Genomic DNA, 56,564 nt, shown 5'->3' with positions numbered 1-56,564 from the left:
GGCTTATCGCGACGGGCAGGGCAGGACAAGGCGGGCGTGAAGGAGACGGCATGACACGGCGATTCGGAGAGCCCCCGCAGCCCGGTATCCGCTATCAGCTCCGCCCCGGCGTCTATGCCGTGCTGCCGCGGGGCGGGCGGCTTCTGGTGACGCATCAGGAGACGCCGGTGCCAGAGCTGCAATTGCCCGGGGGTGGCATCGACCCGGGCGAATCACCTCTGCGGGCGCTTTATCGCGAAGTGTGGGAGGAAACCGGCTGGCTGATTGCGCGGCCGCGGCGGATCGGGGCATTTCGCCGGTTCACCTACATGCCGGACTACGATCTCTGGGCGGAAAAGCTCTGCGTGATTTATCGCGCCTGCCCGGTGCGCCGGCTGGGTCCGCCATCGGAGCCGGGGCACCGGGCGCTGTGGATCACGCCCGCGCGCGCCGCGCGCGAGCTTGGCAACGCCGGGGATCGCCACTTTGTCAGCCGGGCCGGGGCATGGGCCTGGATTCCAGCAGAACCGCCGAGATATCATCGGTAAAGCGCGCCTCGCCTGCGTGATCGGACAGCTTCCACATGAGCGATTCGAGAAAGGCCGGGCCACGTGTCTGGCGCAGGTGACGCATGATCGCGGCAAGGCCAGTGTCACCGAGCATGAACCCATCCGGGTCGGCGCATTCAGTGATCCCGTCTGAATGAATGAGCAGCCGGTCGCCAGGTGCCAGCGTGAACTCTACCTGGTCGAAGCTCGCCCCCTCGATGAGCCCCACGGGCAGGCCACCCTCGCCCACGAACTCGACCGACCCGTCGGCGCGCTGCACGGCCGGGTGCGGATGCCCAGCCTGCGCAAGGATTACCCGGCCCGTCGCGAGATCGACATCGGCGAGCGCAATGGTGAAGTAATGCTCGGTCTCGAGATCAGAGAGAAAGACATGGTTTAACCGCGACACCGTCTCGGCCGGGGGGCGCGCGGCGAAGCGCCCCGGCGCGATCTCGTGCAGCGCGAGGTTGTGCTCGGGCACGGTGGCCGAGAGATAGCCAGCGAGCCGTGCGGTCATCAGCGCCGAGCTGATCCCGTGGCCGGACACGTCGAGCCCGTAGAGACCAACACGGTTGTCGGATATCGGGAACATGCCCACGAGATCGCCCCCGACATGGCCCGAGGAATGCAGCGAGAGGGAAACCTCTGCCGGGCCGAGATCGCGATAGCGTTCGCTGAGCAACGACTGTTGCAGCTTGTTGGCCTCGACAAGATCGTTGTCGAGCGAATCGTAGAGTGCCTGCAATTCGTCGAGCGTGGCCCTGACGAGCCGGTTCTTGGCAAGCAGCTCGCGCTCCATATCAAGGATGCGCATCCCGGCGGCCATGCGCGCGCGCAGTTCTGCGGAATTGACCGGCTTGGTGAGGAAGTCATCGGCCCCGGCATCAAGGCCGAGCGCGATCTCTTCCTTGCCGCTCTTGGAGGTGAGGAGGATGAAGTAGACATAATTGTCGTTGTTCATCCCGCGGACGGCACGACAGAATTCCGGGCCGCTCATCCCCGGCATCATCCAGTCGCTGACCACGAGTTCGGGAAGATTGCGATGACAGATCTCGATGGCTTCGCCACCGCTTTCGGCCTCTTCGACGACATAGCCCCATTGCCGCAGGTAACTGCCGAGAATGCGCCGCTGCGCCCGGCTGTCATCGACGACAAGAACGCGCCGCGCATCGGTGCTGGCGGCTATCTCATCCTTGGTCACGTTTGCGCCGCGCACCGCTCTCACCATCTCTCGTTTCGCGCACACGGTCGCCGCACGGGCGTTTACATCCCGTGAATGATAAAAGTTTCTGGTATTTTCCCATCGGCGTTAACACGTTCTGAAGACCTCGTGCGGAGACTGGCAGAAATGCGGGAGAGGCTGACATGATAGACTGGATTCGCGTGCGGGAACTGCGGGAAGAAATCGGTGCCGACGCTTTCGAGGAGGTGCTCGACCTGTTCCTGGAGGAAGTGGAGACGGCGCTCGCGGTGCTACGTACCGCCACGACAGAGGATGATCTCGAGGCACAGTTGCATTTTCTGAAGGGCAGCGCGCTCAATCTCGGCTTTGAGACACTTGCCAACCTGTGTGCCGATGGCGAGGCGAAATCAGGCGCCGGCGCGCGTGACAGCGTCGATATCCCCAGGATCGTTTCCGGATATGAGGCATCGAAAGCCGCGTTTCTTGCCGGGATCGCGGAGGGAATCGCCGCCTAGATGAGGAACTCGGCAAGCACCTCGTCACGGGTGATGTCGCGATACGCAAACCCTGTTTGGTCGAGGCGCGCGATGAACGCGTCGAAATTCTCGGGCCGCGTCGTCTCTATCCCGATGAGGACCGAGCCGAAATTGCGCGCGGATTTCTTGAGGTATTCGAAGCGCGCGATGTCATCATCCGGGCCAAGAACCTCGAGAAAATCGCGCAGCGCGCCGGGGCGTTGCGGCATGCGAAGGATGAAGTATTTCTTGAGCCCCGAGAAGCGCTGCGCGCGTTCCTTGACCTCGGGCAGGCGTTCGAAATCGAAATTGCCGCCGGAGGTGACGCAAACCACGGTCTTGCCCCGAATCTGGTCGCCCACGTCCTTGAGCGCATCAACCGACAGCGCCCCGGCAGGCTCGAGCACGATGCCCTCTACATTGAGCATTTCGAGCATGGTGGTGCACAGCCGGTCCTCGGCGACAGCGATCAGGCCAAAGCCGTCATGCGGAGCAAGGCGCGCGAAGGGGCGCGCGCCGATCTGCGCCACGGCGGCCCCGTCGGCAAAGGTATTCACCTGATCCAGCCGCACCGGCGCCCCGGCCCTGACCGCCGCGGCGAGACAGGCCCCGCCGGCGGGCTCTACCAGGGTGAGCGGTACGCGGTCACCGAAATAGCTGTAGACGCCCGAGGACAGCCCGCCGCCCCCGACGGGCAGCACCATGTGATCGGGCAACCGCTCCATCTGCATCTCTATCTCGACCGCGACGCTGGCCTGTCCGGCGATCACATCCTCGTCGTCGAACGGCGCGAGGAAATGCCCGCCCACCTGCGCGCAATACTCCTGCGCGGCGGCAAGTGTGTCGTCGAAATAGTCGCCGGTGAGCCGGATGGTAACGGCATCGCCGCCAAATTTCTCTGTCTTTCCAATCTTTTGCTGCGGCGTCGTCACCGGCATGAAGATCGCGCCACGGACGCCGAAATGGCGGCACATATAGGCCACGCCCTGCGCGTGATTGCCGGCGCTCGCGCAGACGAACTGTGCGGTATCGGGCCGCGCCGAGAGCACGTGGCGCATGGCGTTGAAGGCACCGCGCAGCTTGTAGGAGCGCACCGGGCTGAGATCCTCGCGCTTGAGCCAGATGTCGGCGTCGTAACGCTCGGACAGGTGGTCGTTGCGCTGCAAGGGCGTCGGCGGAAAGACGGCGCGCATGGCGGCCTCGGCGGCGCGGGCGGTATCGCGGAAATCGGACATGGCCGTGTCAGTGACGCAATCGCGGGCGGCTGGCAAGGGGCTGGCTTGCCCCGCCCCGCAAAACCCGCTAATCGCGCGGGAAATCCGCGAAGGGGGAAGCATGATGTCCGCGCCGAAGAAAGTTGTTCTGGCCTATTCCGGGGGTCTCGATACCTCGATCATCCTGAAATGGCTGCAGACGGAATATGGCTGCGAGGTGGTGACCTTTACCGCCGACCTGGGCCAGGGCGAAGAGCTGGAACCCGCGCGGGAGAAGGCGAAACTTCTTGGAATCAAGGAAGAAAACATCTTCATCGAGGATGTGCGCGAGGAGTTTGTCCGCGATTTCGTGTTTCCGATGTTCCGCGCCAACGCGCTCTACGAGGGGCAATACCTGCTCGGCACCTCGATCGCCAGACCCTTGATTTCAAAGCGTCTTGTGGAGATTGCGGCCGAGACCGGGGCCGATGCCGTGGCCCACGGAGCGACCGGCAAGGGCAACGACCAGGTGCGGTTCGAATTGGCGGCCTATGCGCTCAACCCCGATATCAAGGTGATCGCGCCGTGGCGCGAATGGGACCTGACGAGCCGCACGCGGCTGCTTGATTTTGCAGAGAAAAACCAGATTCCGATTGCCAAGGACAAGCGTGGCGAGGCGCCGTTTTCGGTGGATGCGAACCTGCTGCATACCTCAAGCGAGGGCAAGGTGCTCGAAGACCCTGCAGAGGCGGCGCCGGACTATGTCTATCAGCGCACGGTGAGCCCCGAGGACGCGCCGGACACCCCGGAATTCATCGAGATCACGTTTGACAAGGGCGATGCGGTGGCCATCGACGGCACCCCGATGAGCCCAGCTAACATATTGACGAAGCTCAATGAATTGGGTGGAAAGCATGGCATCGGGCGGCTCGATTTCGTGGAAAACCGCTTTGTCGGGATGAAATCGCGCGGCATTTACGAGACGCCCGGCGGCACCGTGCTGCTCGAGGCGCATCGCGGGATCGAGCAGATCACGCTCGACAGCGGCGCAGGGCACCTCAAGGATTCGCTGATGCCGCGCTATGCGGAGCTGATCTATAACGGCTTCTGGTTCAGCCCGGAACGCGAAATGTTGCAGGCGGCGATTGATCACTCGCAACATCATGTGTGCGGCACGGTGCGGTTGAAGCTCTACAAGGGATCGGCCACGACCGTCGGGCGGTGGTCGGATCACAGCCTCTATTCCGAGGCGCATGTGACGTTCGAGGAGGATGCCGGGGCCTATGACCAGAAGGATGCCGCCGGGTTCATCCAGCTCAACGCGCTGCGGCTGAAACTGCTCGCGGCGCGGAACCGGCGGCTGAAGGGCTGAGTCGAACCGCAAGGTTCAAGGCGTGAACCGGGAGGTTCGCGGCGCGCCCGGCACGGTGGCGCAAGGATTTGCTTACCCGGGCGAGAGCGCCACGGCGCGCAGCCGCTCGTAGGCGGGCATCGCCGCCTCGGCCAGTGCGGCGCGCGGCCCGTCGAGCGCGGGCGGCGGCCCCTCGGCGGGGGCGAAGCCGGTGCTGTCATGGACGGCCCCATACCAATGCGCGGCCCAGACCCCATCATCGGGGTGGCCGCCACGCGGCCAGGTGAGCATCGCGGGCGTCCAGTCGAGGCCGATGGCGGCACAAAGCCGTTGCAACATGGTTGACGGATCGCGCCGGATATCGGCGGAATCGATCACAACGGGGGATTGCCCCTCTGCCACCAGTTGCTCGTAAAGCTCGACCTGCTGAACAAAGCCGATATCGGCGAGGGTGGGGTTGTCGTACTTGGCCGAGAAGCTGGCGGCAACGCGCGCGGGGTGACGGATGAGAAACACGTTCACGACGTCAAGAACCCAGTCGCGGGGAATACCGGGGATCATGTGCTGGGCCATGTGCTTTTGGTAGAAATGCGGCTTTTGGGCTGGAACAGGGCCTAAAAGCCGCTCGACCACCGCGGTCGGGTCCTGCGGCTGCGCCGCGAGGATCGCGTCGCGCATCGGGTGGTCGAGGCCGGTTTTCGCGAGGTAGGCGGCATAGAACGGCTCGTCCACCACGGCGCAATCGCCGCGCGCGGCGAAGGCGTACATCATCGCGGTGGACAGATTGCGCGGCCCCGACCACATGGCGATGTGCATTCCCGGCCCTCCCCTTGCTCCCCGGCTTGTGAGCGACAAGCGCTTGGCTTTGCCCGCAACTCTGCTACCACATCGGGGCAGACGATACAGGGGGCATGGGCGATGGACGCGCAATTCTGGCATGACAGGTGGCAAGAGGGGCGGCTTGGCTTTCACGAGGGCCGTGTCAACCGGATGCTGGAGGCGCATATTGGCGCGCTAACGCTTGTCCCCGGGCAGCGCGTGTTCCTGCCCCTCTGTGGCAAAGCTGTTGATATTCCGTGGCTTTTGTCGCGGAGCTATCGCGTGGCGGGGGCGGAGCTAAGCGAGATCGCGGTGCGCGACCTGTTCGCCGAATTGGGGGTGATCCCAGAGGTGACGGCGACGGGATCGCATCGCCGCTATTCCGCCGACGGGATCGACATTTTCGTGGGCGACATTTTCGAGATCACGGCGGACGTGCTCGGCCCGGTGGACGCGGTCTATGACCGGGCGGCGCTGGTGGCGCTGCCCGAGGGGATGCGCCGCCGCTATGCCGCGCACCTGGCCGGGATCACCGCCGTCGCGCCGCAGCTGCTGGTAACGTTCGAGTACGACCAGGCGGAGATGGACGGCCCGCCGTTTTCCATCACCGAGGAGGAGGTGGCGCGCTGTCACGGGGCGCGGTATGCGATCGAGGTGCTGGCCGATGCGGAGGTGCCGGGGGGCCTCAAGGGGATCGTCGCGGCACGGGAAAAGGCGATGCTGCTGCGCCCTCATTAAGCCGTTTCGCGCCGGATCAGTGCCTTGTAAAGGTCCTGGATACGGGTCGTGACAGGGCCCTGCACCCCGTCGCCGATGACGCGGCCGTCGATCTCGCCGACCGGGGTCTGCGCGCCGAAGGTGCCGGTGAGGAACGCTTCGTCAGCGCCGTAGGTTTCGACCAGAGAGAAATTCTTCTCATACACCGGGATGCCATCCTCGCGGCAGAGGTCGATCACCTTGGCCCGGGTGATGCCGTTCATGCAGTAGTCGCCCGTCGAAGTCCAGACCTCGCCGCGGCGGACGATGAAGAAGTTGCAGGCATTGGTGGTGTTCACGAAGCCGTGGATATCGAGCATCAGCGCCTCGTCGGCCCCGGCCTTTTCCGCAGCGATACAGGCGAGGATGCAGTTGAGCTTGGAATGCGAATTGAGCTTGGGGTCCTGCGTCATCGGCAGACCGCGGATATGCGGCACGGTGGCGAGCCGGATGGGGCGGGCGATGGCGGGGGTCGAATGCTCCATGATGATGGCGATGGTGGGGCCCTGCCGCGAGAGCGACGGATGCTGGAAGGGGCGCGTCTTGATCCCCCGCGTTACCATCAGGCGGGCATGGGCGTCAGTGGTCATGTCGTTGGCTGCTTGTGTCTCTAACACGGCCTGAAACAGGTCTTGCCGCGTCATTCCGATATCGAGGTCGATGGCGCGCGCCGCCTCGAACAGGCGATCCAGGTGTTCATCGGCAAAGGCCCAGGTGCCGTTGTAGAGGCGCAGCCCCTCCCACACCCCGTCGCCCAGCATGAAGCCGCTGTCATAGACGCTGACCAGCGCCTGCGCCCTTGGCACGATGCGGCCGTCGAGCCAGATGCGGATATCGGCGTTGCGGGCATCCTCCTCGGCGGCGTGGGTGGTTTGCTGATCTGTCATGGCGCGCTCCTTTCCCGGCGAGGGTAGCGGGGGCGCGGGAGGGGGCCAAGGGTGAAACGACGCTCAACAAGGCGTGAGATCACGGCCTTGTCGCTTGGTCATGACAGGGCGGCGCGGCATGCTTGGGCGCGGCAAGGAGGGTGTGGTCATGATCATCGGGATACGGGAACTCAAGGCGGGGATGCTGGCGTTGCTGATCGCGGCGGCGCTATGCTTGCAGAGCAAGGGCGCCGAGGCGTCGGAGCGCGAGACGCTGGTGGTCGCGGGCGGCTGTTTCTGGTGCGTCGAGGCCGATTTCGAGAAGGTCGCCGGCGTGTTCGAGGCCGAGTCGGGCTTTGCCGGGGGAACGGTCGAGAGCCCGACCTACCGCGAAGTGACGCGCGGCGGGACCGGGCATCTGGAGGCGGTGCGGATCGCGTTCGACCCGGCGCAGGTGACGCGGCAGGCGTTGGTGCACCTGTTCCTGCGCTCGATCGACCCGACCGATGCGGGAGGACAGTTCTGCGACCGGGGGGAGAGCTATACCACGGCGATTTTCGTCTCTGATCAGGCGGAAAGAGCGCTTGCCGAGGCAGAGATCGCGGCGGCGACCCGCGACCTCGGGCGCGAGATCGTGACGCCGGTGCGCGACCTCGACAGGTTCTGGCCGGCAGAGGCCTATCACCAGGATTACTACAAGAGCGGCGACATCATCCTCACCCGGTTCGGGCCGCGGACCAAGGCGAGCGCCTACAAGCTCTACCGCCGGGCCTGCGGGCGCGATGCGCGGGTGCGGGCGCTGTGGGGCGAGGCGGCCCCGTTTGCCGGGGCGTCCTGACCGGACTTCATCTTGCCCGAAATATCCATTCGCCAAGCATCGCAGCACGCGCTGCGTCAGCCCACCTTGCACGCCGCCAGCACCGCCATGTTGAGGATGTCGTTGGACGTGAAGTTGGACGAGCAGATCTGGATCGAGGCGCCGACGCCCGAAAGGATCGGGCCGATCACCGTGGCCCCGGCCATTTCTTGCATCAGCTTGACCGAGATCGACGCCGAATGGCGCGCGGGCACCACGAGCACGTTGGCGGGCCCCGAGAGGCGCTGGAACGGGTAATTCTCTTGCGCGCGGGCGTTGAGCGCCACATCGACGGTCATCTCGCCCTCGAATTCGAAATCGACGCCGCGCCGTTCCAGTACGCGCGGCGCGCGGTGCATTTTCTCGGCGCGCTCGGAATGTGGGTAGCCGAAGGTGGAGAAGCTGACGAAGGCCACGCGGGGATCGAGCCCGAGATGGCGCGCGACGTCGGCACCGCGGGTGGCGATGGTGGCGAGATCCTCCTCGTCGGGCCATTCGTGCACCAGGGTGTCGGCGATGAGCACGATCCGCCCCTTGTGCAAGAGCGCGGTCACGCCCACCGCGCCATGCTCGGCTTCGGCGTCGAAGACGTAGTTGATCCGTTCGAGGATATGCGCGGATTTGCGGGTGGCCCCGGTCACCAGCGCGTCGCCATGCCCGTGGGCAAGCATCAGCGAGGCGAACACGTGCCGGTCGCGCGCGGCGAGGCGGTGGACATCCTGCCGGTCGAAGCCCTTGCGTTGCAGGCGCGCATAGAGGAACGCCTTGTACTCGTCGAGCCGGTCGGTCTTGGCGGCGTTCACGACCTCGAGCTCGCGCACCGCGTCAGCCATGCCGATGGCGTCGAGCTTGGCCTTGACGTCGTCGTCGCGGCCCACCACGAGCGCCTTGCCGAGGCCGGTGCGCTGATACTGCACGGCGGCGCGCAGAACGCGCGCATCGTCACCCTCGGCAAAGATCATCCGCGCCTGCGCCCGCCGGGCCCGGGCGTTGATGCCGCGCAGGATGTTGGCGGTCGGGTCCATGCGCGACTTGAGCGACAGCTCGTAGGCGTCCATGTCGACGATCGGGCGGCGCGCCGCCCCCGTCTCCATCCCGGCGCGGGCCACGGCGGGCGGGATGGTATGGATGAGCCGCGGATCAAACGGTGTGGGGATGATGTAATCGCGCCCGAAGCTGAGCTTGCGCCCGTAGGCCATCGCCACCTCGTCGGGCACGTCGAGCCGGGCGAGCCGGGCGAGCGCCTCGGCGCAGGCGATCTTCATCTCGTCGTTGATGGCGCGGGCATGGACATCGAGCGCGCCACGGAAGAGATAGGGGAATCCCAGCACGTTGTTGACCTGGTTGGGATAATCCGAGCGCCCGGTAGCCACGATCGCGTCGGGACGCACGGCGTGGGCGTCTTCGGGGGTGATCTCTGGATCGGGGTTGGCCATGGCGAAGATCACCGGGTTGTCGGCCATCGAGGCGACCATGTCCTGCGTCACCGCGCCCTTGGCCGACACGCCGAGGAACACGTCTGCGTCCTTCATCGCCTCGTCGAGGGTGCGCAGCCCGGTCTTGACCGCGTGGGCGGATTTCCACTGGTTCATGCCCTCTGTGCGGCCCTGGTAAATCACGCCCTTGGTGTCGCACATGATGCAGTTTTCGTGCCGCGCGCCCATTGATTTCAGCAATTCGAGGCAGGCGATGCCCGCCGCCCCCGCACCGTTGAGCACGATGCGCACATCCTCGATCTTTTTCCCCGACAAATGCAGCGCGTTGATGAGCCCGGCGGCGCAGATCACCGCGGTGCCGTGCTGATCATCGTGGAACACCGGGATATCCATCACCGCCTTGAGCTGTTGCTCTATGATGAAACATTCGGGCGCCTTGATATCCTCGAGGTTGATGCCGCCGAAGGTAGGCCCCATGAGGCGCACCGCGTTGATGAAGGCGTCCGGGTCCTCGGTGTCGAGTTCGATGTCGATGGAATTGACGTCGGCGAAGCGCTTGAACAGCACCGCCTTGCCCTCCATCACCGGCTTGCTGCCCAACGCGCCGAGATTGCCGAGGCCGAGAACCGCGGTGCCGTTGGAGATGACGGCGACGAGGTTACCCTTGTTGGTGTAGTCATAGGCAAGCTCGGGATTGGCCGCGATCTCCTCGCAAGGGACGGCCACGCCGGGGGAATAGGCGAGGCTGAGGTCGCGCTGCGTGGTCATTGGCACGGTGGCCGTGATCTCGAATTTGCCGGGGGTCGGCTCGAGATGGAAGGCGAGGGCCTCTTCGCGGGTATATTTGGGTTTGGTCATGGGACGGCCTTTTCGGAGATGGTCGATCTTCAATAGCGGGGGACGGGCGTTGTCTCAACCGAAAGGCGGAAGGGGCTTTCGCGCGAACCGGGGGGTTTGTAAGGTCCGCGCCAACGACAGGGGGCAGCATTGAGCGAGACCGACGCGACAGTAACGCCGATGATGGCGCAATACCTGGAGATCAAGGCGCAGCACGCGGATGCGCTCTTGTTCTACCGGATGGGCGATTTCTACGAGTTGTTCTTTGACGACGCGGCGGCGGCGGCCGAGGCGCTGGATATCGCGCTGACCAAGCGGGGCAAGCACCTGGGGGAGGATATCGCGATGTGCGGGGTGCCGGTGCATTCCGCCGAAGGGTATCTTTTGTCGCTCATCCGCAAGGGGTTTCGCGTGGCCATCGCCGAGCAGATGGAAGACCCGGCGGAAGCCAAGAAGCGCGGCTCGAAATCGGTGGTGCGGCGCGAGGTGGTGCGGCTGGTCACGCCCGGCACGCTGACCGAGGAGAGCCTGCTTGACGCGCGGCGGCACAATTTCTTGGCGGCCTTTGCAGAGGTGCGGGGCGAAGGGGCGCTGGCCTGGGTGGATATCTCTACCGGGGCGTTTCACGTCTTGGGGCTGGGACGTGCGCGGCTGGCGGCTGAATTGGCGCGGCTGGGGCCTCGTGAGCTTGTCGCGATGCAGGGGCAGGAGGCGGATTACGCCGAAATAGTGTCTGAATCTGGGGCGGCGCTTACCACGCTGGGGGCGGCGGCATTTGACAGCGCGGGGGCCGAGACGCGGCTTTGTGCGCTCTACGGGGTGGGCACGCTCGACGCCTATGGCGCGTTCTCCCGGCCCGAGATCGCCGCGATGGGGGCAATCGTCGAGTGGCTGGAGATCACGCAGCGGGGCAAGCTGCCGCTCTTGCGCCCGCCGGTGCGCGAGGCGCAGGGGTCGGCGATGCAGATCGACGCGGCGACGCGGCGCAGCCTGGAGCTGACCCACGGACCCGACGGGCGGCGCGCAGGATCGCTGCTTGCCACGATCGACCGAACGGTGACGGCGGGGGGCGGACGGCTGTTGGAGCGGCGGCTGTCGAGCCCGAGCCGGGGGCTCGACGAGGTACAGGCGCGGCTTGATTGCGTGGGATTTATGGTGGAACAGTCCCGATTACGGGACGATCTGCGGGATGACCTGCGCAAGGTGCCCGATCTTGACCGGGCGCTGTCACGACTGGGGATTGACCGGGGCGGGCCGCGCGATCTGGCGGCGGTGCGCGATGCGCTGGCGCAGGCCGGGGAGATCGCGGCGCGGCTGGACGGTCACGATCTGCCCGGGCGGCTGCGCGAGGCGGTGGCGGCCCTCACCGGGCACGAAACGCTGCGCGACCTGCTCGACCGGGCGCTGGTGGCCGAGCCACCGCTGCTGGCGCGCGATGGCGGGTTCATCGCCGCCGGGTTCGATGACGAGCTGGACGAGGCGCGACAGCTGCGCGACGAGGGGCGCGGGGTGATCGCGCGGATGCAGGGAGAGTATGTCAGGGAGACGGGGATCGCCTCGCTCAAGATCAAGCACAACAACGTGCTGGGCTATTTCGTCGAGGTGACGGCGACGCATGCCGAGAAGATGCTGGCCGCGCCGCTCAACGAGACGTTCCGGCATCGCCAGACCACGGCCAGCCAGTTGCGCTTTACCACGCCGGAGCTGAGCGAGACCGAGAGCCGGATCCTGAACGCTGGGGGGCGGGCCATCGAGATTGAAAGGCGGCTCTATGACGGCCTGAAAGCGGAGATTCTGGCGCAGGCCGGGCCGCTGGGGGAGGCGGCGGCAGGGCTTGCGGAGATCGACCTTGCGGCCGCGCTGGCAGAGATCGCAGTGGCCGAGGACTGGTGCGCGCCACGGGTGGACGGCAGCCGCGCGCTGCATATCGAGGGCGGGCGGCACCCGGTGGTGGAGCGTGCCCTGCGCGGCGAGGGTGGCGCGCCATTCATCGCCAATGATTGCGACCTCGGGGGCGAGAGCGATATCTGGCTGCTGACCGGGCCGAACATGGCCGGGAAGTCCACTTTCCTGCGGCAGAACGCGCTGATCGCGCTCCTGGCGCAGATGGGCAGCTATGTGCCCGCGCGGGCGGCGCATATCGGGATCGTCAGCCAGCTATTCAGCCGGGTCGGGGCGTCGGACGACCTGGCGCGGGGGCGCTCGACCTTCATGGTGGAGATGGTCGAGACGGCGGCGATCCTCAACCAGGCGGACGCGCATGCGCTGGTGATCCTCGACGAGATCGGGCGCGGCACGGCGACCTATGACGGGCTGTCGATTGCCTGGGCGGTGATGGAGCATCTGCACGAGGTGAATGGGTGTCGCGCGCTGTTTGCCACGCATTACCACGAGATGACACGGCTGAGCGAGCGGCTCGACCGGGTGGCCAATGCCACGGTCAGCGTCAAGGAGCATGGCGGTGAGGTGATTTTCCTGCACGAGGTGCGGCGCGGCGCGGCGGATCGCAGCTATGGCGTGCAGGTGGCGCGGCTGGCGGGACTGCCGGAGACGGTGGTGGAGCGCGCGCGGGTGGTGCTCGACGCGCTGGAGAAGGGCGAGCGCGAGGGCGGCGCGGCGCGGCAGGCGCTGATCGACGACCTGCCGCTGTTTGCCGCGACACCGCCGAGCGCGGCCCCCGCGCCGCGCGCCTCGAAGGTAGAGGCGCGGCTGGCCGAGGTGCTGCCTGATACGCTCAGCCCGCGCGAGGCGCTGGACCTGATCTACGAGTTGAAGGCATTGGTGGACGGGGCGGACTGAGCCCCACCCTGTGGGTCAGCCCCGGTTCGAGGACACGCCCACCTGCGCGGGGCGCAGGATGCGATCGTGCAGCATGAAACCCTGCGCCGAGACCTGGATGATCTCGCCGGCATTGGTGCCGGGCAGGGGGGCCTCGAACATCGCCTCGTGGTGCTGCGGATCGAAGCGTTCGCCCACCTGCGGGTCGATCACGGTGATACCGTGCTTGGCGAACACGTTGAGCAATTCGCGCAGCGTCAGCTCTATCCCCTCGACAAGGGCGCCGGAAGCGGCGCGCTGATCCTCGGTGATGGTCTCAAGCGCGCGCTTGAGATTGTCATGCACCGGCAGCATGTCGCGGGCGAGCCGGGAGCCGCCGTAATTTTCGGCCTCGCGCCGGTCCTTTTCAGACCGCTTGCGCGAATTCTCGGCATCGGCGAGCGCGCGCATGAACTTGTCCTGAAGCGCGTCGCGCTCTGCGCGCAGGGCGTCGATTTCGGCCTCCTGCGGCGATATTTCCGCGTCCGCCGCATCCCGCTCTTCGGCGGCGGCGTCTTCGATATCGTCCAGGAAACCCTGTTCTTTCGGCTCTGCCATGTCTTACCTCTCGCTCCGGTCGGAGATCAGCCTGCCCACGAGCTGTGCCGTGTAGTCCACGATCGGCACAATGCGCCCGTAGTTAAGGCGCGTCGGGCCGATTACGCCCACCGCGCCAATGATCTTACGGTCAGCGTTCATATATGGAGAGACGACCAAAGAGGAACCCGAAAGTGAGAAAAGTTTGTTCTCTGAGCCGATAAAAATGCGCACGCCTTCGCCCTCGTCTGCGCGTTCGAGGAATTCGGCGATGTCGCGCTTGCGCTCGAGGTCGTCGAAGAGGACGCGGATACGCTCGAGATCGGCCTCGTCCACGTCGGCGTCGATGAGATTGGCGCGGCCGCGAACGATCAGGCGCTCGTGATGCTCGCCTTCGCCCTCCCACACGGCGAGGCCACTTTCGACAAAGGCGTGGGCGAGCGCGTCGATTTCCTGCCGTCGGGCGGCGATCTCGGTGGTGATGCGGCGCTGCATGTCCGAGAGCGTCTTGCCCTCGACCAGCGCGTTGAGGAAGTTGGCCGCCTCGCGCATCGAGCTTGGCGTCTGACCCGGCGGCGGGGTGAACACCCGGTTTTCCACCTGCCCGTCGGAAAACACCAGCACGGCAAGCGCACGGTCATGTGCGAGGCTGACAAACTCGATATGCTTGATCGGGGCCTCGTGCTTGGGCGCGAGCACCAGCGATGCGCCGCGCGTGACGCCCGAAAGCGCCGAGCCGATGCTGTCGAGCAGTCCGGTGACGTCGCGGGAATTGCTGGCGATGGTCGAATCGATCAGCGCGCGGTCGGTATCCTCGAGCCCGCCGACCTCGAGCAGGCCATCGACGAACATGCGCAGCCCCTCTTGCGTGGGCACGCGCCCAGCGCTGATGTGGGGGCTGCCCAGAAGGCCCATGTATTCGAGATCCTGCATCACGTTGCGGATGGTGGCGGCGCTCACCTTTTCCGAGAAATCACGGGTGAGGGTGCGCGAGCCGACCGGGTCGCCGGTAGCAAGATAGCCCTCGACGACGCGGCGAAACACTTCGCGCGAGCGGTCATTGAGCTGAGCCAGATGGTTCGAATCCTCGGACATTTGATGCGCTTTCATGGTTAACAGGCATTAAAGGCGGCTTGGGGCAAAGGTCAATCGGGGTTGCCATCACGGACCGCTCCCTTATATGCCGAGGCCAACATCACAAGGGGACAGTAATGCGGCCTTCTGGCAGAGATTTAAGTGAAATGCGGCCCGTTTCAATCGAAACGGGCGTTCTGAAACATGCCGAAGGCTCTTGCCTCGTGAAGATGGGCGACACGCATGTTCTGTGCACCGCGACGATCGAGGACCGGGTGCCGCCCTTTGTCAAGGGGACGGGGCTTGGCTGGGTCACCGCCGAATACGGCATGTTGCCGCGCTCGACCGGGAGCCGGATGCGGCGCGAGGCCGCCGTCGGCAAGCAAGGCGGACGCACGGTGGAAATCCAGCGGCTGATCGGGCGGGCGCTGCGCGCGGGCACCGACCGGGTGGCGCTGGGCGAGCGGCAGATCACGGTGGATTGCGACGTGATCCAGGCCGATGGCGGGACGCGCTGCGCCGCGATCACCGGCGGCTGGGTGGCGCTGCGGCTGGCGGTGGCCAAGCTGATGGTGGCGGGGGACGTCGTGAGCGACCCGCTGCCCGACCCGGTGGCGGCGGTGTCCTGCGGCATCTATGCCGGGCAGCCGGTGCTGGATCTCGATTACCCCGAGGACAGCGCGGCGGGCGTTGACGGCAATTTCATCCTGACCGGGGCCGGGCGGCTTATCGAGGTGCAGATGAGCGCCGAGGGCGCAACCTTCAGCCGCGACGAGATGAGTACGCTGCTCGACCTCGCCGGGAAGGGCGTGGGCGAGCTGGTGGCAAAACAGCGCGAGGCGACCGGTGCGTAAGTTTGACGGCGACACGCTTTTGGTGGCGACACATAATGCCGGCAAGCTGGAGGAAATTGCGCATCTGCTTGAGCCGTATGGCGTGCGGGTGATCGGCGCGGGCGAGCGTGGGCTGCCGGAGCCCGAGGAGACCGAGACCACCTTTGTCGGCAACGCGCGGATCAAGGCGCACGCGGCGGCGAAGGCCACGGGGCTGCCGGCGCTGGCCGACGATTCGGGTATCGTGATCGACGCGCTGGACGGGTCGCCGGGCGTCTATACGGCGGATTGGGCCGAAACAGGCTCTGGTCGTGATTTCATCATGGCGATGGGTAAGGCGCATGACCGCCTGCGCGAAAGCGGTGTTTCTCAGCCGTGGACGGCGCGGTTCTGCTGCACGCTGGTGCTGGCCTGGCCCGATGGACATGACGAGGTATTCGAGGGCACCGTCGAGGGATGGATCGTCTGGCCGATGCGCGGGGCGCAGGGGCATGGCTATGATCCGATCTTTCAACCCGAGGGGCATGACGTGACCTTTGCCGAGATGGATCGCTGGGAAAAGAACCGGATCAGCCACCGCGCCGACGCCTTTGCCAAGATGATCGACGGCGCCTTTGGCTGAGGACTGGCAATCAGGGGGCTTTGGCCTCTACGTGCACTGGCCGTTCTGCCAGGCGAAATGCCCCTATTGCGACTTTAACAGCCATGTCGCGCAGGAGATCGACCACGCGGGGTGGCGCGACGCCTACCTGCAAGAAATCGCGAGTTACGCCAAGTTAGTGCCTGATCGGGTGCTGGGCTCGATCTTTTTCGGGGGCGGCACGCCGAGCCTGATGGAGCCCGACACCGTGGCCGCGGTGATCGAGGCGGCGCGGACGGCGTGGCCCGTGGCCAATGATCTGGAAATCACGCTGGAGGCCAACCCCACCTCGGTCGAGGCCGGGCGGTTCGCGGCCTATGCCGCGGCAGGCGTGAGCCGCGTATCGCTGGGGGTGCAGGCGCTGAACGACGATGACCTGCGGCGATTGGGGCGGTTGCACAGCGCGGCGGAGGCGATGCAAGCATATGAAATCGCGAGGAAATTCTTTGATCGGACGAGTTTTGACCTGATCTATGCACGGCAGGATCAGACCCTTGACGCCTGGCAGGCAGAGCTGCGCCGGGCGCTTGATCTGGCGGTGGATCACCTGTCGCTATATCAGCTCACCATCGAGGGCGGGACGGCGTTTGGCGAGCGCTACGCCGCCGGACGGCTGCGCGGGCTGCCCGAGGAGGATCTCGCCGCCGACATGTATCTGGCCACGCAGGAGATATGTGGGGCGGCGGGGCTGGAGAGCTACGAGGTGTCCAACCACGCCAAACCCGGCGCGGAATCGCGGCACAACATGGTGTATTGGCGCTATGGCGATTACGTCGGCATCGGCCCGGGCGCGCATGGGCGGCTGACCATCGGCGGGCAGCGGCACGCCACCGAGGCGTGGCGTGCGCCGGGGACGTGGCGCGACGCGGTGACGAAAGGGACAGGCGAAAGCCTGCGCGCCCCTCTGAGCCGGAGTGAGCAGGCGGTCGAGCACCTGCTCATGGGGCTGCGGCTGACCGAAGGGATCGACATGGCACGACACGAAGCGCTGGCGGGGATGCCGCTCGATGCCGCGCGGCTGCGCCACCTGGAGGATATCGGGATGGTGGAGGTTGCGGGCACGCGGCTGCGGGTCACCGGCGCGGGGCGCCCGGTGCTTAACGCGGTGCTGCGCGAATTGTTGACCTGAGCGGTCAGGCGCTGAGCAGGCCCATCAACCGATCGAGATCATCGAGCGAGGCGTAGCGAATGGTGAGCGCGCCGCCCTCTTGTCCCGGCGTATGGTCGATCCGCACCTTCATCGAGAGCGCCGCCGAGAGATCGGATTCGAGCGCCTTGGTGTCGGCATCCTTCTCCGGCTTGCCGCTGCCCTTGCCGCTCTTGCCGCCCTGGCCCGGCGCGGGGTCGGCCTTGGCGAGTTTCTCGGTTTCGCGGACCGAAAGCCCCTTCTGGATGATCTTGCGGGCGAGGGCCGACGCGTCGGGCGCGGTGATGAGCGCGCGCGCATGGCCCGCCGACAGACGGCCGTTACGCAGATGGTCCTGCACATCCTCGGGCAGGTTGAGCAAACGCACGGCGTTGGCAATGTGGCTGCGGCTCTTGCCGAGGACATCGGCCAGCTTTTCCTGGGTGTGACCGAACTTTGTCATCAACTGGCTGTAGCCCGACGCCTCTTCGACCGGGTTGAGGTCGGCGCGCTGGATATTCTCGATGATCGCGACCTCTAGCACCTCGATATCGGTGAAGTCGCGCAACAGGACCGGCACCTCGTGCAACTTGGCCATTTGCGCGGCACGCCAGCGACGCTCGCCGGCGACGATCTCGTATTCGCCGGGCTTGCCGGGGCTCTGGCGGACGATGAGGGGCTGGATGATGCCCTTTTCGGCGATCGAGCGCGCGAGGTCGGCCAATGCGTCGGCGTCGAAATGGCGGCGGGGCTGGTCGGGGTTGGGATGGACCTTTTCCACTGGCACGCGCATGTCGGGCTGCGGCGGTTGGCTCTCGGGGCTCTCGGTGGTCTCGCGGACGTCGGCCATCAGGGCCGAGAGGCCGCGCCCAAGGCCGCGTTGCTGGGATTTTTTCGTGCTCACCGCCTCGTCTCCTTTTTCTTATGCCGCGACGCGCGCGTGCCTGCGGACAATCTCGCCCGCGAGATCGCGGTAGGCCTGCGCACCCTTGGAGGTGCTATCGTAGGTCAGGACCGGCATGGCGTAGGACGGCGCCTCGCTCACCCGGACGTTGCGTGGGATGCGCGTGGCAAAGACGAGATCGCCAAGCGTGTCGCGGGCATCGGCCTCGACCTGTGCGGAGAGGTTGTTGCGCCCGTCCACCATCGTCAGCAGAACCCCCTCGATGCGCAGGTCGGGATTGGCGCTTTGCCGCACCTCGCGAATCGTCAGCATGAGCTGCGACAGGCCCTCGAGCGCGAAGAATTCGGCCTGGAGCGGGATCAACACCGAATGCGCCGCGACCATCGCGTTGACCGTCAGCAGGTTGAGCGAGGGCGGACAGTCGATCAGCACGTAATCGGGGGCGAGCGCCTCCATCCCCGGCTGGCGCAGCGCATCGTGCAGCAGGAAGCTGCGCTTTTCATTGGAGAAAAGCTCTATATCCGCCGAGGACAGATCGACAGTGGCGGGGATGATCGACAGCCGGTCATGATTGGTGGGCTGCACGGCCTCGTCGAGCGTGGCCTCGTCGAGCAGGAAATCGTAGGTGGTGATATCGCGCGCGCTGGCCTCTATCCCGAGCCCGGTGGACGCGTTGCCCTGCGGGTCGAGATCGACGATCAGCACGCGCGCACCGGAATCCGCGAGCGCGGCGCCAAGATTGATGGTTGTCGTGGTCTTGCCCACGCCGCCCTTTTGATTGGCGACCGCGATGATGCGGGGGGTGGTAATCGGGCTGGAATCAGGCACGGGATACTCCTGTGACGCGCAGGATGACGGCTTCGGGGTCTGTCCTGCTTTTATCAACCCGGGAGATAAATTGCCACTTGCTTTGCGCCTCTGTCAGCTCTTGCCGCCATGTTGCCCCCTTGGGAAAGAGCGCCGTGCCGCCGGGGGCGAGATGGCGCGCGGCGTAGCCAAGAAGCGCAGAGAGATCGGCGAGCGCGCGGGCGCTGAGCACATCGGCGGCGAGTGGGTCCATCTTCTCGATTCGCTCGGTGCGAACGGTGGCAGCGATCCCTGTCTCGCGAATCACGGTGCGCAGGAAGGCGGATTTGCGCGCGTCCGATTCGACGAGGGTGACGCGGGCGGGGGAGCCGGTCTCCTGCGCGAGGATGGCGATCACGAGCCCCGGAAAGCCGCCACCGGAGCCAAGATCAACCCAATGGGCGACGGGAGTCGGGGCGAGGGCGTGAAGCTGTGCGGAATCCTCGAAATGGCGGGCTTGCAGATGGGGAAGGGAAGCGCGCGAGACGAGGTTTATGCGCGGGTTCCACTTTTCAATGAGCGTGGCGTAGAGGTTTAGCCGCTCCCTTGTTTCACGTGAAACATCCCGGAGGATCATGCGCTCTGTGCCCGCTCGCCCCGGCGCAGGCAGACGAGGATCAGCGCAAGCGCCGCAGGTGTCATACCGTCGATGCGCGCCGCCTGGGCGAGCGTTTCGGGGCGCGCGGCGGAAAGCTTGGCCTTGAGCTCGTTGGAGAGGCCGTCGATTCCGCCGTAGTCGAACCCCTCGGGGATGGCCACGCCCTCGTCCCGGCGCAGTATTTCCACGTCGCGGGCCTGTCGGGCGATGTAATTGGCGTAGGTCGCGTCCTTCTTGAGCTGGGCGGCGATGTCGGGGTCGACATCGGCAAGCGCCGGGGTGAGGGGCGCAAGGTCGGCCAACTCGGTACCGGGGAAGGCGAGAACCTGCATCCCGTTACGGCGCGTGCCGTCCTGGTTGACCGCGATCCCGGCGGAAGAGAGATCGCGGGGGGTGTAACTCTCGGCGTCGAGAAGGCTGCGCGCGGCGTCGAGGCGGCTCATCTTCTCCTCGAATGCGCGGCGGCGGTCCTCACCGACGCACCCCGCGTCGATCCCAAGGGGTGTGAGCCGCTGATCGGCATTGTCGGCGCGCAGCGACAGGCGAAACTCGGCGCGGGAGGTGAACATGCGGTAGGGCTCGGTCACGCCGCGGGTGGTGAGATCGTCGATCATCACGCCAATATAGCTGTCGGTGCGGCTGAAGGTGAGCGGCGGCTCGCCCGCAGCATGGCGCGCGGCGTTGAGCCCGGCAACGAGCCCTTGTGCCGCGGCCTCCTCGTAGCCGGTGGTGCCGTTGATCTGCCCGGCAAGGAAGAGCCCCGGCACGTCGCGCAGCGCGAGGCGGTGGTCGAGCGCCCGTGGATCGACGTAGTCATACTCGATGGCATAGCCGGGCTGAAGGATTTCAGCGTTTTCCAGCCCGGCGATGGAGCACACATACGCCTCCTGCACCTCGACCGGTAACGAAGTGGAAATACCGTTCGGGTAGATTACCGAATCGGAAAGGCTCTCTGGTTCGAGGAAAATCTGGTGCGATGTCTTGTCAGCGAAACGCACGATTTTGTCCTCGATCGAGGGGCAATAGCGCGGACCGATGCCGTCGATATGCCCGCCATACATGGCCGAGCGGTCGAGATTGTCGCGGATGATGTCGTGGGTGCGGGCATTGGTATGGGTGATGCCGCAGGAAACCTGCCGCGCCGTGGGCGCGTCGGAGAGGAAGGAAAACATCACCGGGTCGTCATCCGGGGGCTGCATGTCGAGGCCGTCCCAGTTGATGCTGCGCCCGTCGAGGCGCGGGGGCGTGCCGGTCTTGAGGCGGCCGAGGGGAAGGCCAAAGCTGTCCATGCGTTGGGCAAGGCGGAGGCTGGGCGGATCGCCCATGCGCCCGCCAGGGCGCGCGACATCGCCGATATGAATGACGCCGCGCAGGAAGGTGCCTGTGGTGAGGATCACGGCACTCGCCGCGATCTCGCTGCCGTCGGCGAGGATCACGCCGGTGACGGTGTCGCCGTTCATTCGGAAGTCCGCGGCCTCGCCCTCGATGATCTCGAGGTTGATCCGGCTGGCGAGGGCGCGCTGCATCTCTTCGCGGTAGATTCGCCGGTCAGCTTGCGCGCGGGGGCCCTGGACAGCGGGGCCCTTGCGGCGGTTGAGCAGGCGAAACTGGATCCCGGCGCGATCCGCGACGCGGCCCATCACGCCATCAAGCGCGTCGATTTCGCGCACGAGGTGGCCCTTGCCGAGGCCGCCGATGGCCGGGTTGCAGGACATCACGCCGATCCCGTCGCGCGACAGGGTGACAAGCGCGGTGCGCGCGCCCATCCGGGCCGCGGCGTCGGCGGCATCCGCGCCGGCATGTCCGCCACCGATGACGAGCACATCGAATTGTTTCACGTGAAACACCTCTCACTTGCCAAGGCAGAAGCTCGCGAAAATCTCGCCGAGCACCGTCTCCACACCGATGCGTCCTACCAGAGAATCGAGCGCGCGGACAGCGGCGTGAACCTCTTCGGCAGCGATATCGGTCGCGGCCTCGCCCCCGTCAAGAGCAAGGAGCGCCGCGTCGAGGGACGAGCTGCCGCTGCGCATGGCCGATTCGTGGCGCGCGCGGATGGCCATGCCGCCACCTTGCGCCCTCGCCCCGAGGGTTTCGGCAATGCGGGCGACGAGGCGGTCCACGCCCAGCCCCGTGAGGCCGGAGACGCCCTCGCCCTCTTCGGGGGCGAGATCAGCCTTGGCCCGCAAGGTGATGTCATCCGCCTGTCGCAACTCATCGAAATCCTGGGTGCCGTCGTCGAGAAACACTCGCAGATCGGCGGCGGCGGCGCGGTCACGGGCGCGGGCGATGCCGATGGACTCCACCGCATCGGCGGTCTCGCGAAGACCGGCCGTGTCGAGAAGCGTAACAGGCAGGCCACCGAGATCCATCCGCACCTCGATCACGTCACGGGTGGTTCCGACGTGCTCGGAGGTGATCGCCGCCTCGCGCCCGGCAAGCGTGTTGAGCAAGGTCGACTTGCCAGCATTCGGCGCGCCGAGGATTGCCACCTCGAAGCCGGAGCGGATGCGCTCGGCCACGGCGAAGCCGGAGATTTCCGCGTCGAGGCCGGATTTGACCGAGGCGAGCAACGTCCGGACCTCGGGAAAGACATCGACGGGCACTTCCTCGTCGGCGAAGTCGATGGTCACCTCCAGAAGCGCCAGCGCCCGGACCAGGGCCGCGCGCCACTCGGCGCATTTCTTACCGAGGGAACCGGAGAATACGCGCATCGCCTGGCGCCGTTGCGCCTCGGTTTCCGAGTCCAGAAGATCGGCCAACGCCTCGACCTGCGTCAGGTCGAGGCGACCGTTGGACAGCGCGCGGCGCGTGAACTCTCCGGGATCTGCGGCGCGCAGACCGGGCAGGGCGCCAAGATGGCGCAGCAAGGCAGAAATGACCGCCGCGCTGCCATGTGTCTGAAACTCGAGCACCGACTCGCCAGTAAAACTCGCGCCTTCAGGAAAGTAGAGCACAACCGCCTCGTCCAGCCGCGCCCCGTCCTGATCGCGCAGCACGCGCAAGCTCGCCTGCCGGGGGGCGGGCAGCCCGCCGCAGACCGCGCGCGCGGCGGATGCGACCTCTGGGCCGGAGAGACGAATGACCGCGATACCCGACTTGCCGGGGGCCGTGGAGAGGGCAAAGATCGTCTCCATCGCGATGACGTGCCTATGCTCAGGTATTCATCGAATCGAAGAACTCGGCATTCGACTTGGTCTGCTTGAGCTTGCCGAGCAGGAACTCTACCGCGTCGGTGGTGCCCATCGGGTTGAGGATACGGCGCAGGACGAAGGTCTTTTGCAGCTCAAGCTTGTCGATAAGCAGCTCTTCCTTGCGCGTGCCGGACTTGAGGATGTCGATCGCCGGGAACACGCGCTTGTCGGCCACCTTGCGGTCGAGCACGATCTCGGAGTTGCCGGTGCCCTTGAATTCCTCGAAGATCACCTCGTCCATGCGGCTGCCGGTCTCGATCAGGGCGGTGGCAACGATGGTGAGCGATCCGCCCTCCTCGATATTGCGCGCGGCGCCAAAGAACCGCTTGGGGCGTTGCAGGGCGTTGGCATCGACACCACCGGTGAGCACCTTGCCCGAGGACGGCACGACCGTGTTGAAGGCGCGGCCGAGGCGCGTAATCGAATCGAGCAGGATGACCACATCGCGCTTGTGCTCGACAAGGCGCTTGGCCTTTTCGATGACCATGTCGGAGACGGCGACGTGGCGCGTGGCGGGTTCGTCGAAGGTCGAACTGATGACCTCACCCTTGACCGAGCGCTGCATGTCAGTGACCTCTTCGGGTCGTTCGTCGATCAACAGCACGATGAGATAGCACTCGGGGTGGTTCTTCGCGATGCTGTTGGCAATGTTCTGCAACAGCACCGTTTTACCCGTGCGCGGCGGCGCCACGATCAGCGAGCGCTGCCCCTTGCCGATGGGCGCGACAAGGTCGATGAGCCGCGCGGAGCGGTCCTTGATCGTGGGATCCTCGATCTCCATCCGAAGCCGTTCATCGGGGTAGAGCGGCGTGAGGTTTTCAAACGCGATCTTGTGGCGCGCGCGATCCGGATCCTGGAAGTTGATCTGGGTGACGGAAGTAAGCGCGAAATACCGCTCTGTGTCGTCGGGCTGACGAATCTCGCCCTCGATGGTATCGCCGGTGCGCAACGAGAATTGCCGGATCATGTCGGGCGAGACGTAGATATCGTCAGGCCCGGGGAGGTAGTTGGCCTCGAGCGAACGCAGGAAGCCAAAGCCGTCCTGAAGCACTTCGAGTACGCCGTCGCCGAAGATCACCCATCCTTCCTCGGCACGTTCCTTGAGGATCGAGAACATCATCTCGCCCTTGCGCATGGTCGAGGCGTTCTCGATCTCCAGCTCTTCGGCGATGTTGAGCAGGTCCTTGGCGGTCATCGCTTTGAGTTCGGCGAGATTCAAACGGTCTTCGGACATGACAGGCCTCGATTGGTGCCGGGACCCATGAGGGCCAGGGACGGATCATATGGGGATTTCAGGACCACCGGACGGCGGCTCGTGCTGTCTTAGGCCTCACAGCCGCTGAGGTCAAGCGTCGGACGAGGCGACCGCGTTTAACCAAAATATAATAGAATTATAGGAGAATGATGATGTTGTAGGGGACGTAGGGCATTGTGGATTATGCCATTGTCACCGGGTTTGTCCACTCGGGGATAAGGCTGTGCGTATCGCGGGGCATTATTGGTGAATAGTTTGGTGTGAGAAATATTATTCAATGAAAATAATAGATTATATACTAAAAATCCTTAAGATTGTGTCAGGGTATCCTGTGGATAGTTCTTGAGTCCTGGGTTGTCCACAGCGTGATTTCATCCTTGTCCATAGCGGAACAACCTGTAGACCAACGCGGCGAAACGGATCGCCCAATCTGTTGTCCTGCACCGTCAGCCGTGAAGGGTTGATCCGTCACGGATTTTGTCATCAGGTTATCCCCATGAATTTTGAACTTGTCCTTGCTTCCGGCTCGGCGATCCGGCGCACATTGCTTGAAAATGCCGGCCTTCGGATCGTTGTCAGCCCCGCGCGCGTGGACGAGGCGACGCTGCGCGATTCGTTGCTGTCCGACGGCGTCGCACCACGAGACATTGCCGATGCGCTGGCAGAGATGAAGGCGCGGCGGGTGAGCCAGAAGATGCCCGGTCGGCTGGTGCTGGGCTGTGACCAGGTGCTTGATCTCGGTGGGCGCCTGCTGTCGAAACCCGCTGATATCGGCGAGGCACGCGCGCAACTTCGTGAGATGCGGGGGCGCGCGCATGATCTTCTGTCGGCAGCGGTGATCTGCGAGAATGGCGCGCCGGTGTGGCGGCATGTGGGACGCGCGCGGATGCGCGTGAGGGATTTCTCCGACGATTGGCTGAATGGCTATCTTGACCGCAACTGGCCCGATGTTGCCGAATGCGTCGGGGCCTATAAACTCGAGGCGGAGGGTGTGCGCTTGTTTTCCGGCGTGGAAGGCGATTATTTCACGGTTCTGGGCCTGCCGCTACTCGACCTCCTGGCCTTTCTGACCTTGCGTGGAGACCTGCCAAGATGAGCCATGACCGTATCCCCCTTGCCGGTGTCATCGGATCGCCGGTCGCGCATTCGCGTTCGCCGCAGCTTCATACCCACTGGCTCAAAACATTGGGGATCCCGGGGTTTTACATCCCGATGGACGTGGCGAATGCTGATCTCGAGGTGGTGTTGCGGACCCTGCCGAAGATGGGGTTTCGTGGCGTCAACATCACGGTGCCGCACAAGGAGCGGGCGCTGGAACTGGCCGACCTGGTGACCGACCGTGCCACGATCATCGGTGCGGCCAACACGCTGGTGTTTCGTGAGGACGGCAAGATACAGGCGGACAATACCGACGGCTACGGCTTTATCGAGAACCTGAGACAGGCCGCGCCGGACTGGAAACCGGAGAGCGGACCCGCCGCTGTGCTGGGCGCCGGCGGCGCGGCGCGGGCGGTGATCGCGGCGCTTCTGGATGTGGGCGTGCCGGAGATCCTGCTGTCCAACCGCACGCGGCCCCGGGCCGAGGGTTTGCAGCAGCAATTCGGCCGCAGGGTGACCGTGATCGACTGGGTGCAGGCGGGCAACATGCTCGAAGAGGCGGTGACGGTTGTCAACACGACCTCGCTGGGCATGGTTGGGAGCCCGCCGCTGCGTGTGCCTCTGGATGGGCTGCGCAAGGGCGCGGTGGTGACCGATCTCGTTTACGCGCCGCTTCAGACGCGGCTGCTCATGGAGGCGGAGAAGGCGGGGTGCGTCGCGGTGGACGGGCTGGGTATGCTGATCCATCAGGCGGTGCCTGCGTTCGAGCGGTGGTTTGGCACACGCCCGGAGGTGGACGCGGCGACGCGCGCGGCGGCGCTGCGATGACATTCCGGCTCGGGCTGACGGGCTCTATCGGGATGGGCAAATCGATCACGGCGCGGCTCTTTGCCGATGAAGGCTGTGCGGTCTGGGATGCGGATGCGGCGGTGCATCGGCTATACGCGCGGGGCGGTGCTGGGGTGGCGCCGATCGCTGCCGCCTTTCCCGGGGCGGTGGTAGAGGGCGCGGTGGATCGCGGGCGGCTGCGGGCGATCATCGCCGGTGATCCCGAGGCGCTGACGCAGATCGAGGCGATCATCCATCCGCTGGTGGCGCAGGACCGGGCGGATTTCGTCGCGAGGCAGGAGGCTGATGTGACGGTACTCGATATTCCTCTGCTCTATGAGACGGGTGCCGAGGATGGTCTCGACGCGGTGGCGGTCGTGAGCGTGGCGCCCGAGGTGCAGCGCGCGCGGGTCCTGGCGCGGGATACGATGAGCGAAGCGGATTTCGAGACGATTCTGGCCCGACAGGTGCCGGATACCGAGAAGCGGGCGCGCGCGGATTACGTGATCGAGACCGACACGATGGATCATGCGCGCGCGCAGGTGCGGGAGACACTGGCAGAGATCAGGGAGGGGCGAAGCGATGCGTGAGATCGTTCTGGATACCGAGACCACCGGACTTGAACCGGTGGAAGGGCATCGCGTGGTCGAGATCGGTGCGGTCGAACTCTACAATCACATGCCGACGGGGCGCACGTATCATCAATACATCAACCCCAAGCGCCCGATGCCCGAGGAAGCCTTTGCCGTTCATGGGCTGGGCGATGATTTTCTGCGCGACAAGCCGCTTTTTGCCGAGATCGGCGCGCAATTTCTCGAGTTCGTGGGTGACGCGCGGCTGGTGATCCACAATGCAAGTTTCGACATGAAGTTCCTGAATGCCGAGCTGGAATGGTGCAGTCTCGTGCCGCTGCCGATGAACCGGGCCATCGACACGCTGGCCATGGCGCGGAAGAAGTATCCCGGCGCGCCTGCCTCGCTCGACGCCCTGTGCCGCCGCTTCGGGATCGACAATACGGCGCGCACGCTGCACGGAGCGCTGCTCGATTCCGAGATCCTCGCCGAGGTGTACCTGGAGTTGATCGGGGGCCGTCAGCCGGATTTTGCGCTGAGCGCCGATCCGAGGGCCGGAGTGGGCGGATCGGGCGGGAACGGTGACGCAAACTGGCGTCCCGGTCCGCGTCCGCGTCCGCTTGCCCCCCGGCTGACCGAGGCCGAGCGTGCGGCGCACGAAGCGTTTGTCGCCGGGATGGGCGACAGGGCGATGTGGAACCGGTAGGCTCAGGCCGGGCGCAGGCTGCTGGTTACGTAATTCACGCTCAGGTCACGGTCGGAGAGCCGCCATTGCCATGTCACAGGGTTGAACACGAACCCCTTGCGATCCACCGGGTCGAACCCCGCCTGCCCGAGCAGGGCAAACAGCTCATCGGGCGTGATGAATTTCGACCATTCATGCGTGCCCTTGGGCAGCCACCGCATGACGTATTCGGCGCCGACGATGGCCATCGCAAAGCTCTTGGCATTGCGGTTGATGGTGGAACAGATGTGCAGCCCGCCGGGGCGAAGCAGATCGTAGCAGGCGGTGAGGTAGCCGAGCGGGTCGGAGACATGCTCGACCACCTCCATGTTGAGCACGACATCGAAGCGCTCGCCGGCGGCGGCCATGTCCTCGGCGGTGGTGTGGCGGTAGTCGATATCGAGCCCCGACTGTTCCGCATGGACCTGCGCGACGGGGATGTTGCGCGGCGCGGCATCGGCGCCGACGACATCGGCCCCGAGCCGCGCCATCGGCTCGCTCAGCAGCCCGCCGCCGCAGCCGATATCGAGCAGGCGCAGCCCCTCAAGGGGCTGCTCGGCGGTCAGGTCGCGACCGAATTCGGCGGCGATCTGCGCGGCGATGTAGTCAAGTCGGCAGGGATTGAGCATGTGCAGCGGCTTGAACTTGCCGTCGGGATCCCACCATTCGGCGGCCATCGCCTCGAATTTCGCGACTTCGGCGGGGTTGATCGTGCTCTGGGCGGTTTGCATTCCCGTCTCCCTGTGGCTCAATGGGACATGGGCGGTATATAGGACGGGAATGGACAGAGTCGCGAGCCATAAGAGCGCAGTGCAATACCTCTACCCGCCGGTGGAGCCGTTCGACCGACGGATGCTGGACGTGGGCGACGGGCATTCCGTCTATGTCGAGCAATCGGGGCGCGCCGACGGCGTGCCGGTGGTCGTGCTGCATGGCGGACCGGGGGGCGGGTCGAGCCCGGCGATGCGGCGGTATTTCGACCCGAACGTCTATCGGATCGTGCTTTTCGATCAGCGCGGGTGCGGCCGCTCAAAGCCCCATGCCAGCATCGAGGCCAATACGACCTGGCATCTGGTGGCCGATATCGAGCGTATCCGCGAGGCGCTGGGCATCGAGCGTTGGATCGTGTTCGGCGGAAGCTGGGGGGCGACGCTGGCGCTGCTCTATGCACAGACCCATCCCGACCGGGCACGGCACCTGGTCCTGCGCGGCGTGTTCACCATGACGCAGGCCGAGCTCGACTGGTTCTATGGCGGGGGGGCGGCGGCGTTCTGGCCGGAAACTTGGGCGCGATTTGTCGCGCTCATCCCCGAGGCCGAGCGTGGCGATTTGATCGCCGCCTACAACAAACGGCTGTTTTCCGGGGACATGGCCGAGGAGATCGCCCATGCCAAGGCGTGGTCGGCATGGGAAAATGCGCTGGCCACCGTGCAATCCACCGGCACCGGCGGCGACGCGCCCGCCGATTACGCCCGCGCCTTTGCCCGGCTGGAGAACCATTATTTCCGCAACCGCGGGTTCCTGGAGAAGGACGGACACATTCTCAATCACATGCACCTGATCGCGGAGGTACCGGGCACCATCGTGCAGGGCCGCTATGACATGATTTGCCCGCCCGCTTCGGCGCACCGGCTGGCCGCGCGCTGGCCGTCCTGCGATCTGCGGATGGTGCCGATGGCGGGGCACGCGCTGTCGGAGCCGGGCATCAGCGCCGAGCTGGTGGGCGTCATGGCGCGGCTGGCGGACCGACACTGAGCGCCGGGAACGCGACAGGCCGCATGTGATGGATACCTTGCCCGATATCTATGAGCGTCTCGTGGCCGAGGGTGCGCTGTTGCGCGACCCGGCGCAGGAGGACGTCCTGCCGGAATTCGAGCGTATCCGCGCGGCATTGGCAGAGCCGCAGCGGCGCGGCTGGTTCCGTCGTGCGCCCGAGCCGCCCAAGGGGCTTTATCTCTGGGGGGGCGTCGGACGCGGCAAGTCGATGCTGATGGACATGTTCGCGGACAGCATCGATGTTCCCAAGCGGCGGGTACATTTTCACGCCTTCATGCAGGAAATCCATGCCGGGCTTCATGCTGCGCGGGCGCGGGGCGAATCGGATGCGCTGGCGCCGGTGGCGGCGGAGGTGGCACGCTCTGTGCGGCTCCTGGCCTTTGACGAAATGCAGATCACCGACATTACCGACGCGATGATCGTCGGGCGGCTGTTCGCGGCACTGTTCGAGGCCGGGGTGGTGGTGGTGACTACGTCCAACCGGGTACCCGATGACCTATACGAGAACGGGCTTAACCGGCAGCTCTTCCTGCCCTTTATCGGGTTGGTGAAGGAGCGGATGGTGGTGCGCGAAATGTCCGGGCCGACGGATTATCGACAGGATCGGCTCGCAGGGGGCGGCGTGTATTTCACGCCGGTGAACGCGGAGAACCGGGCCAGTATAGAAACGATCTGGCAAGACCTGACCGGGGGCCGCGCCGCGCCGCACGACATCATCGTCAACAAGCGCGCGGTAACGATCCCGGCATTTCACAACGGCGTTGCGCGGGCGACGTTCTACGATCTGTGCGGCTGCCCCCTGGGCCCGGCGGATTACCTCGCGCTGGCGCAGGCGGTGCGGCTATTGGTGCTGGAAAACATCCCGCAAATGGGGCGGGCCAACTTCAACGAGGCGAAACGCTTCGTCACGCTGATCGACGCGCTTTACGAGGCGCGGGTGCAGCTGATCTGCCTCGCGGCGGCGGAGCCGGAATACCTTTATGTCGAGGGCGAGGGATCGTTCGAGTTCGCGCGCACGGCGAGCCGGTTGCGCGAGATGCAGTCGGAGGGCTGGGGCGAGATGCGAGGCAAGGCACCCTGAAAATCCCCGCTTGCAAAGCGCCCGGTGGAGGCCTATATGCGCGATTGACAGCGGCGCCGCGGGCTTTCCGCCGGTTCCACCGGGTAAGACAACGGGCCGCGCGCCCGTTTTTTTGTGTTTGGACCAATGACCAACGACCTCATCGCAAAGGCTGCCATTGACCGCAGACTGGCCGAGATCATCACGCCGGTGATCGAGGACATGGGATTCGAGCTTGTGCGCGTGCGGCTGATGGGCGGCAAGACGCAGCTCTTGCAGATCATGGCCGACCGGCCCGAGGGCGGGATAGAAGTGGACGAGTGTGGCGAGATCAGTACGGCTGTGAGCGCGGTTCTCGACGTGGAGGACCCGATCACCGATGCCTATACGCTCGAGGTGTCGAGCCCGGGCATCGACCGGCCGCTGACGCGGCTCAAGGATTTCGAGGAGTTCGAGGGCTACGAGGCCAAGCTCGAAACCGCCGAGATGATCGACGGGCGGCGGCGGTTCAAGGGGGTTCTGGCCGGCGTCGAGGGTGACGAGGTGATGCTCAACGTCGACGAGGGCACCATCGGCCTGCAATTCGACTGGCTGAGCGACGCCAAGCTTGTCCTGACCGAGGAGCTGATCCGCGAAATGCTGCGCGCACGCAAGGCGGCGGGCGTGATCGACGAGACGAATTTTGACGAGATAGAAACCGATAGCGGTTCCGAGGAGGACTGAGAATGGCAATCACATCGGCCAACCAGCTTGAGCTTTTGCAGACCGCGGAAGCCGTGGCGCGCGAGAAGATGATCGACCCCGGCCTAGTGATCGACGCGATGGAGGAGAGTCTCGCGCGGGCCGCCAAGAGCCGCTACGGCGCCGAGATGGATATCCATGTCAAGATTGACCGCAAGACCGGACGCGCGGCATTCACCCGCGTGCGCACCGTGGTCGACGAAGAGGCGCTGGAGAATTACCAGGCCGAGTTTACGCCCGATCAAGCCAAGGCTTATTTCGTCCCCGCCGCGCCGGGGCGCGACGAATTCTGGCTGCGCGACGGTGCGCGGATCGACCCCGCCGAGGCGGGCGAGCCGCAGGCGGGCGACGAGTTTCACGAGGCGGTGCCGCCGGTGGAGATGGGCCGGATCGCGGCGCAGAGCGCCAAGCAGGTGATCCTGCAAAAGGTGCGCGAGGCCGAGCGCGACCGCCAATACGAGGCGTTCAAGGATCGCGCGGGCACGATCATCAACGGCGTCGTCAAGCGCGAGGAATATGGCAACGTCGTCGTCGAGCTTCAGGGTTATGGCGAGGCGATGCTGCGTCGCAACGAGAAGATCGGCCGCGAGGCCTATCGTCCCGGCGAGCGCATCCGCGCCTATGTGAAGGACGTGCGCCGCGAGCAGCGTGGGCCGCAAATCTTCCTCAGCCGCACAGCGCCCGAATTCATGGCCGAGCTGTTCAAGATGGAGGTGCCGGAAATCTACGACGGCATTATCGACATCAAGGCCGTGGCCCGCGATCCCGGCAGCCGCGCCAAGATCGCGGTGATCAGCTATGACAGCTCGATCGACCCGGTTGGCGCCTGCGTCGGCATGCGCGGCAGCCGCGTGCAGGCGGTGGTCAACGAGCTTCAGGGCGAGAAGATCGACATCATCCCGTGGAACGAGGACCAGGCCACGTTCCTCGTCAACGCGCTGCAGCCCGCCGAGGTCAGCAAGGTGGTGATCGACGAGGACGCGCAGCGCATCGAGGTCGTGGTCCCGGAGGATCAGCTCAGCCTCGCCATCGGGCGGCGCGGGCAGAACGTGCGGCTGGCGAGCCAGCTCACCGGGCTCGATATCGACATCATGACCGAGGCGCAGGACAGCGAGCGGCGGCAGAAGGATTTCGAGGAGCGCACCAAGCTGTTCATGGACACGCTCGATCTCGACGAGTTCTTTGCGCAGTTGCTGGTGGCCGAGGGCTTTACCACGCTCGAAGAGGTGGCATATGTCGAGGTCGACGAGCTTCTGACCATCGACGGGGTCGACGAAGACACCGCCGGGGAGCTTCAGGCGCGGGCGCGCGATGTGCTCGAGGCGCAGGCCGCCGAAGCGCTGGAAAAGGCGCGCGCACTGGGCGCCGAGGACAGCCTCATCGGTTTCGAGGGGCTGAGCCCGCAGATGGTGCTGGCGCTGGCGCAGGACGATGTAAAGACGCTGGAGGACTTCGCCACTTGCGCCGACTGGGAGCTGGCCGGGGGATGGACCACGGATGGGGGCGTGCGCGTCAAGGATGACGGGATACTGGAGCCGTTCGAGGTGTCGCTGGAAGAGGCGCAGGACATGGTGATGACCGCGCGAGTGATGCTCGGCTGGGTCGATCCCGATGATCTCGTGCCGCAGACCGAAGAAACCGGTGAGGCCGCGGATGCGGCGCCGGACAGCGAAGAGGAGACCGGGGCCTGATCGCTCAGGCCCCGGGGACAGTCATGGGTCGCGGAGGGCAACCCAAGGATCGCGCGGACGGTCCAGAACGCAAGTGCATCGCAACGGGTGAGGTACGTCCGAAGGCGTCGCTGGTGCGGTTCGTGGTCGGGCCCGATGGTGCGGTTGTCCCCGATGTGGCGGCCAAGCTGCCGGGGCGCGGCATCTACGTGGTACCGGACAGTACGGCGATCGACCGCGCCGCGAAGAAGGGGCTTTTCGCTCGCGCTGCACGGCAACAGGTGACCGTGCCCGAAGACCTTGCCGCGTTGGTCGAGGGGCTCATCGCGCGGCGGGTTATCAATCTCATCAGCCTCGCGCGCAAGGGTGGCGGTGCGGTGGCCGGGTACGAGAAGGTCAAGGACCGGCTGATGCGCGGCGACGTGCGCGCCCTGTTGCAGGCGAGCGACGGTTCGGAGCGCGGCAAGTCGGGCTTGAGCACACCCGAGGGTGCTACCTATATTGGTTGGCTCACCGCCGACGAGCTTGGACAGGCTTTCAGCCGTCAAACAACGATCCATGCCGTGCTGGGCTATGGAGGTTTGGCGCAACGTGTTGTAGAGGAGGCGGCAAGACTGAAAGGTCTGCGCGTCTCGGACGGCGGGACTGCGCGCCGGAAAGGAAAGTAAGAGAATATGAGCGACAACGACGGAAAGAAACCTCTGGGTGTGCGTGGCGGTCCCCGTGCGGGGAACGTGAAGCAAAGCTTCAGCCACGGGCGCACAAAGAACGTCGTGGTGGAAACCAAGCGCAAGCGTGTCGTCGTGCCCAAGCCGGGCGCGGGGATGGGTGCGGGCGCGTCCGGCAAGCCGTCTGCCGGAAGCGGGAGCAACAAGCGCCCCGCCGGCGTCTCGGAGGCCGAGCTCGAACGTCGCCTGAAGGCGCTCGCCGCCGCCAAGGCGCGCGAGGCCGATGACACCGCCCGCCGCGAGGCCGAGGAAAAGGCCCGCGAGGAGGAGCGCCAGCGCCGCCGCGACGAGGCCGAGGCCAAGGAGCGCGAGCAGCGCGAGGCCGAGGAGCGCGCACGGCAAAAGACCGAGGAGGATGTGCGCCGCAAGCGCGAGGCCGAGCAGGAGACCGCGAAGCCCGCGGCCGCCGCGCCCGATCCGGCGCCGGCCCGGCAGGCCCCTGCGAAGTCCGCCCCCGCGCCGCGCAAGCGTGAGGACGACGACAAGGGCGCCCGTCGCGGCAAGGGCCGTGGCGGAGAAGATGGCCGCCGCTCGGGCAAGCTGACGCTCAACCAGGCGCTTTCGGGCGGCGAGGGCGGACGCCAGAAGAGCATGGCCGCGATGAAGCGCAAGCAAGAGCGCGCGCGCCAGAAGGCGATGGGCGGCGCGCAGGAGCGCGAGAAGGTCGTTCGCGATGTGCAACTGCCCGAGGTGATCGTGGTTTCGGAGCTTGCGGGCCGCATGGCCGAGCGCGTGGGCGACGTGGTCAAGGCGCTGATGCAGAACGGCATGATGGTCACGCAGAATGAGGCGATCGACGCCGATACGGCCGAGCTCATCATCGAGGAATTCGGCCACCGCGTGGTCCGCGTGAGCGACTCGGACGTGGAAGACGTGATCGCGCAGGTCGAGGACAAGCCCGAGGATCTCAAGCCGCGCCCGCCGGTTATCACCATCATGGGCCACGTGGATCACGGCAAGACTTCGCTTCTCGATGCGATCCGCGATGCCAAGGTGGTGGCGGGCGAGGCCGGGGGCATCACCCAGCATATCGGCGCCTACCAGGTCACCACTGACAGTGGCGCGGTGCTGAGCTTCCTCGATACGCCGGGCCACGCGGCCTTTACCTCTATGCGGTCGCGCGGGGCGCAGGTCACGGATATCGTGGTGCTTGTCGTGGCCGCCGACGATGCGGTGATGCCGCAGACCGTCGAGGCGATCAACCACGCCAAGGCGGCAAAGGTGCCGATGATCGTGGCGATCAACAAGGTCGATCTGCCCGCCGCTGACCCGGACAAGGTCCGCTCGGACCTGCTGCGCCACGAGGTGGTCGTCGAGGCGATGTCGGGCGATGTGCAGGATGTCGAGGTGTCGGCTGTCACCGGGCAGGGCCTCGATGAATTGCTTGAGGCGATCGCGCTCCAGTCGGAAATCCTTGAACTCAAGGCCAACCCTGACCGCGCCGCCGAAGGTGCCGTGATCGAGGCGCAGCTCGACGTGGGCCGTGGCCCCGTGGCAACGGTCCTGGTGCAGAAGGGCACGCTTCGGCAGGGCGACATCTTTGTCGTGGGCGAGCAGTACGGCAAAGTGCGCGCGCTCATCAATGATCGGGGCGAGCGGGTCAAGGAGGCCGGGCCGTCGGTGCCGGTCGAGGTGCTCGGGCTCAACGGGACACCCGAGGCGGGCGACGTGCTCAACGTCGTCGACACCGAGGGGCAGGCCCGCGAGATCGCTGAATACCGTGCCGACGCTGCCAAGGAAAAGCGCGCCGCTGCCGGAGCAGGTACCTCGCTGGAGCAGCTGTTGGCCAAGGCCAAGGAAGACGAGAACGTCAAGGAACTGCCCATCGTGGTCAAGGCCGACGTTCAGGGTTCTGCCGAGGCGATCATTCAGGCGATGGAGAAGATCGGCAACGACGAAGTGCGCGTGCGCGTGCTGCACTCGGGTGTCGGCGCCATTACCGAATCCGATATCGGGCTCGCCGAAGCCTCGGGCGCGCCGGTTCTGGGCTTCAACGTGCGGGCCAACGCGCCGGCGCGCAACAGCGCTAACCAGAAGGGCGTGGAAATCCGCTACTATTCGGTGATCTACGATCTGGTGGACGACGTGAAGGCGGCGGCGAGCGGTCTGCTTGGCGCGGAAATTCGCGAGAAGTTCATCGGCTATGCCGAGATTCGCGAGGTGTTCAAGGTCTCGAACGTGGGCAAGGTGGCGGGCTGTCTCGTTACCGAGGGCGTGGCGCGCCGGTCTGCCGGGGTGCGGCTGTTGCGCGATGACGTGGTGATCCACGAGGGCACGCTCAAGACGCTCAAGCGGTTCAAGGACGAGGTTGCCGAGGTGATCTCGGGTCAGGAATGCGGCATGGCCTTCGAGAATTACGAGGATGTCCGCCCGGGCGACGTGATCGAGATATTCGAGCGCGAGGAGGTCACGCGCTCGCTGTCGTGATCGGCGTGGGCGAGATGACAATGAGGGCGGCCCGTCGGGTCGCCCTTTTTCGTTGGGGATGAGTCGGGTGGTGCCCGGTCAAAGCCAGTCGCGAAGGATCGCGATGAGGGGGATGTCGGCCGGGGGCATGGGGTAGGAACGCAGATCGCCCGCGCGCACCCATTTGAGCGCCTGTCCTTCGCGCCCCTGCGCGATTCCCTGCCATTTGCGGCAGGCAAAAACCGGCATCAAAAGGTGGAAATCTTCATAGGAATGGCTGGCGAAGGTCAGCGGCGCGAGGCACGACGCCCACGTGTCGATCCCGAGCTCTTCGTGCAACTCGCGGATCAGGGCGGCCTCGGGCGTCTCTCCGGGTTCGACCTTGCCGCCGGGAAACTCCCACAGGCCCGCCATCGCCTTGCCCGCGGGGCGCTGCGCCAGCAAAACGCGCCCCTCCACGTCGATGAGCGCCACGGCCGAGACCAATACGGTTTTCACGAACGGTAATCCGCGTTGATCTCGATATAGCCGTGGGTCAGATCGCAAGTCCAGACCCGCGCCGTGCCGCCGCCAAGGCCGAGATCCACATGAATCACGATTTCCTCGTTCTTCATGTAGGCGGCGGCCTTGTCCTCGTCGTGATTGGGGCTCACTTCGCCATCGCGCGCGACCTCCAGCTCGCCGAACCAGATCGACAGCCGGTCGCGGTCGGCGCGGGCGCCGGACTTGCCCACGGCCATGACGACGCGGCCCCAGTTCGGGTCTTCGCCGGCGATGGCGGTCTTGACCAGTGGCGAATTGGCGATGGATTTCGCATGGACATGCGCCTCGGTGTCCGAGGCGGCACCGGTCACGGAGACCTCGATGAATTTCGTGGCCCCCTCACCGTCACGCACCACCTGCTGCGCGAGGTCGAGCATCACCCGGCGCAGCGCCTCCATAAAGCCGACATTGGTACCGGAAATCCGGATGCCGGAGGCCCCCGTTGCCGCCATAAGGAGCGTGTCGGAGGTGGAGGTGTCGCTGTCGACGGTGATGCAGTTGAAGGTGGTTCGGTTGAGAACGCTCAGCATGTCCTGCAACACCGGCTGCTCCATCGCCGCGTCGGTGAAGATGTAGACCAGCATTGTCGCCATGTCGGGCGCGATCATGCCCGATCCCTTGGCGATTCCGGCGATTCGCACCGGCTGCCCGTCGATGATGACGGTCTCGGTTGCGCCCTTTGGGAAGGTGTCGGTGGTCATGATCGCGTGCGCGGCATCGGCGATGCCGCCGGGTGCGAGGCGCGTGGCGAGATCGTCGAGGCAGGCGGTGACGCGGTCGTGCGCCAGCGGCTCTCCGATGACGCCGGTGGAGGCGGTAAAGACGCGGTCGGACGGAATGCCGAGCCGCTTGGCGGTGGCGTTGGTCACGGCCTCGACCGCCGCTGTGCCACGCCGTCCGGTAAAGGCATTGGCATTGCCGGAATTGACCAGGATCGCCGCGCCCTGCGCGGGGTCGCCGCCGATCTTGGCCTGGCAGTCGAGCACCGCCGCCGAGCGCGTGGCCGAGCGGGTGAACACCCCGGCCACCGACGTGCCCGGCGCGAGACTGGCAAGCATCACGTCCGTGCGACCCGAATAGCGCACCCCGGCCTCGGCGGTGGCAAACCGCACACCACCGATTTCGGGCAGATCGGGGAAGGCGTCCGGCGCGAGCGGCGAGACCGGCAGGGATTTGCCCATTGGATCAGTTCTCCAGAAGATCGAACCGGTTGATGAGCGCCGGGTCCATGCCGTCGCTGCCGGAGCGGTCCACCGCGCTGTTGGCCTCGAGCTGCGCGACATGGGCGTCGAGCGCCTGACGGCGCAGGGTATCGGCAAGCTCGTCGCGCACGTCGGCGAGCGCGGGTTTTTCCTTCGCCCGGGTCTCGTTGAGCTTGATGACATGCCAGCCGAACTGGGTCTTTACCGGGTCGGAGACCTCGCCCACGTCGAGCGCTGTCACCGCCTCGGAGAATTCCGGCACCATCACGCCCGCGCCAAACCAGCCGAGCTCGCCCCCCGATGGACCGGACGGGCCAGTGGAATGCTCTTGTGCCAACGCCGCGAAATTGGCGCCGCCGGCGATCTCTTCGACAAGCGCCTGGGCCTCCTCCTCGGTCTCCACGAGGATGTGCGAAGCGCGATATTCGGTCTCTTCGGCGGCCCCGGTATATTCGCTGTCATAGGCGGCTTGCAGCGCCTCGTCGGTGACCGCCTCGCCGGTGATCTCGCCGATCACCTCGGAGGCGGCGATCGCGCGCTGTTCGTTGTCCAGCCGAAGCTGTGCGACCCGTGACAGCGCGCCCTCGTGGGATTGGCTGAGAAGCTCCTGCTGCACAAGCTGATCGAGGACGCCGCGGAAAAGCACGTCCGGGGGGATCTGGTTGTATTGCTCGGGCAGGGTGCCGCGCAGGACGAGCATGTGGCCGAGGGTGATCTCGGTCTCGCCGACGGTGGCCATCACCGTGTCGAGCGGGGGCTCATCCTGGGCGGCGGCGGGCACACCCGCGGTGAGCGCAGCGAGAAGCACGGGCGCAAGAAGCCGTTGCAACATGGAAATCATCCTTTATCCAGATCGCCGCATGGCCCTTTGGCGCGCGACGTTGACACTTTTCCGGCGGCCCCTTACATCGCCTTGTAATCAAGGCGCGGCCCACACACTTGCGCCCGTTTTAGGGCGCGCGGGCAGGCGGGGCAAGCGATTGCCTTCGCTGAAGCCGAAACACCGGAACGGATGAGACATGCTTGGTATTGGAACGGTCGCGCGCAAGATTTTCGGAACCCCGAATGATCGCAAGATAAAGACGACGCGGCCCCTGATCGAAAAGATCAATGCGCTCGAGCCGGAATACGAGGCACTGGACGACGAAGGGCTGATCGCGAAGACCGAAGAATTCCGCAAGCGTATCGCCGGGGGCGAGAGCCTTGACGCGATGTTGCCCGAGGCATTCGCCAATTGCCGCGAGGCGGCGCGCCGCGCGCTCGGGCTGCGGGCCTTCGATGTGCAGCTCATGGGCGGAATTTTCCTGCACCAGGGCAACATCTCGGAGATGAAGACCGGCGAGGGCAAGACGCTGGTGGCGACCCTGCCCGCCTATCTCAACGCGCTGTCGGGCAAGGGCGTGCATATCGTCACCGTCAACGACTATCTCGCGCGGCGCGATGCCGACTGGATGGGCAAGGTCTTTGGCGCGTTGGGCATGACCACCGGTGTCGTCTATCCGCAGCAGCCCGAGGCGGAAAAGAAAGAGGCCTATGGTGCCGATGTCACCTATGCCACCAACAACGAACTGGGATTTGACTACCTGCGCGACAACATGAAGGCGTCGCTGGAGGAGATGAACCAGCGCGGGCACAATTTCGCGATCGTGGACGAGGTGGACAGCATCCTCATCGACGAAGCGCGCACGCCGCTCATCATTTCGGGGCCGAGCCAGGACCGCAGCGATCTGTATCGCACCATCGACACCGTGATTCCCGAACTGAGCGAGGAGCATTACACCCTCGACGAGAAGACCCGCAACGTCACCTATACCGACGAGGGCAACGAGTTTCTCGAGCAGTTGCTGCACCAGCGCGAGCTTTTGCCCGAGGGGCAATCGCTCTACGATCCCGAGAGCACGACTATCGTGCACCACGTCAACCAGGGCCTGCGCGCGCACAAGCTGTTCTCCAGGGACAAGGACTATATCGTGCGCGGTGGCGAGGTGGTGCTGATCGACGAGTTCACCGGGCGGATGATGGCCGGGCGGCGGCTGTCGGACGGGCTGCACCAGGCGATCGAGGCCAAGGAGGGATGCGACATCCAGCCCGAGAACGTGACGCTCGCCTCGGTCACCTTCCAGAATTACTTCCGGCTCTATGACAAGCTGTCGGGCATGACCGGCACGGCGGTGACCGAGGCCGAGGAATTCGCCGAGATTTATGGCCTCGGCGTGGTCGAGGTGCCCACCAACCGCCCCATCGCCCGCATCGACAAGGACGACGCCGTCTATCGCACCGCACAGGAGAAATACGAGGCCATCGTCGAGGAGATCCGTGAAGCGCACGAAAAGGGGCAGCCGACCCTCGTCGGCACCACTTCAATCGAGAAATCCGAGATGCTGAGCGCCCTGCTGACCAAAGCGGGCATCGCGCATAACGTGCTCAACGCGCGCCAGCACGAGCAGGAGGCGCAGATCATCGCCGACGCGGGCAAGCTTGGCGCGGTGACCATCGCCACGAACATGGCCGGGCGCGGCACCGACATCAAGCTGGGCGGGAACGTCGATTTCCAGATCATGGAGGCCATCGCCGCAGACCCCGACGGCGACCCCGAGGCGATCCGCAAGCAGATCGAGGACGCGCACGCCGCCGACGAGCAGGCGGTGATAGAGGCGGGTGGCCTGTTCGTTCTGGCCACCGAGCGCCACGAAAGCCGCCGCATCGACAACCAGCTGCGCGGACGGTCGGGGCGCCAGGGCGACCCGGGGCTGTCGGCCTTTTATCTCAGCCTCGAGGATGACCTGATGCGCATCTTCGGCAGTGACCGGCTCGAAAAGGTGCTCTCGACCCTGGGCATGAAGGAGGGCGAGGCGATCATCCACCCCTGGGTGAACAAATCGCTGGAGCGGGCGCAGGCCAAGGTGGAGGCGCGCAACTTCGACATCCGCAAGCAATTGCTGAAATTCGACGACGTGATGAACGAGCAGCGCAAGGTGATCTTCAAGCAGCGGCTCGACATCATGAAGGCAGATGACCTCAGCGAGATCGTCGGCGACATGCGCGCCGAGGTGATCTCTGACATTGTCGATCAGTACATGCCGCCCAAGACCTATGCCGACCAGTGGGATACCGAGGGTATGCAGGAGGCCGTGCGCGAGCGGCTTGGTATGGACCTGCCATTGGTGGACTGGGCCGCCGAGGAAGGCGTCGATGACGAGGACATCGCTGAACGCCTGGAAAAGGCCGCCGACGAGATGATGGCGGCGAAGGCCGCACAATTCGGCCCCGAGACCATGCGCATGATCGAGAAGCAGGTGCTGTTGCAGACCATTGATACCAAGTGGCGCGAGCACCTGCTGACGCTCGAACACCTGCGCTCGGTGGTGGGCTTTCGCGGTTATGCGCAGCGCGATCCGCTCAACGAGTACAAGAGTGAATCGTTCCACCTTTTCCAGACGATGCTCGACGGGCTTCGCGGCGACGTGACCCAGAAACTCGCGCAAATTCGCCCCATGACCGAGGAAGAGCAGACCGCGCTCATGCGCGACCTCGAACAGCAGCGCGCAGCGATGGAGGTAGCGGCACAGCCCGCGGACGCGGGGGCGGAGAGCGCGTTTCCTGACGCGGTGCCGGGCTTTGTCGAATCCGATCCGTCGACATGGGGTAACCCCGGGCGCAATGATTCTTGCCCCTGCGGTTCGGGCAAGAAATTCAAGCACTGTCACGGCAGGTTGACCTGACAGCGTCAGAATGATCCCGCTTTCCTGACACCATGAGGCCTTTTTCAACGGCTAAGCCCTAACCTTGAATCTGTTCAAGGCTTGGAGGGCGTCATGGCCCAGATAAGGCGCTACATCGTCGCGGGGGGCAGCATTTTTGCGGCTCTCGGCTATGCGTATTTCATGCAGGCCGGAGCGGCCTCGCCACCCGGACCCGCCCGTGCGGCACAGGTTGCGCAGCCGGTGGAGATTTCCGGGATCGAGCTGACATCGGCCCCGGCGCTGCCGCTGATGCCCGACCCGGCGACCCTGCCCGACGCGCAAGTGACGCGCGCCGTGGCTCGCGACATCGCGGTCCCCGGAGATCTTCCGTCGGAGGAGCGCGCGCCATCCTTTGAGTGCGAGGCCGAGATGACGGCCTCGGTGCGCGAGGCGGCGATCGTGCGCCTCGATCTCGAGGCGCCCTGCCATCCAAACGCGCGGGTGACCCTGCACCACAACGGCATGATGATCTCGGCTCTCACCGACGTGGACGGGGGCGCCCGCATCGACCTGCCGGCGCTTGCTGAATCGGCCGTGTTTATTGCCGCCTTCGAGGATGGCAAGGGGGCGCTCGCGACGGCCACGATCGACGATCTGGCACTCTACGACCGTTTCGTGGTGCAATGGCGCGGCGACGCGCGCAGCCTACGGCTGCATGCGCTCGAATACGGGGCCGATTTCGGCATGCCCGGTCATGTGTGGTCGGAGGGGACGCAGGCCGAGGCCGAGGGATTCGTAATGCGGCTGGGCGGCGATGTGCCCGGCCCGGCGCTGCGGGCCGAAGTCTATACATTTCCCACCGCCAGCGCGACGCGGGAGGGCTCGGTGGCGCTGAGACTGGAGGCCGAGGTGACCGATGGCAATTGCGGCCGCGATGTTGAGGCACAGGGCATCTCGACCGAGGGTGACGGGGCCGCGCTGCGGGTGCAAGACCTGGTTCTGCCGATGCCGGGTTGCGAGGCGACGGGTGAGTTTCTGGTGTTGAAAAACCTGTTCAATGACCTGAATATCGCGCAAAAGTGAAGCGCAGGTATTCAGGGATCGGGACATGGCGGGACTGCGTGCGGCCAGCCTCGCCGCACTATTCATGGCGGTTTGCGCCGGGCCGGTCGCGGCGCAGGATGTGCTGTTGCGGTCGCATGACGGAACGGTCGCGATAGAAGGCGACCTGCTCGGATTCGACGGCGAGTTCTACCGGGTCGAAACGGTCTATGGCGAATTGACGATCGATGGCTCGGGCGTGACATGCGAAGGTCCGGGCTGTCCCGATCTTGAGGCTTTTGTCGCACGTGCGGTGTTCTCCGGCGCGCCGATCATCGGGCAGGTACTGTTGCCGTCGTTGCTCGAGGCGTTTGCCATCCGTGATGGATACGTGCTTCGGCGTCATGACGCGGACAGCGACAGTGCGCGCCTGACCCTCCATGCGCGTGGCGAGGATGCAACGCTCCTGGGCGACTTTCGTTTTCGGCTGACCACCTCGGATGAGGGCCTCGCCGACCTGCTCGCGGGCGAGGCCGACATCGCGATGAGCCTGCGCGAGGCGCGCGGCGAAGAGCTGGACCGCGCGCGCGAGGCGGGGCTGGGCGACCTCACGACACCGGCGCGGATGCGGGTGCTGGCGCTCGACGCGCTGGTGCCGGTCGTGGCCCCCGCCAACCCGGTTCAGAGCCTGAGCCTGCAGGACCTGTCACATATCCTCTCGGGCGAGATCACCAACTGGGCCGCGCTCGGCGGCCCCGACGCACCCATCGACCTGCATCTGTGGGCGCCCGACACCGGGATCGGCCAGGCTACCGCCGATCAGGCCATGCTGCCCGAGGGCTGCGATCTGCCGGACCACATGATCCCGCATCGCGACGGCGCGGCGCTTGCGCGCGCCGTGGTGGCGAATCCTTTCGCGTTCGGCCTCACGCCGCGCTCGGAACAGGGCGAGGCCTGGGAGCTGGCGCTGACCGGGCCGTGCGGATTTGCGCTGCGGGCGAATCGGCGGACGGTCAAGACCGAGGATTATCCGCTGACCGCGCCGCTGCTTCTTTACCTTCCGGCACGCCGGATGCCCAAGATCATCCGCGACTTCATCGCCTATGTTGACGATCCGTCCGCGCAGCTTGTCATCCGGAGGGCGGGGTTCGTGGATCAGGCACCCGAGGAGATCGGCATCGCGCGGCAGGGCGACCGGTTTGCCAATTCCATCGCGATGGCCGGGGAGGAGACTGGCCTCGATGAGCTCAAGCGCATGGTCGGGCTGCTGGCTCCGCTCAGGCGGCTGACCACGAGTTTTCGATTCGAGGCGGGTTCGGCGCGACTCGACGTGCAGTCGCGGTCGAATGTCGAGCGGCTGGCCGACGCGCTGCAACTGGGGCTATACGACAACCGGCGACTGGTTTTCGTCGGGTTCTCCGACAGCGAGGGTCCGGCAGCGGCCAACCGCAAGATCGCGTTGCGCCGCGCGCAGGCGGTTCGCGACGCGGTGGTGGCGATGTCGGAAACCGCCCGCCTCGACCGGGTGGATATCGCGGTGGATGCCTTTGGCGAGGCGATGCCGATGGCCTGCGACGATACCGCCTGGGGCCGGCGGGTGAACCGCCGGGTCGAGGTCTGGGTGCGGTGACGCCGCCGTGACGCTGCCGTGACCCGTTACAGGTAGCCCTCGGCGCGAAAGCTGGCCTCGGCCGATTTGCCGATGATGACGTGATCGTGCAGCACCAGCCCAAGCGCGTCGGCAGCGCGCGCGACCTCGGCGGTCATGGAGATGTCGGCCTGCGAGGGGGCGGGATCGCCGGAGGGGTGGTTATGCACGAGGATGAGCGCGCTGGCATCGAGCAGCAACGCGCGCTTGATCACCTCGCGCGGGTAGACCGGAACGTGATCGACGGTGCCGCGCGCCTGTTCCTCGTCGGCAATGAGCACGTTCTTGCGGTCGAGGTAGAAGACGCGAAACTGCTCGGTCCCGCGATGCGCCATGCTGGTACGGCAATAGTCGATCAGCGCGGTCCATGACGAGATCGCCTGACGCCCCATCACGCGGGATTGTGCGAGCCGGTGAGCGGCGGCCTCGACGATGCGCAACTCGGTGATGACCGACGCGCCCACGCCGCCCACCTCCGATAGCTGTTCGGACGGGGCCGAGAGCACACCCGCGAAATCGCCGAACCGCGTGAGCAGGGCATGGGCGATGGGCTTGACGTCGCGGCGGGGGATGGCGCGGAAGAGCACCAGTTCGAGCATTTCGTAATCCGGCACCGCCGCGGCCCCACCCGCGAGGAACCGGTCGCGCAGGCGGCGGCGGTGGTCGCGGATATAGGGCGGGTGCCGCTCAGCTGGCACCGGGGCCGTGGAGAAGAGCGGCAGGCAGGCATCGGAAAAGGCGGGCGGCGTCTGCATACCGGGCAGCATCGCGCACCCGCCTTACCAGGAGGTTAACGGCTGACGGCTGCCCGTCAGCTTTTCATCGAGTCCCAGAAATCCTTGACCGAGGAGAAGAAGCTCTTGCTCTCGGGGTTGTTGTCCTCGCTCATGGTCTCGAACTCGCGCAGCAGTTCCTTCTGGCGGCTGGTGAGGTTCACCGGGGTCTCGACCGCGAGCTCGATGAACATGTCACCCTGCCCGCCGCCGCGCAGCGCCGGCATACCCTTGCCGCGTAGGCGCATCTGGCGACCCGATTGCGAGCCGCCGGGGATCTTGACGCGCGAGCGGCCGCCGTCGATCGTTGGCACCTCGATATCGCCGCCCAGCGCGGCGCGCGTCATCGACACCGGCACGCGGCAGAACAGGTTGGCCTCTTCGCGCTCGAATATCTCGTGCGGGGCAACCTCGATGAAGATGTAGAGATCACCCGCGGGGCCGCCGCGCATCCCCGCCTCGCCCTCGCCTGACAGGCGGATGCGGGTGCCGGTCTCGACGCCTGCCGGGATGTTGACGCTGAGCGCGCGTTCCTTGGGCACGCGGCCCTGGCCCTGGCATTCCTTGCACGGGTTCTTGACGATCTGGCCAAGTCCGCCGCAGGTGGGGCAGGTCCGCTCTACCGTGAAGAACCCCTGTTGCGCGCGCACCTTGCCCATGCCCGAGCAGGTCGGGCAGGTGCTGGGCTGTGCCCCGCCCTCGGCCCCCGATCCGTCACAGGCGTCACATGTGGCGGCACTGGTGACCTTGATCGTCTTCTGCAAGCCGGTATAGGCCTCTTCGAGCGTCACGCGCATGTTGTAGCGCAGGTCGGCACCGCGCGCGGCGCGCTGGCGTCCGCCGCCGCGTCCGCCGCCCATGAAATCGCCGAAAAGATCGTCGAACACGTCGGAGAAGGCGGAGGCGAAGTCGCCCTGGCCGGGCCCGCCGCCAAAGCCGCCGCCGGGCCGTGGCCCACCGCCGCCGCCCATGCCGCCCTCGAAGGCGGCATGACCGAACCGGTCATAGGCCGCTTTCTTCTCGGGATCCTTCAGGACGTCATAGGCTTCGCCCGCTTCCTTGAACTGGCGCTCGGCGTCGGCGTTGTCCTTGTTGCGGTCGGGATGCAGCTCCTTCGCCTTCTGGCGATAGGCCTTCTTGATCTCGTCCGCCGAGGCCCCCTTGGACAGGCCGAGCACCTCGTAATAGTCGCGTTTGGCCATCTGGGATCTCCTTCAAGCGCAGGCCGGGGCCGCAAGGGCCCCGGCGCAAGGCGTATCGCCTCAGTGGCGCTTGTCGTCGTCGATGTCCTCGAAATCGGCATCGACGATGTCATCCTCACCCGGCCCGGAATCGGCGGAGTTGACCTCGTCCTCGTCCTCCTGCTGGCTGGCCTTGTAGATGGCTTCGCCAAGCTTCATCGAGGCCTCGGCGACGTTCTGGATACCGGCCTTGATCTTGTCGGCGGTGGCGTCGTCCTTTTCGAGGTCTTCCTTGAGCGCGGAAATGGCAAGCTCGATCGCCTCCACGGTCGTCGGATCGACCTTGTCGCCGTGTTCCTCGAGGGATTTTTCCGTCGAGTTGACAAGGCTTTCGGCCTGATTGCGGGCCTCGACGAGTTCGCGGCGGGCCTTGTCGGCCTCGGCGTTCTCCTCGGCCTCCTTGACCATCTTCTCGATATCCTCGTCCGTCAGGCCGCCCGATGCCTGGATGGTGATCTTCTGCTCCTTGTTGGTGCCCTTGTCCTTGGCACTGACATTGACGATGCCGTTGGCGTCGATATCGAAGGTCACCTCGATCTGCGGCATGCCACGGGGCGCGGGCGGGATGTTCTCGAGGTTGAACTGGCCGAGCATCTTGTTGTCGGCAGCCATCTCGCGCTCGCCCTGGAAGACGCGGATCGTCACGGCCGACTGGTTGTCCTCGGCGGTGGAGAAGATTTGCGACTTGTTGGTCGGGATCGTGGTGTTGCGGTCGATGAGACGCGTGAACACACCGCCGAGCGTCTCGATGCCGAGGCTGAGCGGGGTCACGTCGAGAAGAACCACGTCCTTGACGTCGCCTTGCAGCACGCCTGCCTGAATGGCGGCGCCCATCGCGACGACCTCGTCGGGGTTGACGCCCTTGTGCGGCTCGCGCCCGAAGAACTTGGTCACTTCCTCGATCACCTTGGGCATCCGCGTCATGCCGCCGACGAGCACGACCTCGTCCACCTCGGAGGCGGAGATGCCGGCATCCTTGAGCGCTGCCTTGCACGGCTTGATCGACGCGGTGATGAGGTCGTTCACGAGGCTTTCGAGCTTGGCGCGGGTGAGCTTGACCACCATGTGCAGCGGCTGGCCGTTGGAGCTCATCGAAATGAACGGCTGGTTGATCTCGGTCTGGCTAGAACTCGACAGCTCGATCTTGGCCTTCTCGGCGGCCTCCTTGAGGCGCTGGAGCGCCATCTTGTCCTGCGTCAGATCTACGCCGTGTTCCTTTTGGAATTCCTCGGCGAGGTAGTTGACGATGCGCATGTCGAAATCCTCGCCGCCGAGGAACGTGTCCCCATTGGTGGATTTCACCTCGAAGAGACCGTCGTCGATCTCGAGGATGGTCACGTCAAACGTGCCGCCGCCGAGGTCATAGACGGCGATGGTGTGGGTGTTTTCCTTTTCGAGACCGTAGGCAAGCGCGGCCGCCGTCGGCTCGTTGATGATGCGCAGCACCTCGAGGCCGGCGATCTTGCCGGCGTCCTTGGTGGCCTGGCGCTGGGCGTCGTTGAAATAGGCGGGAACGGTGATGACGGCCTGCGTCACCTCCTCGCCGAGATAGCTCTCGGCGGTTTCCTTCATCTTGCCGAGGATGAAGGCGGAAATCTGGCTGGGCGAATATTTCTCGCCGCGTGCCTCGACCCAAGCGTCGCCGTTGCCACCGTCGATCACGGCAAAGGGCATGTTCTTCTTGTCCTTGGCGAGATCGGAATCGTTCACCCGACGACCGATCAGGCGTTTTACGCCGAAGATCGTGTTTTCCGGGTTGGTCACCGCCTGCCGCTTGGCGGGCTGGCCGACGAGCCGCTCGCTCTCGGTAAAGGCGACGATGGAGGGGGTGGTGCGGGCACCTTCCGAGTTCTCGATCACGCGGGGCTGGCTGCCATCCATGATCGCGACGCAGCTATTGGTGGTCCCGAGGTCGATACCAATCACTTTGGCCATGTTTTCGATCCCTTCTTAATTCAGGCGATGTGGCGGAGCCCCGACCCGTTTCGGCATCGGGCCCCCGGATTTGTGACGCGGAGCGGCAAGGCCGTCCCGCGGTTCGTGGGCTATATAGGCAGGGCGGGTCAGCCCTGCAAGCATTCCGGCTTGCGCTTTGCGGTCAATTCGACCCGATTGCCACAGGGACCCTGCGCGTGCGATGAAAAAAGCCGCCATGATCGACCCGACCTTCACCTTGCGCGGCGCCGCGCTCTACCGTGGCTGGCTCGCGTCCGACGCGCAGGCGCGGCTCGTTGCGGAGGTGCGCGCGGTGGTGATGGCGGCGCCGCTCTTTCGCCCCATCACGCCCTCGGGCAAGGCGATGAGCGTGCGCATGACCTCGGCGGGGCGGCTGGGCTGGATCAGCGACCGCAAGGGTTATCGCTACGAGCCGCGCCACCCCGATGGCATGGAATGGCCGCCCGTGCCCGAAACCGCGCTTGGCGTCTGGCGGGCGCTGGTGGAAGGGCGGCGCGATCCCGATTGCTGCCTGGTGAATTTCTACGAGCCGGAGGCGCGCATGGGGATGCACCAGGACCGCGACGAGGCCGATTTCGACTGGCCCGTGGTGTCGATCTCGCTGGGCGACGAGGCGCTGTTTCGCGTGGGCAACACGATCCGCGGCGGGCCGACCGAATCCGCCTGGCTGCAGTCGGGCGATGTCATCGTGCTGCGCGGCGCGGCGCGGCTCGCCTATCACGGGGTGGACCGGCTTCGCCCGGGCTCGTCGCGGCTGTTGCGCGGGCCGGGACGCATCAACCTGACCATGCGCGCCGTCACCTGAGACGGACAGGACGCGGACCAAGGCGTCAGCGCCGCGCACTCCACGACAGCGAGGCGTGGCGGCGCGTGTAGAACTCGCCTATCAACCCGAGCATGACGAGGCAGATGCCGATATAGATCGGGTACATCAACGACGTCTTGTGCGGGAAGTAGTTGATGAACACGTAGCCGCGCGCCTGGTCGATGTTGTGAAACAGCGGGTTCCAGGCAAACATCTTGTACATGGTGGGTGGCAGCATGTTGACCACGAACATCTTGCCAGAGGCGATCATGTTGGCGCGCTGGTAGATTGTGGTGAACAGCTTGACGAAGGTGGGGAACCACGGCTTGAGCGCCAGCAGCACGAGCCCCGCGCCGACCCCGGTGAACCACGCCACAAGCACCATGCCGTAGGCATAGGCCGGCTGGTAGATGGTGATCGGCTTGAAGCCGACGTGGTACACGAACAGCACGATGATGAGCGACAGCGTCTGGATATAGAGCGATCCGAGTGCCGCGGAAGAGATGGTGATCGCGGTATTCATGGGCGCGTGCTGCATCATCGGCGAGGCGGGCCCCTCTGAGCCCACGACCGCGCCGAGCGCCTTGATATGCGTGATGTACAGGAAAATTCCCGACATCATGAACAGCAGGAAATCGCCGCGCAGTTTGACCGATTTGATGCCCAGCACCGTGAAGAACAGGTAGAAGGCAATGACCATGATGATGACGGTCAGGATGTTGATTCCGAGCGCCACGATGGCGTTGCCGTGCTGCTGGCGGATGCTGCGCACGGTGGCGTGGTAGATCAACTCTAGGATCACGACCGCCGAATGCAGCGAGGACGACGGTCGGACGGTCTTGAACATGCGCTGTTGCCTCGTTCCCGGCGACCCCTGTGGCCGGTTCCTTGCCGATCCGCACCGAACCTAGCATAAGGGGCATCGATTGATCCATCCACTAGTGCCGCAAAGTGGCGCAAATCAGGCAGGGGAACGACGATTTGGAGCAGGAACGATTGATCGCGGAAATGCGCCGGCTGGCGATCGCCGCGGGCGCGCGGATCATGGAGATCTACGGGGGCCCTGATTTCGAGGTGAAGGTGAAATCCGACGCAAGCCCGGTGACCGAGGCCGACGAGGCGGCGGACGCGTTAATCTCGGCAGGGCTGCGCGCGGCATTTCCCGATGTGGCGCTGGTCACCGAGGAACAGGCCGCCTCGCACGGGCAGAGCGTGACGAGTTTTCTCATCGTCGATCCGCTGGACGGAACCAAGGAATTCATCAACCGGCGGGGGGATTTCACCGTCAACATCGCCTGGGTCGAGGACGGCGTACCGGTGCGCGGAATCGTCTATGCGCCCGCGCGGGGCCGCATGTTCTACACCCTGCCCGATGGCCGCGCCGTCGAGGAGGCGGGGCCATTCGATCTCGACACACCCGGCGCGCAGAGCCCGCTGCGCGTTTCGCAGCCGGACAATGCCGCGCTCATGGTGGTGGCGTCCAAATCGCATCGCGATCAGGCCACCGACGATTATATCTCGCGCTACAATGTGCGCGACATGACGAGCGCTGGCTCTTCACTCAAGTTCTGCCTCGTGGCGAGCGGCGAGGCCGATCTCTACCCGCGCCTGGGGCGCACGATGGAATGGGACACCGCCGCCGGTCACGCCGTGCTGGCGGGTGCGGGGGGGCGCGTGCTGCGCTTCGATGATCTGACGCCGCTTACCTATGGCAAGCCGGGGTTCGCAAACCCGTTCTTCATCGCCTGCGCGCCGGGCGTCGATCTCGCGGAGGGTTGAGCGTGGGCGTGCTAGTCGTCATCCCCGCGCGCTATGCCTCGACCCGCTATCCCGGCAAGCCGCTGGTGCCGCTGAAGGGCGCGGGAGGCGTGGCGCGCACGCTGATCGAACGCTCGTGGGCCGCTGCTTGCGCGGTGCCGGGCGTGGACCGCGTGGTGGTGGCGACCGACGACGCGCGTATCCGCGACGCGGCGGAGGGATTCGGCGCCGAGGTTGTGATGACGCCTGAAACCTGCGCCAACGGCACCGAGCGCTGCGCTGCGGCCCATGCCGCGCTGGGCGGTGGATACGAGGTTGTCGTCAACCTTCAGGGCGATGCCCCGCTTACCCCGCCGTGGTTCGTGTCGGACCTCGTGGCCGGGCTGCGCGCCGATCCGGAGGCCGGCGCGGCGACGCCGGTGCTGCGCTGCGACGGGCGCGCGCTGAACGGCTTTTTGCAGGACCGCGCCGAGGGGCGTGTCGGCGGCACCACCGCCGTTTTCGACCGCCTGGGCCACGCGCTCTATTTCTCCAAGGAGGTGATCCCTTTCACCCCTGACCGCTACGACGATACCGATGCCACGCCGGTGTTTCATCATGTCGGCGTCTATGCCTATCGTGCGGCGGCGCTCGCGGCCTATTCGGGTTGGGAGGCGGGGCCGCTCGAAGGGCTGGAAGGGCTGGAGCAGTTGCGTTTTCTCGAGAACGGACGCGCGATGCTCTGCGTCGAGGTGGAGGCCCGCGGGCGGCAGTTCTGGGAGCTCAACAATCCCGAGGACGTGCCGCGCCTGGAGGCAATGATGCGAGAGATGGATATCGCCTGAGCGCTGCACCGCGCCGGGCCATTCGGGAGAGACCATGCCATGACCGACCGTTCCTACCACGCGCCCGAGGGCGGGCTTCCGCCGCAGACCCGGCTGATGACCGGGCGCGCGGTGTTTACCGAGGCCTATGCCGTCATTCCCGGCGGCTGCATGAGCGATATCGTCGCAAGCCTGCTGCCGTTCTGGGAGGGTGCGCGATTCTGGGTGCTGGCGCGCCCGATGTCGGGCTTTGCCGAGACCTTCTCGCAGTATATCGCAGAGATCGCCCCCGGAGGCGGAAGCGATCGCCCCGAGACCGAGCCGGGCACCGAGGCGGTGCTCTTTGTGCTGGATGGAGCGATGCGTCTCCATATCGGCGAGGAGGCGCATGATCTGGGGCCGGGCGGTTATGCCTACATCCCCCCCGGCGCCGAGTGGCGGCTGCGCAACGCGGGCGATGCGCCGCTGCGCTTTCACTGGTTTCGCAAGCATTATGTCGCGGTCGAGGGGCTCGATGCGCCGCCGCCCCTGGTGCTTGACGAGCGCGAGATCGCGCCCGTGCCGATGCCCGACACAAACGGCGCATGGGCGACGACGCGCTTTGTCGATCCCGAGGATCTGCGCCACGACATGCACGTGACCATCGTCACGTTTCAGCCCGGCGGCGTGATCCCCTTCGAGGAGACGCACGTGATGGAGCATGGGCTCTACGTGCTCGAGGGCAAGGCCGTCTATCGGCTCAACCGCGACTGGGTCGAGGTCGAGGCAGGCGATTTCATGTGGCTGCGCGCGTTCTGTCCCCAGGCCTGCTATGCCGGGGGACCGGGGCCATTTCGCTATCTGCTCTACAAGGACGTCAACCGACACATGCCGCTGGCGGCCCCGCCGCGCGCCCCGGTTGTGAGATGACAAAAAATGCCCACAGTTTCACCTTAACCTTATACAAATACGCCACCATTTATGTATTGTAGCGCAAAATTCCATTCAGGAGCAGTTTATGCGTAAACGAGTAACCAAGGCGATCTTTCCGGTGGCGGGCCTCGGGACACGGTTTCTTCCGGCGACGAAGTCGGTGCCCAAGGAAATCATGACGCTGGTTGACCGCCCGCTGGTGCAATACGCCATCGACGAGGCGCGCGCCGCCGGGATCAAGGAATTCATCTTCGTCACGTCGCGCGGCAAGAACGCGCTCGAGGATTATTTCGACAATGCCCCGCAGCTCGAGCAGGAGCTGCGCAAGAAGGGCAAGGACGAGCTTCTCGATATCCTCAAGTCCACCAACATGGACAGCGGCGAGATCGCCTACATACGCCAGCACAAGCCGCTCGGCCTCGGCCACGCGGTGTGGTGCGCGCGTCGCTTCATTGCCAACGAGCCCTTTGCCGTGATCCTGCCCGATGACGTGATCGCCGCGGAAAAGCCCTGCCTGCAGCAGATGGTCGAGGCGTTCGAGGAGACCGGCGGCAACATGGTCGCCGCGATGGAAGTGCCCGACGACAGGACCAACGCCTACGGTATCCTCGACGTCAAGGAGGACATGGGCAGCATCGTCTCGACCAAGGGCATGGTGGAAAAGCCCGAGGCAGGCACCGCACCGTCCAACCTCGCGGTGATCGGGCGTTATATCCTGACGCCCACGGTGCTGCAGAAACTGAACAAGAAACAGACCGGCGCGGGCGGCGAAATCCAGCTTACCGACGCGATCGACGCGGCGCGCGAGGATGGCGAGGAGGTCTACGGCTACCGCTTCCGCGGGCAGCGTTTCGATTGCGGGTCCAAGGCCGGGTTCCTTCAGGCGACGGTGGCGTTTGCCCTGGCGCGCGACGACTTGCGCGACGATCTGTGGAACTACATCTCCGATACGGTTTACGCCGACAAAGCGGCGCAATAGGCGGGCGCGTGGACGCTGGACTTTGCGATCGGAACCGCCGACCCTGAAACCGGGCAAGAAGGGGCGGCAGGCGGTGCGCGAGACCTTGAAAGACCTGATCCTGGCCTACCGGTTGCGCTGGCGGCGGCGCAGGCTGCTGGCGCGGGCGGTGACAAAGCGGCGGCAGCTGCGCGCCGTCATCGACAGAACCGGGGGCATCGGGGCGGATGACATCCTGTGCTTTGCCACGATGCGCAACGAGGCGCAGCGGGTCGGGCATTTTCTCACCCATCACCGGCGTCTCGGCGTGGATCACTTCCTGATCGTCGATAATGCCAGCGACGATGGCACGCGCGACCATCTCGCCAAGCAAGACGACGTGTCGCTCTGGACCACGGCGCACAGCTACAAACGGTCGCGATTCGGGATGGATTGGCTGACATGGCTCATGATGCGGCACGGGCACGGGCATTGGTGCCTGACGCTCGATGCCGACGAATGCCTCGTCTACCCCTATCACGAGACACGGCCCCTGCCCGCGCTCTGCGACTGGCTGGAGCGCCAGGGGCGTGCGTCCTTCGGCGCGCTGATGCTCGACATGTATCCGAAAGGGCGGCTCTCGACGCAGTGCCACGCGCCCGGCGACGACCCGTTCCACAGCCTGTGCTGGTTCGACGCCGGCAATTACGGGCTGCGGCGCAAGGCGGACTTGCAGAACCTCTGGATACAGGGCGGCCCCCGCGCGCGCCTGTTCTTTGCCACCGAGCCGCGCCGCGCGCCGACGATGGGCAAGGTGCCGCTGGTGAAATGGCACTGGCGCTATGCCTATGTCAGCTCCAGTCACAGCCTGCTGCCGCGGCGGCTCAACCATGTCTATGCCACCGACGGGGGCGAGTTGACCTCCGGGGTGCTGCTGCATTCGAAATTCCTCGACACGGCGGTGGTCCGCGCGGGTGAGGAAAAGCACCGGCAGGAACATTTTGCCAATAGCGCGCTATACGACAGATATTACGATGCGCTCGCCGCCGACCCGGACCTGTGGTGCCCGCGTTCCACCCGGCTCGCCGGTTGGCGGCAGCTCGAGGCGCTGGGATTGATGTCACGGGGCGGATGGATCTAACCCATCTCCGCGATCAGCGCCTTGTGTCGCACGAGATAGGCCGCGCGCGTCTCGACCGGGGGGCGCAGGCTCAGGCTCAGGCCCTCCATTAGTGCGCTGTCGGGCTTGCCGAAGAAGCGGTCGGCCTCGGCCACGGTAAACCCGGCGATTTCGGTGGCCTCCATCCAGGCGCTGACCTTGTCGGCGCGCTTGATCTGTCGCTTCACCTGCGCGGGCAGTGTGGCGGGTAGGCCGAACCGCAGATGCACCGCCGCCGCGAGCCGCTTGTCGAGCTCGTCATAGCCCGGCCCAACCGCGTTCTTGACCGGCGAGATCATGTCGCCGATGACGTATTCCGGGGCATCGTGCAAGAGCGCCGCGAGCCGCCATTTTGACGGTGCGCGCGGTGCTAGCCGGGAATAGAGCCGCTCCACCAGCAGAGAGTGCTCGGCCACCGAATAGGGAAAATTCCCCAGCGTCTGGCCATTCCAGCGCGCGACGAAGCTCAGCCCATGTGCGATATCCTCAATCTCGATATCGACGGGCGTGGGATCGAGCAGGTCGAGCCTGCGGCCCGAGAGCATCTTTTGCCAGGCGCGGGGTTTGGGCATGGGGGCTCCGGTCTTTGGGTGACCCTGATTAGCGGGACTGCGGGAGATTTGCAAAGCGCGCGGCGATGGCGGCGAGGAGCGGCGAACCCTCCCTGGCGGCGATGTAGTTGTAGCCCTTGAACGGATCGCTTTTGAGGGTGCGGATGGAGGCGAGGTCCGGCATGGAAACAAGGCCGTTTCCGGCGAAATAGAGCCGCATGTCGGGCTGATCCAGCAGGTACGCGCTGACCGTGCAGTCCGGATCGTTTCCGTGATCCTCGTAGATCAGCACGGCGCCGTCCTTGAGCGCGCGGGCGGCACCGTCGATGGCCGAGATCTCGGCCCCCTCGACATCGAGCTTGATGAGCGCGGGCTGGCCTGCGGGCACGAGATCATCGACGGCTAGTGTGGTCACGGTCTCGACATGATCCTGAGCGCGCGTGGGTCCATCGCCCGCGAGCCGGGCAGAGGCGTGGCTGAGATGGGTGTTGACGAATTCCAGCGTATTTCCTGAGCGCCCATGAATCGCCGCGCGGTGCAGGGTGACGTTGGGAAGGTGCCCGGCATTGGCCTGTAACGCGGCAAAGGTGGCATTCGAGGCCTCGACCGCGATGACACGGTCAAAGAGCGGTGCGGCTCGGGTGGTCCAATAGCCCTTGTTTGCGCCAAGATCGCAAAAGAGAGCGGCGGCCCCGGCGGCGGCGCGAAGGACGGCGGCGACCTCGGGCTCGTAGGGCGCGCGCCAGAGCGCGAATCGCGTCCAGTAGCCGTCATCGAGTGCGATGCGATAGGGCGGAGCGCCGTCCTCGTGCAGCCAGACCGCCGTGCCAGAGGGAAACACCCACCCAAGCCCCCGCGCAAAACGGCCATAGAGACCGCGCGTCACCGCGACGCGGAAGAGCGCCATCAACAGGGCGTATTGCAGCCGCGCCGCGGGGCCGGAAAAGGTGAGGTGGCGTGTCATCCACCCGAGGTAGCCCCGAAGCGTGCCCGGCACCAGAGGCACACGGGCGCCTCGCGCGGTTGTGCGCCGAATTTTAGTGCGGCGTGGCGCCGCCGTTCCCAGATTCTGGGCAGGAGGCCGCGCAACCCGCGCGCCCGGCATCAATGGAGGACACCATGTTCAAACGTCTTTGTTCCACCGCACTCATCTTTGGCGCCGCCGCGCTTGCCCCGCCGCTTGCCCCGCCGCTTGCGGCGCAGGCGCAGGCACAGGGCGTGGCCTGCCTGCCACGCGATGCGCTCGTCGAGCGGCTTGAAGGCCGTTACAAGGAAAGCCCTGCCGGGGGCGGCTTGCAGAACCCGCAGCAGTTGCTCGAGGTCTGGGCCTCGGAAGAGACCGGCAGCTTTACCGTTTTCGTCACGCGTCCCAACGGGGTGAGCTGTATCGTGGCGACTGGTCAGAACTGGACCGGGGCCACCACCGCCGCCGTCGGGGGTGTGGCGGGGTGATCGCGCATTGCCCAATCGGGGGGCGAGTGCTATCTGCCTCGCGATATTGCAACGCAAGGAGCCACCCCCCGAATGGCACAGGATTATATCGTCAAGGACATCGCGCTCGCGGGTTACGGCCGCAAGGAACTCGACATCGCCGAAACCGAGATGCCGGGTCTGATGGCGCTCCGCGCGGACTATGGCGAGGACAAGCCGCTCAAGGGCGCGCGGATCGCCGGCAGCCTGCACATGACCATTCAGACCGCCGTGCTGATCGAGACGCTGGTGGAGCTGGGCGCGAGCGTGCGCTGGGCGTCGTGCAACATCTTCTCCACCCAGGATCACGCCGCGG

The 56,564-nt window shown here is 65.6% G+C and carries 53 protein-coding genes; 30 read left to right on the top strand and 23 right to left on the bottom strand.

Annotation, left to right across the window (positions count from 1 at the left end; all coding sequences use genetic code 11):
- Positions 1 to 50 precede the first annotated feature (50 nt).
- Positions 51 to 527, top strand: coding sequence for an NUDIX hydrolase (locus C6W92_RS00265; RefSeq protein WP_129431084.1), 477 nt, complete (start codon positions 51 to 53; stop codon positions 525 to 527).
- On the opposite strand, the gene C6W92_RS00260 is transcribed toward C6W92_RS00265, so the two are convergent.
- Positions 469 to 1,728, bottom strand: coding sequence for a SpoIIE family protein phosphatase (locus C6W92_RS00260; protein ID WP_241691029.1), 1,260 nt, complete (start codon positions 1,726 to 1,728; stop codon positions 469 to 471). The genes C6W92_RS00265 and C6W92_RS00260 overlap by 59 nt on opposite strands.
- 164 nt (positions 1,729 to 1,892) lie before the next feature.
- Between C6W92_RS00260 and C6W92_RS00255 the strand changes: the two genes are divergently transcribed.
- On the top strand, positions 1,893 to 2,225 hold the full coding sequence (locus tag C6W92_RS00255) for an Hpt domain-containing protein (protein WP_129431082.1): 333 nt from the start codon (positions 1,893 to 1,895) through the stop codon (positions 2,223 to 2,225).
- On the opposite strand, the gene ilvA is transcribed toward C6W92_RS00255, so the two are convergent.
- Entirely contained in the window at positions 2,222 to 3,460 is a 1,239-nt protein-coding gene (gene ilvA, locus C6W92_RS00250; RefSeq protein WP_129431081.1) for a threonine ammonia-lyase IlvA, read from the bottom strand. The two genes, C6W92_RS00255 and ilvA, sit on opposite strands and share 4 nt — an antisense overlap.
- 103 nt (positions 3,461 to 3,563) lie before the next feature.
- Between ilvA and C6W92_RS00245 the strand changes: the two genes are divergently transcribed.
- Positions 3,564 to 4,790: an argininosuccinate synthase gene (locus C6W92_RS00245; protein ID WP_129431080.1), complete on the top strand. Its 1,227-nt coding sequence runs from the start codon at positions 3,564 to 3,566 to the stop codon at positions 4,788 to 4,790.
- 72 nt (positions 4,791 to 4,862) lie between these two features.
- Here C6W92_RS00245 and C6W92_RS00240 read toward each other — a convergent pair whose 3' ends face one another.
- Positions 4,863 to 5,585, bottom strand: a complete 723-nt coding sequence (locus C6W92_RS00240) for an HAD family hydrolase (RefSeq protein ID WP_129431079.1) — start codon at positions 5,583 to 5,585, stop codon at positions 4,863 to 4,865.
- A gap of 102 nt (positions 5,586 to 5,687) precedes the next feature.
- On the opposite strand from C6W92_RS00240, the gene tmpT reads away from it, so the two are divergent.
- The gene (gene tmpT, locus C6W92_RS00235; RefSeq protein WP_129431078.1) at positions 5,688 to 6,326 is read left to right on the top strand and encodes a thiopurine S-methyltransferase; all 639 of its coding nucleotides are present in this window, start codon (positions 5,688 to 5,690) and stop codon (positions 6,324 to 6,326) included.
- Here tmpT and C6W92_RS00230 read toward each other — a convergent pair.
- Positions 6,323 to 7,231 carry a D-amino acid aminotransferase gene (locus tag C6W92_RS00230; protein ID WP_129431077.1) on the bottom strand — a complete coding sequence of 303 codons (909 nt, stop codon included), beginning with the start codon at positions 7,229 to 7,231 and terminating at the stop codon, positions 6,323 to 6,325. The genes tmpT and C6W92_RS00230 overlap by 4 nt on opposite strands.
- A gap of 148 nt (positions 7,232 to 7,379) precedes the next feature.
- On the opposite strand from C6W92_RS00230, the gene msrA reads away from it, so the two are divergent.
- On the top strand, positions 7,380 to 8,048 hold the full coding sequence (gene msrA / locus C6W92_RS00225) for a peptide-methionine (S)-S-oxide reductase MsrA (RefSeq protein WP_129431076.1): 669 nt from the start codon (positions 7,380 to 7,382) through the stop codon (positions 8,046 to 8,048).
- Positions 8,049 to 8,104: 56 nt separating this feature from the next.
- Here msrA and C6W92_RS00220 read toward each other — a convergent pair whose 3' ends face one another.
- The gene (locus C6W92_RS00220) at positions 8,105 to 10,360 is read right to left on the bottom strand and encodes an NADP-dependent malic enzyme (RefSeq protein ID WP_129431075.1); all 2,256 of its coding nucleotides are present in this window, start codon (positions 10,358 to 10,360) and stop codon (positions 8,105 to 8,107) included.
- A 159-nt stretch (positions 10,361 to 10,519) separates the two neighbouring features.
- Here C6W92_RS00220 and mutS point away from each other — a divergent pair, with 159 nt between their 5' ends.
- Positions 10,520 to 13,138, top strand: a complete 2,619-nt coding sequence (mutS, locus tag C6W92_RS00215) for a DNA mismatch repair protein MutS (protein ID WP_129431291.1) — start codon at positions 10,520 to 10,522, stop codon at positions 13,136 to 13,138.
- 15 nt (positions 13,139 to 13,153) lie between these two features.
- Here the strand turns inward: mutS and C6W92_RS00210 are convergent, their stop codons facing one another.
- Both C6W92_RS00210 and hrcA read right to left on the bottom strand, forming a co-directional pair.
- On the bottom strand, positions 13,154 to 13,714 hold the full coding sequence (locus C6W92_RS00210) for a nucleotide exchange factor GrpE (RefSeq protein WP_129431074.1): 561 nt from the start codon (positions 13,712 to 13,714) through the stop codon (positions 13,154 to 13,156).
- A 3-nt stretch (positions 13,715 to 13,717) separates the two neighbouring features.
- On the bottom strand, positions 13,718 to 14,788 hold the full coding sequence (hrcA, locus tag C6W92_RS00205) for a heat-inducible transcriptional repressor HrcA (protein ID WP_129431290.1): 1,071 nt from the start codon (positions 14,786 to 14,788) through the stop codon (positions 13,718 to 13,720).
- Positions 14,789 to 14,904: 116 nt separating this feature from the next.
- On the opposite strand from hrcA, the gene rph reads away from it, so the two are divergent.
- From rph to hemW, 3 genes are read left to right on the top strand one after another with little or no spacing between them, the layout of a single operon-like run.
- Positions 14,905 to 15,621, top strand: a complete 717-nt coding sequence (gene rph, locus C6W92_RS00200; RefSeq protein WP_129431073.1) for a ribonuclease PH — start codon at positions 14,905 to 14,907, stop codon at positions 15,619 to 15,621.
- Positions 15,614 to 16,222: an RdgB/HAM1 family non-canonical purine NTP pyrophosphatase gene (gene rdgB / locus C6W92_RS00195; protein ID WP_104019955.1), complete on the top strand. Its 609-nt coding sequence runs from the start codon at positions 15,614 to 15,616 to the stop codon at positions 16,220 to 16,222. The genes rph and rdgB overlap by 8 nt, the downstream gene beginning before the upstream one ends.
- Positions 16,215 to 17,369: a radical SAM family heme chaperone HemW gene (gene hemW, locus C6W92_RS00190; protein WP_129431072.1), complete on the top strand. Its 1,155-nt coding sequence runs from the start codon at positions 16,215 to 16,217 to the stop codon at positions 17,367 to 17,369. The genes rdgB and hemW overlap by 8 nt, the downstream gene beginning before the upstream one ends.
- 4 nt (positions 17,370 to 17,373) lie before the next feature.
- Here the strand turns inward: hemW and C6W92_RS00185 are convergent, their stop codons facing one another.
- The 6 genes from C6W92_RS00185 to rho all read right to left on the bottom strand — a co-directional run bounded on the left by C6W92_RS00185 (position 17,374) and on the right by rho (position 24,142).
- Positions 17,374 to 18,216, bottom strand: a complete 843-nt coding sequence (locus tag C6W92_RS00185) for a ParB/RepB/Spo0J family partition protein (protein WP_129431289.1) — start codon at positions 18,214 to 18,216, stop codon at positions 17,374 to 17,376.
- Between the two features lie 72 nt (positions 18,217 to 18,288).
- A complete protein-coding gene (locus C6W92_RS00180) occupies positions 18,289 to 19,098 on the bottom strand; it encodes an AAA family ATPase (RefSeq protein WP_129431071.1) in 810 nt (269 codons plus the stop codon).
- On the bottom strand, positions 19,091 to 19,693 hold the full coding sequence (rsmG, locus tag C6W92_RS00175; protein WP_129431070.1) for a 16S rRNA (guanine(527)-N(7))-methyltransferase RsmG: 603 nt from the start codon (positions 19,691 to 19,693) through the stop codon (positions 19,091 to 19,093). The genes C6W92_RS00180 and rsmG overlap by 8 nt, the downstream gene beginning before the upstream one ends.
- A complete protein-coding gene (gene mnmG / locus C6W92_RS00170) occupies positions 19,690 to 21,561 on the bottom strand; it encodes a tRNA uridine-5-carboxymethylaminomethyl(34) synthesis enzyme MnmG (protein WP_129431069.1) in 1,872 nt (623 codons plus the stop codon). The genes rsmG and mnmG overlap by 4 nt, the downstream gene beginning before the upstream one ends.
- Positions 21,562 to 21,564: 3 nt before the next feature.
- A complete protein-coding gene (gene mnmE / locus C6W92_RS00165) occupies positions 21,565 to 22,851 on the bottom strand; it encodes a tRNA uridine-5-carboxymethylaminomethyl(34) synthesis GTPase MnmE (protein ID WP_129431068.1) in 1,287 nt (428 codons plus the stop codon).
- Positions 22,852 to 22,870: 19 nt separating this feature from the next.
- Positions 22,871 to 24,142: a transcription termination factor Rho gene (gene rho, locus C6W92_RS00160; protein ID WP_206735479.1), complete on the bottom strand. Its 1,272-nt coding sequence runs from the start codon at positions 24,140 to 24,142 to the stop codon at positions 22,871 to 22,873.
- A 517-nt stretch (positions 24,143 to 24,659) separates the two neighbouring features.
- Between rho and C6W92_RS00155 the strand changes: the two genes are divergently transcribed.
- Genes C6W92_RS00155 through dnaQ form a run of 4 tightly spaced genes read left to right on the top strand, consistent with a single transcriptional unit; the run spans position 24,660 to position 27,367 of the window.
- A complete protein-coding gene (locus tag C6W92_RS00155) occupies positions 24,660 to 25,259 on the top strand; it encodes a Maf family protein (RefSeq protein WP_129431067.1) in 600 nt (199 codons plus the stop codon).
- Positions 25,256 to 26,089: a shikimate dehydrogenase gene (locus C6W92_RS00150; protein WP_129431066.1), complete on the top strand. Its 834-nt coding sequence runs from the start codon at positions 25,256 to 25,258 to the stop codon at positions 26,087 to 26,089. The genes C6W92_RS00155 and C6W92_RS00150 overlap by 4 nt, the downstream gene beginning before the upstream one ends.
- Positions 26,086 to 26,679, top strand: a complete 594-nt coding sequence (coaE, locus tag C6W92_RS00145) for a dephospho-CoA kinase (protein WP_129431065.1) — start codon at positions 26,086 to 26,088, stop codon at positions 26,677 to 26,679. Before C6W92_RS00150 ends, coaE begins: the two co-directional genes overlap by 4 nt.
- Positions 26,672 to 27,367, top strand: a complete 696-nt coding sequence (gene dnaQ, locus C6W92_RS00140) for a DNA polymerase III subunit epsilon (protein WP_129431064.1) — start codon at positions 26,672 to 26,674, stop codon at positions 27,365 to 27,367. Before coaE ends, dnaQ begins: the two co-directional genes overlap by 8 nt.
- Before the next feature lie 2 nt (positions 27,368 to 27,369).
- Here dnaQ and ubiG read toward each other — a convergent pair whose 3' ends face one another.
- Positions 27,370 to 28,116 (bottom strand): bifunctional 2-polyprenyl-6-hydroxyphenol methylase/3-demethylubiquinol 3-O-methyltransferase UbiG, encoded by a 747-nt coding sequence (gene ubiG, locus C6W92_RS00135; protein ID WP_129431063.1) that lies wholly within the window; start codon positions 28,114 to 28,116, stop codon positions 27,370 to 27,372.
- 49 nt (positions 28,117 to 28,165) lie between these two features.
- Here ubiG and pip point away from each other — a divergent pair, with 49 nt between their 5' ends.
- The 6 genes from pip (at position 28,166) to infB (ending at position 35,787) form a co-directional block, all read left to right on the top strand.
- Positions 28,166 to 29,140, top strand: coding sequence for a prolyl aminopeptidase (gene pip, locus C6W92_RS00130; RefSeq protein WP_129431062.1), 975 nt, complete (start codon positions 28,166 to 28,168; stop codon positions 29,138 to 29,140).
- A 28-nt stretch (positions 29,141 to 29,168) separates the two neighbouring features.
- The gene (zapE, locus tag C6W92_RS00125) at positions 29,169 to 30,242 is read left to right on the top strand and encodes a cell division protein ZapE (protein WP_129431061.1); all 1,074 of its coding nucleotides are present in this window, start codon (positions 29,169 to 29,171) and stop codon (positions 30,240 to 30,242) included.
- A 126-nt stretch (positions 30,243 to 30,368) separates the two neighbouring features.
- Positions 30,369 to 30,944 (top strand): ribosome maturation factor RimP, encoded by a 576-nt coding sequence (rimP, locus tag C6W92_RS00120; protein ID WP_129431060.1) that lies wholly within the window; start codon positions 30,369 to 30,371, stop codon positions 30,942 to 30,944.
- Positions 30,945 to 30,946: 2 nt separating this feature from the next.
- A complete protein-coding gene (gene nusA / locus C6W92_RS00115) occupies positions 30,947 to 32,653 on the top strand; it encodes a transcription termination factor NusA (protein WP_129431059.1) in 1,707 nt (568 codons plus the stop codon).
- Positions 32,654 to 32,676: 23 nt separating this feature from the next.
- Positions 32,677 to 33,300: an RNA-binding protein gene (locus C6W92_RS00110; RefSeq protein WP_129431058.1), complete on the top strand. Its 624-nt coding sequence runs from the start codon at positions 32,677 to 32,679 to the stop codon at positions 33,298 to 33,300.
- Between the two features lie 6 nt (positions 33,301 to 33,306).
- Complete coding sequence (gene infB, locus C6W92_RS00105) at positions 33,307 to 35,787, top strand: translation initiation factor IF-2 (RefSeq protein WP_129431057.1); 2,481 nt, start codon at positions 33,307 to 33,309, stop codon at positions 35,785 to 35,787.
- Positions 35,788 to 35,865: 78 nt separating this feature from the next.
- Here the strand turns inward: infB and mutT are convergent, their stop codons facing one another.
- From mutT to C6W92_RS00090, 3 genes are read right to left on the bottom strand one after another with little or no spacing between them, the layout of a single operon-like run.
- Complete coding sequence (gene mutT / locus C6W92_RS00100) at positions 35,866 to 36,264, bottom strand: 8-oxo-dGTP diphosphatase MutT (RefSeq protein ID WP_129431056.1); 399 nt, start codon at positions 36,262 to 36,264, stop codon at positions 35,866 to 35,868.
- On the bottom strand, positions 36,261 to 37,490 hold the full coding sequence (gene argJ / locus C6W92_RS00095) for a bifunctional glutamate N-acetyltransferase/amino-acid acetyltransferase ArgJ (RefSeq protein WP_129431055.1): 1,230 nt from the start codon (positions 37,488 to 37,490) through the stop codon (positions 36,261 to 36,263). The genes mutT and argJ overlap by 4 nt, the downstream gene beginning before the upstream one ends.
- 4 nt (positions 37,491 to 37,494) lie before the next feature.
- On the bottom strand, positions 37,495 to 38,343 hold the full coding sequence (locus C6W92_RS00090; RefSeq protein WP_129431054.1) for a peptidylprolyl isomerase: 849 nt from the start codon (positions 38,341 to 38,343) through the stop codon (positions 37,495 to 37,497).
- A gap of 187 nt (positions 38,344 to 38,530) precedes the next feature.
- On the opposite strand from C6W92_RS00090, the gene secA reads away from it, so the two are divergent.
- The 3 genes from secA to C6W92_RS00075 all read left to right on the top strand — a co-directional run bounded on the left by secA (position 38,531) and on the right by C6W92_RS00075 (position 43,865).
- Complete coding sequence (gene secA / locus C6W92_RS00085; RefSeq protein ID WP_129431053.1) at positions 38,531 to 41,233, top strand: preprotein translocase subunit SecA; 2,703 nt, start codon at positions 38,531 to 38,533, stop codon at positions 41,231 to 41,233.
- A gap of 93 nt (positions 41,234 to 41,326) precedes the next feature.
- Positions 41,327 to 42,277, top strand: a complete 951-nt coding sequence (locus C6W92_RS00080; protein WP_129431052.1) for a hypothetical protein — start codon at positions 41,327 to 41,329, stop codon at positions 42,275 to 42,277.
- A gap of 25 nt (positions 42,278 to 42,302) precedes the next feature.
- Positions 42,303 to 43,865 carry a phosphate ABC transporter substrate-binding/OmpA family protein gene (locus tag C6W92_RS00075; RefSeq protein ID WP_129431051.1) on the top strand — a complete coding sequence of 521 codons (1,563 nt, stop codon included), beginning with the start codon at positions 42,303 to 42,305 and terminating at the stop codon, positions 43,863 to 43,865.
- 26 nt (positions 43,866 to 43,891) lie between these two features.
- On the opposite strand, the gene radC is transcribed toward C6W92_RS00075, so the two are convergent.
- From radC to dnaK, 3 genes are read right to left on the bottom strand one after another with little or no spacing between them, the layout of a single operon-like run.
- The gene (gene radC / locus C6W92_RS00070) at positions 43,892 to 44,638 is read right to left on the bottom strand and encodes a DNA repair protein RadC (protein ID WP_129431287.1); all 747 of its coding nucleotides are present in this window, start codon (positions 44,636 to 44,638) and stop codon (positions 43,892 to 43,894) included.
- A 56-nt stretch (positions 44,639 to 44,694) separates the two neighbouring features.
- Positions 44,695 to 45,858 (bottom strand): molecular chaperone DnaJ, encoded by a 1,164-nt coding sequence (gene dnaJ / locus C6W92_RS00065; RefSeq protein WP_129431050.1) that lies wholly within the window; start codon positions 45,856 to 45,858, stop codon positions 44,695 to 44,697.
- 60 nt (positions 45,859 to 45,918) lie between these two features.
- Entirely contained in the window at positions 45,919 to 47,832 is a 1,914-nt protein-coding gene (dnaK, locus tag C6W92_RS00060) for a molecular chaperone DnaK (protein WP_129431049.1), read from the bottom strand.
- Positions 47,833 to 48,034: 202 nt separating this feature from the next.
- Between dnaK and C6W92_RS00055 the strand changes: the two genes are divergently transcribed.
- Complete coding sequence (locus tag C6W92_RS00055; protein ID WP_241691028.1) at positions 48,035 to 48,658, top strand: alpha-ketoglutarate-dependent dioxygenase AlkB; 624 nt, start codon at positions 48,035 to 48,037, stop codon at positions 48,656 to 48,658.
- A 25-nt stretch (positions 48,659 to 48,683) separates the two neighbouring features.
- Here C6W92_RS00055 and C6W92_RS00050 read toward each other — a convergent pair whose 3' ends face one another.
- Entirely contained in the window at positions 48,684 to 49,505 is an 822-nt protein-coding gene (locus C6W92_RS00050) for an ABC transporter permease (protein WP_129431048.1), read from the bottom strand.
- 134 nt (positions 49,506 to 49,639) lie between these two features.
- Between C6W92_RS00050 and cysQ the strand changes: the two genes are divergently transcribed.
- The 5 genes from cysQ (at position 49,640) to C6W92_RS00025 (ending at position 54,209) form a co-directional block, all read left to right on the top strand.
- Complete coding sequence (gene cysQ / locus C6W92_RS00045) at positions 49,640 to 50,437, top strand: 3'(2'),5'-bisphosphate nucleotidase CysQ (protein WP_129431047.1); 798 nt, start codon at positions 49,640 to 49,642, stop codon at positions 50,435 to 50,437.
- 2 nt (positions 50,438 to 50,439) lie between these two features.
- Complete coding sequence (locus tag C6W92_RS00040) at positions 50,440 to 51,240, top strand: manno-octulosonate cytidylyltransferase (RefSeq protein WP_129431046.1); 801 nt, start codon at positions 50,440 to 50,442, stop codon at positions 51,238 to 51,240.
- A 39-nt stretch (positions 51,241 to 51,279) separates the two neighbouring features.
- Positions 51,280 to 52,128 carry a bifunctional allantoicase/(S)-ureidoglycine aminohydrolase gene (locus tag C6W92_RS00035; protein ID WP_129431045.1) on the top strand — a complete coding sequence of 283 codons (849 nt, stop codon included), beginning with the start codon at positions 51,280 to 51,282 and terminating at the stop codon, positions 52,126 to 52,128.
- Positions 52,129 to 52,216: 88 nt separating this feature from the next.
- Positions 52,217 to 53,110, top strand: coding sequence for a UTP--glucose-1-phosphate uridylyltransferase GalU (galU, locus tag C6W92_RS00030; protein ID WP_129431044.1), 894 nt, complete (start codon positions 52,217 to 52,219; stop codon positions 53,108 to 53,110).
- 73 nt (positions 53,111 to 53,183) lie between these two features.
- Positions 53,184 to 54,209, top strand: coding sequence for a glycosyltransferase family 2 protein (locus C6W92_RS00025; RefSeq protein WP_129431285.1), 1,026 nt, complete (start codon positions 53,184 to 53,186; stop codon positions 54,207 to 54,209).
- Here the strand turns inward: C6W92_RS00025 and C6W92_RS00020 are convergent.
- Positions 54,206 to 54,799 carry an HD family hydrolase gene (locus C6W92_RS00020; RefSeq protein ID WP_129431043.1) on the bottom strand — a complete coding sequence of 198 codons (594 nt, stop codon included), beginning with the start codon at positions 54,797 to 54,799 and terminating at the stop codon, positions 54,206 to 54,208. The two genes, C6W92_RS00025 and C6W92_RS00020, sit on opposite strands and share 4 nt — an antisense overlap.
- A gap of 28 nt (positions 54,800 to 54,827) precedes the next feature.
- Positions 54,828 to 55,742, bottom strand: a complete 915-nt coding sequence (locus C6W92_RS00015; protein ID WP_129431042.1) for an FkbM family methyltransferase — start codon at positions 55,740 to 55,742, stop codon at positions 54,828 to 54,830.
- A gap of 155 nt (positions 55,743 to 55,897) precedes the next feature.
- Between C6W92_RS00015 and C6W92_RS00010 the strand changes: the two genes are divergently transcribed.
- Positions 55,898 to 56,230: a hypothetical protein gene (locus C6W92_RS00010; RefSeq protein WP_129431041.1), complete on the top strand. Its 333-nt coding sequence runs from the start codon at positions 55,898 to 55,900 to the stop codon at positions 56,228 to 56,230.
- Between the two features lie 72 nt (positions 56,231 to 56,302).
- The coding region (locus C6W92_RS00005; RefSeq protein WP_164989145.1) for an adenosylhomocysteinase at positions 56,303 to 56,564 on the top strand (262 nt) is incomplete at its 3' end.

It is taken from the genome of Roseovarius sp. A46 (genome assembly GCF_004126395.1).
GTDB lineage: Bacteria > Pseudomonadota > Alphaproteobacteria > Rhodobacterales > Rhodobacteraceae > Roseovarius > Roseovarius nitratireducens.
This window is presented reverse-complemented; position numbering and strand designations above follow the sequence as displayed.

Coding starts and splice junctions, on each gene's coding strand:
- C6W92_RS00265 (WP_129431084.1), top strand. CDS start 51: ATGACACGGCGATTCGGAGAGCCCCCGCAGCCCGGTATCCGCTATCAG.
- C6W92_RS00255 (WP_129431082.1), top strand. CDS start 1,893: ATGATAGACTGGATTCGCGTGCGGGAACTGCGGGAAGAAATCGGTGCC.
- ilvA (WP_129431081.1), bottom strand. CDS start 3,460: ATGTCCGATTTCCGCGATACCGCCCGCGCCGCCGAGGCCGCCATGCGC.
- C6W92_RS00245 (WP_129431080.1), top strand. CDS start 3,564: ATGTCCGCGCCGAAGAAAGTTGTTCTGGCCTATTCCGGGGGTCTCGAT.
- C6W92_RS00240 (WP_129431079.1), bottom strand. CDS start 5,585: ATGCACATCGCCATGTGGTCGGGGCCGCGCAATCTGTCCACCGCGATG.
- tmpT (WP_129431078.1), top strand. CDS start 5,688: ATGGACGCGCAATTCTGGCATGACAGGTGGCAAGAGGGGCGGCTTGGC.
- C6W92_RS00230 (WP_129431077.1), bottom strand. CDS start 7,231: ATGACAGATCAGCAAACCACCCACGCCGCCGAGGAGGATGCCCGCAAC.
- msrA (WP_129431076.1), top strand. CDS start 7,380: ATGATCATCGGGATACGGGAACTCAAGGCGGGGATGCTGGCGTTGCTG.
- C6W92_RS00220 (WP_129431075.1), bottom strand. CDS start 10,360: ATGACCAAACCCAAATATACCCGCGAAGAGGCCCTCGCCTTCCATCTC.
- mutS (WP_129431291.1), top strand. CDS start 10,520: ATGATGGCGCAATACCTGGAGATCAAGGCGCAGCACGCGGATGCGCTC.
- C6W92_RS00210 (WP_129431074.1), bottom strand. CDS start 13,714: ATGGCAGAGCCGAAAGAACAGGGTTTCCTGGACGATATCGAAGACGCC.
- hrcA (WP_129431290.1), bottom strand. CDS start 14,788: ATGTCCGAGGATTCGAACCATCTGGCTCAGCTCAATGACCGCTCGCGC.
- rph (WP_129431073.1), top strand. CDS start 14,905: ATGCGGCCTTCTGGCAGAGATTTAAGTGAAATGCGGCCCGTTTCAATC.
- C6W92_RS00185 (WP_129431289.1), bottom strand. CDS start 18,216: ATGGCCGACGTCCGCGAGACCACCGAGAGCCCCGAGAGCCAACCGCCG.
- rsmG (WP_129431070.1), bottom strand. CDS start 19,693: ATGATCCTCCGGGATGTTTCACGTGAAACAAGGGAGCGGCTAAACCTC.
- mnmE (WP_129431068.1), bottom strand. CDS start 22,851: ATGGAGACGATCTTTGCCCTCTCCACGGCCCCCGGCAAGTCGGGTATC.
- rho (WP_206735479.1), bottom strand. CDS start 24,142: ATGTCCGAAGACCGTTTGAATCTCGCCGAACTCAAAGCGATGACCGCC.
- C6W92_RS00155 (WP_129431067.1), top strand. CDS start 24,660: ATGAATTTTGAACTTGTCCTTGCTTCCGGCTCGGCGATCCGGCGCACA.
- C6W92_RS00150 (WP_129431066.1), top strand. CDS start 25,256: ATGAGCCATGACCGTATCCCCCTTGCCGGTGTCATCGGATCGCCGGTC.
- coaE (WP_129431065.1), top strand. CDS start 26,086: ATGACATTCCGGCTCGGGCTGACGGGCTCTATCGGGATGGGCAAATCG.
- dnaQ (WP_129431064.1), top strand. CDS start 26,672: ATGCGTGAGATCGTTCTGGATACCGAGACCACCGGACTTGAACCGGTG.
- ubiG (WP_129431063.1), bottom strand. CDS start 28,116: ATGCAAACCGCCCAGAGCACGATCAACCCCGCCGAAGTCGCGAAATTC.
- pip (WP_129431062.1), top strand. CDS start 28,166: ATGGACAGAGTCGCGAGCCATAAGAGCGCAGTGCAATACCTCTACCCG.
- zapE (WP_129431061.1), top strand. CDS start 29,169: ATGGATACCTTGCCCGATATCTATGAGCGTCTCGTGGCCGAGGGTGCG.
- rimP (WP_129431060.1), top strand. CDS start 30,369: ATGACCAACGACCTCATCGCAAAGGCTGCCATTGACCGCAGACTGGCC.
- nusA (WP_129431059.1), top strand. CDS start 30,947: ATGGCAATCACATCGGCCAACCAGCTTGAGCTTTTGCAGACCGCGGAA.
- C6W92_RS00110 (WP_129431058.1), top strand. CDS start 32,677: ATGGGTCGCGGAGGGCAACCCAAGGATCGCGCGGACGGTCCAGAACGC.
- infB (WP_129431057.1), top strand. CDS start 33,307: ATGAGCGACAACGACGGAAAGAAACCTCTGGGTGTGCGTGGCGGTCCC.
- argJ (WP_129431055.1), bottom strand. CDS start 37,490: ATGGGCAAATCCCTGCCGGTCTCGCCGCTCGCGCCGGACGCCTTCCCC.
- C6W92_RS00090 (WP_129431054.1), bottom strand. CDS start 38,343: ATGTTGCAACGGCTTCTTGCGCCCGTGCTTCTCGCTGCGCTCACCGCG.
- secA (WP_129431053.1), top strand. CDS start 38,531: ATGCTTGGTATTGGAACGGTCGCGCGCAAGATTTTCGGAACCCCGAAT.
- C6W92_RS00080 (WP_129431052.1), top strand. CDS start 41,327: ATGGCCCAGATAAGGCGCTACATCGTCGCGGGGGGCAGCATTTTTGCG.
- C6W92_RS00075 (WP_129431051.1), top strand. CDS start 42,303: ATGGCGGGACTGCGTGCGGCCAGCCTCGCCGCACTATTCATGGCGGTT.
- radC (WP_129431287.1), bottom strand. CDS start 44,638: ATGCAGACGCCGCCCGCCTTTTCCGATGCCTGCCTGCCGCTCTTCTCC.
- dnaJ (WP_129431050.1), bottom strand. CDS start 45,858: ATGGCCAAACGCGACTATTACGAGGTGCTCGGCCTGTCCAAGGGGGCC.
- dnaK (WP_129431049.1), bottom strand. CDS start 47,832: ATGGCCAAAGTGATTGGTATCGACCTCGGGACCACCAATAGCTGCGTC.
- C6W92_RS00055 (WP_241691028.1), top strand. CDS start 48,035: ATGAAAAAAGCCGCCATGATCGACCCGACCTTCACCTTGCGCGGCGCC.
- C6W92_RS00050 (WP_129431048.1), bottom strand. CDS start 49,505: ATGTTCAAGACCGTCCGACCGTCGTCCTCGCTGCATTCGGCGGTCGTG.
- C6W92_RS00035 (WP_129431045.1), top strand. CDS start 51,280: ATGACCGACCGTTCCTACCACGCGCCCGAGGGCGGGCTTCCGCCGCAG.
- galU (WP_129431044.1), top strand. CDS start 52,217: ATGCGTAAACGAGTAACCAAGGCGATCTTTCCGGTGGCGGGCCTCGGG.
- C6W92_RS00020 (WP_129431043.1), bottom strand. CDS start 54,799: ATGCCCAAACCCCGCGCCTGGCAAAAGATGCTCTCGGGCCGCAGGCTC.
- C6W92_RS00015 (WP_129431042.1), bottom strand. CDS start 55,742: ATGACACGCCACCTCACCTTTTCCGGCCCCGCGGCGCGGCTGCAATAC.
- C6W92_RS00010 (WP_129431041.1), top strand. CDS start 55,898: ATGTTCAAACGTCTTTGTTCCACCGCACTCATCTTTGGCGCCGCCGCG.